The organism is Bacillus sp. ISL-77 (assembly GCF_018613105.1).
The window spans coordinates 1-54,666 of the sequence record NZ_JAGGQY010000016.1 but is presented as its reverse complement, the minus strand read 5'-3'; the positions used below and the strand labels follow the sequence as shown (position 1 = coordinate 54,666).

The following is a 54,666-nucleotide window of genomic DNA, read 5'->3' as shown; positions in this document are numbered from 1 at the left end:
GCACCGGCATGACCGCCGGTCCTCTACTTCAAGGGACAAGAATGATTACAATCCTTGATCACTAACAGTTGAGGATTTTTAATTGAACAATACCAGTTAATATCAGCTTTTTGTTTATTTAAGAAAAGGTTGCTTTTCCAGAACACGGAAAGCGTCTTTTTAACGGAATAATGAAGGGTTTGTGGTTACAAGAAAATATTAGTAGCTCAATTAAAGGGCAGTTGGAACAAGGGTATTTATTAAGAATAAATATTTATAATAAAATGGTTTACAATATCTTTAATAACTTATTGTCTTAGAGAATTTATATTGGTAAAATATTGAATTAAGTTGGTGGTATTTAACATGATTGGTAAAATAACAGAAAAAATAATGCTTAAACATGTGGAAAGAAAGCTAGGTAAATATGATATTAAGCTTATGCATTTTATCCCTGGACGTATTCGCCTCCAATCCCCTATATGGAAACAGAACGTCTTATTAATAAATAAAATTATAGCAAAATTGAAAGAGCAGATTTTAGTGTATGATGTACAGTTTACAGAATCAACAGGTAGCTTACTTATTAAATATGATGCCTCCTATGTAACCGATGTGAGGGAACTAGAATCATGGTTTTATATAGTAGATGAAGTTTATCAGAAAGAATTCACCATAAGGAGAGTTGAACAGTGATACCTACTATTGTAGGAATTGGAGCTTCTTTAATAGCACCTAAAATTATGTCCCAGTTCCGAGATCAAAAAATAAAAATACTACATGCTATGCCTGGTAGGATACGTTTACAATGCGATACTTGGAAACATCCTATTGTAGCAGAAGCTTTAAGTAAACACGTACAGAATCATCCTCTTATACTAACATCCAAAGCATCGGCCATAACCGGAAGCCTTATTATTCAATTTGTTGTGCCTCATATTAGTCAAGATGAACTGGATGAAGTGATGACCAACATTGTACAAATTGCATCAGATGCTATCTTACATAAAAGTGCTGTGATGATAAGTGGTATGAAGAATACATTAGATTTTGTAGACAAAGGCATAAAAAAGCAAACCAATGGATTTGCTGATTTTGACAGTCTCTTTGTTTTATTTTTGTTAGGTAAAGGCATCCAATCCTTTGGTAATGCTCCTGCATTTTCAGCGAGTTTACTATATTGGTCATATACCATTATTAAGAATAAAGGGGAGTGACATATTGGATGATAAATGGATTGCGAATTTCACATTCTTTACCTGGTAGAACACGATTTCACTTATCAGGAGTTAAAAATCATAGTCTTATTGAATGTTACTTTCGCTCTTTTCCAGGCGTATATTCAGCTATTTATACAAAGCTAACAGGAAGCGTTCTAGTTTATCATGACTTCACAACCTCTTCACAGAACCTAAAGAAATTTGCCTTATCTTCTTTAAAACAACAGCCTAAGAAGCAATGGTTGCCTTTTACATGGACACAAATGGCTCCCATCGTTGCTTGTACGGCTATGTTTGTTGCAAACTGGTATGTACAGAAAATTCCTCTGTCGTTCGCTTGGAAAACTGCCTTTCATTGGGGAGCGATGGTAACGGCTATTGTAACATCATCGGGAGTCATAAAAGATGGATTTTTCCATTTGTTTAAAGAGAAAAAAGCAAATGCCAATACGTTAACTGCAGCTTCTATCTTTGCTTCCCTATATATAGGAAACCCTGGTTCTGCCTTGGTTATTACCATCATGTCAACTATTAGTGAATTACTGACAGAGTATACATCTCAACAAACAAAACAGTATATTCATTCTGTTTTAGAACTAGATACTCCATACGCTTGGAAAGTAAATGCGCAAGAAATTGAAGAAAAAGTTTTATTACAAGAGGTACAAGTAGGTGACCGGGTAGTTGTCTTTACTGGAGAAAAAATACCTATTGATGGAATTGTAATTGATGGACACGGTACAGTCGATGAGTCATCTATTACAGGTGAATATATGCCAAAGGAATTGAAAGAAAACGATTATGTTTATGCAGGTAGTGTTCTCCAAAGTGGTCATGTTAAGGTAATGGTAGAGAAGGTAGGAGAAGATACCGCACTTTCTCGGATTGTGAAACTATTAGAAGAAGCACAAGAAAAGAAGGCGCCAATTCAAAACATTGCAGATTCTCTAGCTGAAAAAATGGTCCCTGTTTCATTTGGTTTAGCTTTATTGACATTTTTATTAACACATAATGTAAGTCGAGCGATGAATATGCTCGTTATTGACTTTATCTGTGGAATTAAATTGTCTACAGCTACAGCACTTTATGCGTCTATTGGGAGAGCTGCGAAAGAAGGAGCTATTGTAAAAGGAAGTCATTACATTGAGGAAATGGCCAAAATAAATACAGTTATCCTAGATAAAACTGGTACGATTACAGAAGGAATGCCCGTAGTCCAACATGTTATTGCATCTGAAGGATATCAAAGAGAAGATGTCATTCGTCTCGCTGCTATAGCAGAAAAAAATTCTTCACATCCTATTGCAGACGCTATTGTCAAACAAGCGAATGAATGGAACATTCAAGTTCCGATACGGGATAATGATGCAAAGGTTCATACAGTGGTTGGGAAAGGAATTTCTACATTTTTAGATGGCAAACAGATTGTAGTAGGAAGTCTTCGTTTTATGAATGAGTTAAAAATCAAAATGAATGAATTTCTACATAAGTTAGAGAAAGACGAAAATGTGATTTACGTAGCCTATGATCAGACATTAGTAGGTGTAGTGAGTATTTTTGATAAAATTCGATCCGGTATGCACCGTGCAGTTCGCCATCTACGTAAGCAAGGCATTGATGACATCATCATGCTAACAGGAGATAAGCGAACAGTAGCAAAAGAAATAGCTCAACTCCTTCAGTTAAATTGGTATCATGCTGAGGCTCTTCCAGAAGAAAAAGCTAACTATGTAAAAAGGTATGGAAGAAGAGGTTCGGTTATGATGGTAGGCGATGGAGTAAATGATGCACTAGCACTGGCTCATGCTAATATAGGAGTTACGATGGGAGCAAAACGAACAGATATTGCATCAGAAGCCAGTGACATTATTGTTACATCGGATAATCCACAAATGCTTTCTGAGTTAGTAGGACTTTCTAAGAAAACAATGAACATTATTAAACAGAACTTTATCGCAACGTTTGTGATCAATGGAATAGCTATCATATTTGGTGCTCTAGGTATCTTCTCCCCAATTGTTGGGGCAGCCATTCATAATGCAGCAACAATCGGTGTAGTATTCAATAGTGCACGTATCTTATGGGTAGGAAGTGAATCGAATGAATCCCAAATTCTATATTCTGCATGATATTCCTGGTCGTCTTCGATTACAGATTCCATCCTTACGAGACAGGATGAATTTTAAGGAAATTGAACAACTATTCTCTTCTCTTAAAGGAGTATCATTTGTCAGAATACAGCCACTTATTCATACAATGCTGATTGAATATGAATCATTATCTATCTCTCGTAATATCATTTGTCTATATGTGTCAATATTTTTTCAACAAACAAGATTAGATCCATTGGATGATATTATGATTCATATGCATCCAGCAACCCGAAGTGACTGGTTGCGTGCATTATTTTCTGGTGGATTATTATTGTTAGCAGGCATAAGAAAGTCATCTTTTCACAAGCCTGATATTTTGGTCTATGGAGCAGTTGCTGCTACCGGTTACACCGTACTTTCTCATGGAACGATAAATAAAATCAGACATCCAGATGTATTGACAGGTATATTAAGTCTACTATCTCTAGGGTCTTCTAATATGCTCTATGTAGCAATGATTACATGGATTGTAAACGTATTAGAGCTCTTACATGAAACAAGAAATTTTCAAATACAAAGATTTCAACAGATAACCTAGATATTATATTCATACATAGCTGTATGAATTGATATATAACTAACAAAATGGGGGAATAATACAATGATTAATCGAGATTTTTTAATGGGTTTTGTATCAGGAACAGTTGTAGGAGCAGTAGGATACCGTTTGTATGAGCAAAACGGAGGTCAACTGCAACGCCTTGTCCAACCTAATCAACCATTCAGAGGAGCACAAGGAGCTAGTTCATATCAACCTTCTGTAGAAGAGTTGGTAGCACAAAAAGAACGTTTAGAAGACATGATTGCAGAAATGCAAATGAAATAAAAGTTGCACTCATCAAAAAAAGAATGAGAAACAGTCCCAGGCTGCTTCTCATTCTTTTTTATATAAATAATAGGGGAACACAATAAATAAAAGAAGCATGAATTCATTGACTGTACCTTAAAATATAGTTAGTTTGAATAGAGTTTCGACTTTGCTATAGACAAATATTTTCACCTAATATTAAAATGTTGCACAAAGGAAAACTTTATACTATCATACTTCAATAATGGAATCTAATCAACATAAAATCCATAAAACGGTATATATTTACTATAAATAACTAAAAAAATTTAATGTTAATAAAATATCACGAGTGTTGATTATCCAAAATTAGACAGAATCCTCCCGTAAAAAGGCAAGGTTTCTTTTAAAAACAGCGCCAATTCAGAGTTGTCAACTGTGGATTTGAAATAAAGTCACGATGTTTATAAAAAAGACGCAAAGTTTTGAATAAAAGTCGCGATGTTTTGCCTTTGGATATGGTTATCTAAAGGGGCATTTTTATAGTGAAAGGAAAAGAATATCTGAATTAAAAGGTGAATTAAGGAACTGTTGAGTGACAATAAAATTGTTCCATTAAAGGGCGCAATTCTGCAGCAAGAATTGTGCTTTTTCTTTATAGGGCCATTTAATCGAATAAAAGAAATTAACTACTCAAAAGATGGGGGAATCATTTTGAAGGTAATCCAGATGGAACGATTATACCTTAGGCAGTTGGTAATGGATGATAAAAACGAATTATCGAGAGTGCTCTCTGATCCGGAATCCATGCAATACTATCCTCATCCTTTTAACGAAGAGAAAGTGAAAAATTGGATACATTGGAATATGGAGAATTATAAGAGATATAACCATGGACTGTGGGCAGTGATTTTAAAAGAAGGTGATATATTTATTGGCGATTGTGGGATAACGATGCAAAAAATCGAAGGTAAAACATTACCGGAAATTGGTTTCCACATTATTAAAGAATATTGGAATAAAGGATATGCAACGGAAGCTGCTTCTGCTTGTAAGGATTATGCATTTAACGTCTTGAAATACCCGAAAATATTTTCTTATACGACTCTAAAAAATATCCCTTCACAAAAAGTTGCAAAAAAAATCGGAATGAAGATTTATAAGTTTTTTGAAAAAAATGGTGAACAACAAGTTGTTCAGGTTTCATATAACGATGGAGAAGGATGGTGGTAAAAAGCATCATATTGGTCGTTATTCAATTATCGGGCGCATTCCTATTTGATTGCTATCGGTGGAAGTGTTAAGAGAACAAAGCACTCTGCGTATCTTGTTATTGGTATTTTAGAAGAATACATAGGGCAAGGGATAGGAACAGCTTTATTTCAATGTTTAGAAGAGTGGGCAATAAATCATAATATTTCACGATTAGAACTTACTGTGGTAACACAAAATGACTCAGGTGTAGCTCTATATAAGAAAAGTGGATTTGAAATTGAAGGTACGAAGAGAAATTCACTTATGATTGATGGAACGCCTTTTAATGAGTATTATATGTCTAAATTATTATGAGTATCTTTACTCCGTTAAAGGGCGCGATGCTTATATAAGGGGCATCGCCTTTGGTATTTAACAAATGAGCAAATTGGTAGAAACAATATAATATTGTATTAATTAAACAATATGAAAATCATTACAGGGGTTGTATAAGGTGATCAAAATCCATAAAAATTCCGATAAAGTAATCATTGTAGTACACGAAATATATGGAATTAACCAACATATAACAGATTTATGTGAATTATTATCAGAACAATATTTTGATGTTATTTGTCCAAATTTATTAGAACAAGAAATCCCTTTTAGCTATTCTCAAGAAGAAAAAGCTTACCGCAATTTTATTGATAATGTTGCTTTCATTAATGCATTACATAAAGTAAAAAATATATTATCTGATATTAAAGATGAATACTCAAAAATATTTGTCATTGGATTTAGTGTAGGGGCAACTGTTGCATGGATGTGTAGTGAAGAGGAATATGTCGATGGGATTGTCGGATACTATGGTTCACGTATTAGAGACTTTGTAAATATATCTCCAAAATGTTCAACAATGCTATTTTTCCCGGAAGTAGAAAAATCGTTTAATGTTGATGAACTAATTTCAACTTTAGATAAACAGAATATAGATATACATATATGTAAGGGTGAACACGGATTTAGTGATCCATACTCACCTAAATACAATGTAGAATCAGCACAAAATACATTTAGAGAAACATTGAACTTCTTTAGAACTAACTGAGTTTTTATTCCACAACCAGCTAATATAGCTGAATGCTTATTCCATTAAAGGGCGTAATTCTGCAGCAAGAATTGTGCTTTTTCTTTATGTTTAGGGCCAAATTGTGGAATAACTCCTTTAAAGAAAGTTGGATCACTATGTTAAATTTCGGAAGAGAGAGGAAAATCACAGTTGAATAATCTAATTTAAAGAAAGGGAATAAGGTGAAATAAAAACCTTGTTCCTTTTTTATTTTGTAGGCTTCTAATCCTGAAAGGATTGCCGTTCTCCGCTTACTTAAATTTTTACATTCATGCCGAAAACTATGACACTAGTGGAAACTAGCTAATCGCAGCTATGCTGGGTATAGGCACAAATTTCTAGTTCAGCAGCTAACTGGGTTTCCTTATTAAAAGAGTCATAATTGAAGACATCTCTCGACTAACTTTTTAGGTGTTTGATGGGATAAGGTCAGTAGTGGTGCGTGCTGAGATCATTATTAATTAATCGTTTGTGTAGTGGGGAAAAGACGGGCAATTTATAGAATTTTGTAAGTTTAATAGAAACCTATCCGATTTTGTGGAAAGTTGGATTATTTCCTGCGGAATTTACTTCCGGTTCTCGACAAATTTCATTCTTGCTTCGCAGGGGAAGTACTTATAAATCAGTACTTGTTGCTTTTTTAACTAAACGTTTGAATAGTATAGCCTAAATAGAATTTAATCGAACGGCGTCGATTAGTGACAAAAGTAATTTGGGCCGTTTCTTTCTCCAATTTTAAGACCATTTTTCAACAATTTATTTATGCCTTGGAGAAGGCTGATTCATATTTATCAAGGAATGCAGCCATTCTAATCAAACGTTTAATTGAAAGGAAAACTTGAGGGAAATGGTCGAAGTTTGTAATTTCATCGATTGGTGCTGGAGTGAACTTCTTCTCCTACAAACCAATAATTACTGGATAAATTAACAACAGAAAATCCCTAAATATGTTTTATAGGATAAACAAGGTAAATCCAGGAAAGTGGGCCTGGATAGTCTATTACTCTAAAAATAAAACAAAAAAATTTAATATTTTAGACTAATAGTGCTTTTTGTGGGATACGAATCCGTTCTCTATTGGATTCGTTTTTATGTGTAATAACAAATATTTTTTTAGAATTTTGCTATATTCATTGAAGTAAAGTACCGTGGAGGAATAATTTTGAAAAACATATTAGAGACCATGGGGGCGGTTCTACTGGTTTTATCTGATTTTAGAAAGTTCATGGGGGATGATTCTTGTGGTCGGGACTAACATCATTAAAAACCATGAGAACCGTCCCTGTGGAGTTTTTCAGGTGACTCTATGTAATTGGCAAAATAAATCAACAAAAAACCAGCATCACTTGAGGATACTGGTTTTTTGTTGATTTATTTTATTCTAAAGAAAAATTACAAGTTTTAGCTTACTTTACGTTAATGAAGTTTGTGATATGAAAGAAATCAATGGTTATAGAAGAATCATGTCGAGTGTTTTCATATTATTTGGCGAAATCACAAAATGTGGTGATGAATCAATTAGGGTAATTTAAAAAACACTGCAACCCCTTGATAAATAAAGGGAGTTGCAGTGTTTTTTACGTAAATAGAGATCCTCAGGATTGTCTGGTTTTTGGCATGTTAGTTTAATATTGTTACCTTTAATTGTTTTACTCCAAAATTGATCGCATCTTGATTAGAAGGAATAAAGATATCAATTCGATTTCCTTTAATGGCTCCGCCAGTATCTCCAGCGATTGCATTTCCATAGCCTTCTACATAAACTTTACTTCCAAGCGGAATAACAGATGGGTCAACTGCGATGACCTTTGCATTTGGGTTTGCTTTAAGGTTAATACCAGTAGCGGTAGTACCGGAACATCCCTCACATGAAGCCGTATAGGCTGTAGCCTTCACAGTAATTTCCCTTGAACTTGTATTAGTAGTTGATGCAGCTTCTACCGCGGGTTCACTTTCCTTTGGTGCTTGCGCTGCAGGTTTTGCTGATGCTGTTTGTGCAGCAGGCTTCGTTTGTTTTTCTGTTACAGTAGTATTAGTCGTATTTAAACCTTCATAGATTAATAGATTTAATCCAGGATGGATGAGATCGGTAGTTAATTTGTTCCATTCTTTAAGTTGCGAAACAGTTACCTGATAATCCATGGCTATATCCCATAGTGTATCACCTTGCTTAACATCATAATGTTTTTCTGGTGCAATGGTTAGTACATCTCCAGGGTGAATAAGGTCCGTAGTAAGATGATTCAACTTTTGTATATTTTCTAAAGATGTATTATTTGCGCGTGATAGATCCCAAAGGGTATCCCCTTTTTGTACTGTTACTGTTGCAGCTTGTACATTAGCACTTACAGTTACTGAGAGTACAGCAACTGCTATAATTGATATAATTCTTTTAAGCATTCTTTTACCCTCCACGTTCTTTGGTTGCTAAGTTTTTATCATCGTAACATAGAATTGTCTGAAACAAAGAACAGGGAGATGTTAAATCCTTTACGTCCGTGGCGTTTATATTACAATAGTATTTCCAATCCCATTTTAATAACTTTCGATATTTTAGCCCCAATACATTCTGCATAACGATGACATTTCATAATTTTTTCATATTTCCTTCACTGAAAGTACACACCAAGTGGATAAATTAGATAGGGAAGTGGTAATGCCATTTCTACAATAAAGGAGGAATGTTAATGAAAGTTAAATCATCTTTACTGGTACCGGCAATCACACTTGCTTTGCTTGGTTCTGCTGCATCTGCAACAGCAATCAAATCGGACAAGGAAAATACGGATAAAGCAAAACAAGAACAGATCGTATATAAAAAATCCGATAAAATGGATGAGTTATTGAACAAAGCATTACAATACGCTTCCCCGGCTGTAAAACAAGAATATGAAAACAATGTAAAGACAATGCGCTCATTGAGAGAAAAGCTTGGAAAGAAAGTGGAGTTTGGAAAAAGAGTAAAATTTAACAAAAAGATAGAAGCTTCGCCGGAAGCAAAAGAGATAATCGAGAAAGTAAAAGATGGTAATCTATCGAAGCAGGAAGCGAAACAACAGCTTATGAAACTTAATGGCGGAGAAAAAGGTGTTCGTATAAAAATTTCCGGCGCAGACAAAGAGCAAGTGAAGGCGATTATGGATAAAGTAAAAGCAGGAACCATCACAAAAAAGCAAGCCATGAAAGAAATGGAAAAACTTCCTGGAGCAAAAATGATTCAAATTAACAAAGAAGACCTAGCAAAAGTAAAAGAAAAACAGACGGACTGGGAGCAGCAACTGCAAGAAGCAATCAACAAAAAAGATCAAAAAACCATTGATTCGATCATTACCCAGCTCAATGATAAAATGGAGCAAGGTATACAAAAAAGACAACAATTGCTGAATGAAGCAAAATAAGAAATATAAGGATTCCTTGAACTCACTAAAAAAAGCAATATTTTATGAACAAAAAAGGAGTCTTTGGTGTAAAGTTTTGTTTTCGGGTTTTATATTGTTAGCCAAAGGGGAAAATAGTAAAGATAACTTGGAAAGGGAGGAATGAAAAATGGATGTTCCATTCACATCAAAGGAAGTCATTACTCAGATCCAGAAGTTACAGAACCAAGGTAATTCGCTACGTAAAAAAGAGGTAAAACAACTTTATCCTGATTTAATGCGGAGTGCTTTGTATTACTACCCAAGTTGGCAACATGCCATAGAAGAAAGTAAAGTAGGCTAGAATATTTAATTTACATCAAGATTAGAATAATATGAACTCTGTTAACAAAAAGGTTTCGCTCCCCGTGAAGCCTTTTTGTTATGCTTAAAGTTCCTTTAGAGCAATACAAAAATGCGTAATGGTGCTAGTGCTCTAGAAGTAAAATATTGATCAGTATTAATACCTATTTTTAAATTTGAGGTACCACCATAAAACCAACGCAAATACAATAAATGAAAAATAATAGTTTATTTTTCCAATAATAAGGAAATAATTGGTCATATTTATACATTCTTTAATTGACGCAATTGATTTGAGTTGGGATTAATAGGAGTGGTACCAATGAGGAAAATAAATAAATTAGCAGACTTATGTTGGGAGGGATTAACTTTAAAACACGTTTCTCACAAAGATCCTTATGTACTATTTTTTATTATTACATTAATTTTTGAGCTGTTTTTATCTTTTTTGTTGATCTTATCTTTTTTTCTATTCAGTAAATATGGATATAAACCTAATATTCAATACTATATGAGTGCTGTAATTTTGATTTTAATGTTAATCATTACAGTTCAATTGCTAATTACAACAATGAAGGTAGATAAAACCTATACGAAATGATGATACTTTAGATTGTTCGAAAAATGATTGATAACTAACGTATGGATTTATTCATTAGACAAGAAGGAGTGCACTATAAATTGCTACTGGTTGGGGATTTGCTGTTGGTATTCCTGCAGTTATCTTTGGTGGAATTAGTGGAAATCATATAAACCCTGCTTACACCATTGCATTAGCAGTTAATCATCTATTTCCTATGGAAAAAGTTATTCCTTATATAACAGAACAACTCATTGGTGCATTTATTGGTGCAATGATTGTTTGGATAATGTATAAACCTTTTATGGATGATACAGAAGATGATATGGAAGTGCTAGGCTGTTTTGGATTAGTACCTTCCTACAAAAAAACTTATCTTAACGCATTCTTTACGGAATTCATTGGTACATTTATTCTAGTTTTTTGTGCAGTAAGTGTTCCTTTAGATGTATTAGAGAGTCTAAATATTCCTGTACTCAACCTAGGACCTGTTGGAAAGGATGCTCATAAATGGACGGAACGTCTAGATGTTGACAATGCCTTCGAACCTTTAAGAGATATGCTTTCTATTACAGTTAATCTATTATTAGCTGGGGACAATGATTAAAATATATTTGAAGACACCCTTCATTTAATAATGTCCTCATCGTTAAATATAAGGCAGCTTTGTAAAGAAGAATTAAGTTTTAAGAGAGGTTTACTTTAGCATTGGTTTTCCGTCTCCAATCCAGATTATAAAGTAAAAAAAGGGCCAGGTCCCCACTACGTTAAGCATTATTGTAGTGGGGGCCTGACCCTTTTTCAATGGAATGGTACTAACCAAATGATATACCATGAGAACCGTCCCTGTGGAGCTTCGTTGTGGAAAAACTTCCCTTACATATCTGAAAAACCAATTATTTATCAATATTGGGGATATGGGCATGATTACAATGATGCTCGTAAATTACCTTAAACAATAATTTTATGTAAAATAGAAAAACTCAAACCATTACGATTGGTTTGAGTTTCTCTATTATAAGAATTATTTAAGGGATATATTGTTCTGTAATTTTAGTTACAATACCATTTTTTATTTCTATATGAAACGGAATTTGATGGTGCTTATCTCTCTGTTTTAAAAAGGTGATAAACTGACTTCTAGTTACTTTTTCGTTCCATTTGATTCCGTATAAACTTCGTGTCTGTAAGACATATTGGGCATTTTTTGAAATGGTAAAGGTACGTATCTTGGGATTAACGTTCCTAATCCAGTATCCATCTGGCGCATGATCCATTTCTTTACTGCATTTACAATCCTTTAAAAATTCTCTATCAGCGGCTTTTCCGAAATACCACTGTATATAATCAAATTTCGCCACCCATTTACCATGAACTTGTTGGAAAGAAGTAATATAGGTGGCTGCTTTATCCGTTGTGGGTTGAATTACTTTTGCATTTGCTTTGGAACTGGGTGAGGGCAGTAATAACAAAGTAAAAATTAATACAGGAAAGAATAGTTTAAAAACTCTTTGTAACTTCAATCGTAATTCCCCCTCTTATATATATCCTATAGTTAAAATATAAATGGTATAAATTAAAAACGGTGTCGATATAAGGGATAGCAGAAAATTAATTTTGAGAAAATAGTTGCTCCCTTTTTATCTAAGGCTTTCGAACTGTAATCTTATTGAACGGTCGGGAATTTTATGAATATATTCCTATCTTTTTACTGTAATTTGTAGAAAAAAGTCCATTTCCCTCTATGATATATTCATATAATTCCAAAAAGAGGAATTAGTATGGTAGAGAATGGGACAGCTTATTTTGAGGGTGTGATAAGTCCAACAAATGCAACAAATAAACTAATCACTTGGAGCAGCAACAACACAAAAGTGGCTACTGTTGACTCGAAAGGAAATGTCAAAGCTATTAAAGCGGGGTCAGCAGTCATTACTGCGACTACAAAAGATGGAGTCAAAAAAGCTTCCTTTGGTGTAACTGTTAAATAGTAGTGGAAACAGGGGGAAGGTTCTCCTGCTTCTTTTTCTAAGTAGGGGACATTTGCATAGAGGACAAATGAAAAGGGCTACTTAAATTATTAGAAACCCCTTCTTCTTATAAAAAGGATTTCTTTCATGTGAATAATATATGAAAAAATAGCAGGTAATATCATTTTCTAGAAAACAAGGAGAATATTTTACTATGAAAAAATTAGCAAAGGTTTTAATGGTTGGGACATTAACACTAAAACATTAAGTGCCTGTCACGACCCGGATTTTGTCGAAGATTGATAGGTTTTTAGCTTTTGGAAAATGAAAGAATAAAAACAAGAAACCACCATAGATCTACTTGATAATAGAGGCTAGGTGGTTTCTCTCTTTTAGGTTCGCTCCCTCATCCGCTCAGGAAGTGTCTGTATCGACTGGACAACCAAATCAAGCTTTGCTTCAATTCGGTAAAGCAAATAGAGCGTCACAACGATGGGGAATCCCACCTGGCTGATGATTGGAATCAACTGCTCCACTTTTCTCACCTCCTTACATTATTGATAAAAAGAGGCTGGGTTCATAATGAATCCGGCCTCTCACTTTTATTAGGCAATCACGTAATCTGTCACATTGCGGTCGATCACTCTTGCTCCTTTTGCAGCAACAAACTTGCCGCTGTTTGTTGTGAAAACTTCAGATGCAATAATCTGCGCCATCGATAATTTTACGACTTCTTCATCGATTGGCTCTTTTGGGTTATCAACGGAAAGGCTCGCCGTCTTTCCAAACTCCGTGGCAAATTGCAATTCCAATGTTTTTGCCATTTCTTTCACCTCCCATCACTTTATTATTTTGTTAGACTATTAACCTAGAATTGCGATGCTATCATTCCGCTCCACTTTGTTTAGCGTGTCATTGCATAGAACAGCAACTGCTAGTGCAGCTTGCGATAATTGATCCGCAGTAGCTGCCTTGGTGACATTGCTAAACGTTTTCGCTTTGAGGATGGGATTTCCCTCGTCATCCATGCCCGCTTCAAATACGATGCGAAGCTTCGTTACTTCTAATAACGCTAGTGCCATTGTCTCTCACCACCTTTCACCTTCTATATAGAAAAAAGTCGGTAAAATGGACAGGGTAGGGAGAAGAGAGAAGATAAATAAATTGAAAAATGCCCTGGAGAGGATAGCGTCTCCCAGGGCATTTTAATAGAGTTTTCGAGATTTCGTAGACGATCCGCAAATAAAAGCAGTGAATCCGCAAATAAAAGCCAAATTTGCGCAAATAAAGCTAACTTTTAGGCGGAGGAGGGAGCCTGGAGGGGGAAAATTAGCACAATGAGCAGCTTATCAGCGAATTATTGAAGGATATCAGCGAACTGGACAATTTTTCAGCGAAAATCCCACTTTTATCAGCGAAACTAGCATCTTATCAGCCCATGAATCTCCGAAGCTGCAAAGTAAGAACCCATAATTGTGTTATATTAATCTGAAGTTTGAGAGGGTTTCCAATTATTATCCAGCAAATGTCATAAGTTTTGGAAAATATGTAGTAAGTGCCTGAATATATGTAATAAGAGTCGGAAAATATGTAGAAAGAATCCAGGTGCCTGTCACGTCCCGGAATTTGTCGAAGATTGCTAGGTTTTTAGATTGTTGAAAATGAAAGATAAAGACAAGAAACCACCTTTCCTCTACTTAATAGTAGAGGAAAGGTGGTTTCTCAAATTTATGCCCGCTCCCTCATCCAATTTGGTTCCTTTGAGAAAAATATGGGAATCATTGCATTTTTCGTCACTTTTTGATAATGCAATAAGGGGCAAGGGCACTTTTTAATTAGTGTCCCTTGCCCCTTATTCAGGTTATAGTCCAATTTTTAACTAAGCGATTCTTGTAATATTAAGGTCTAAACGAGATAACAGTTGTATAGGAGCTGTAGATTTTCTTACCGCTGACTATACGGTAGGCCCGAACTTTGTAGTAATAGTTCTTCCCTTTGTTAGTCTCGTATTTGTATAGCTTACCTGTGACCCAGATGTAAGGGTAGCAATCTTAGTGTAAGTTCCTGTCTTGGTTGTCGCACGAAACAGTTCATTGCCGCTTGCCTCGGTTTCTTTGCTCCAAGAAAGCTTAACTGAAGTGCTGCTGACTCTTGTTGCTTTATGTGCAAATGGTGAAGAAAGAACCGGTTTTATACTTGTGGTACTTGAAAACGAACCATATACCTTTGTGCCATTAACAGATCGGTAGGCTCTTATTTTATAATAGTACGTTCTTCCTGTGATTAAGGAGCTGTTTGTATAGCTCGTTCCAGATATGGTTGGTAGTTTAGTATAAGTACCTGCAAAAGCTGTGGATCGATAAACTTCATATCCATTTGCCCCGCTGACTGGGAGCCAGCTTACCGATACTTTGTTATAACCTCTGGAAGAGGATTTCACAGCTGTAACGGTTGGCAATAAAGGTTTTCCAGTAACCACACTTGAGTAAGGGCTGTAAACCTTGGTCGTTCCATCAACTGTTGGAAGGCGATTATTTTATAATAATAGGTTCCATTGGTTGTTAGACTTTTGTTGAGATAACTCACTGTGGTGCCTGACACGGTAGCTATTCTGCTATACATTCCAGAAAGGGAAGTGGAACGATAGATATCATATCCTTTTGCTCCTGTGACAGGGGTCCAAGTGATTTTTACGGTATCGTATCCGGCTGAAATAGCTTTTACAGCTGTAGGAGTACTAGGATTTTTAATATATTGGGCACAGGCTTTCATGTTGGACTGAATTGTGATCGGAAACTTGATTTTTGTTCGATAGCTTGAATCTGCATACCAGCCCAAAAACGTATAACCAGATTTGCTTGGATGCCCCGGATCGTTAATCGCAGATCCATACTCATTGGTTTGGGAAGAGTAAGTGTGCCCCACATCCAAGAAGGAAACCGTGTATAAATTTATCGTGTAATTTGCTGTTACCGTTACACATATCTTATATCAATCAAATTTTGGTCCCAGTCTGTAAAGGTATAGCCAACCTTTGTGGGGCTATCGGGCGGCGTGTAGCTTTTGGCCGATCCAAGGCTCAGGTAACAGAAGAGTTTAAAGAAATGTATCATCGATGGAAAGCAGGAAAGATAACAGCAGTGAGGGCCATGCAGGAAGTAAGGCTAAAAAAGACGACCTTTTATAAACTTGTCAGGGAGTATGAAGAAGTAGCACAAGAATAAGTCTAAATAATAGGAAGAAACACGTCAAAAAAATTAGCATCTGCCAATGAGCAGATGCTGTTTTTACAAAAGGGGGAATACATTATCATATTTGCCAGTTTTTCAGATTTATATACATATATTTTTAAAAAGTTATAGCGTCGGATTATGTGTTAAGTCTCATTAAAAAACCATTATTAATACTCTCACACTAGCAAAATCAGGTCAATCTGTTGTGGATCTATGATTCAAACCATTTTTTCTAATGGGACACAATAGAATTAAGTCTCATGAGTTGTTATTTTTTTCAAAAGAAAAAGACCGAAAGAGTGGTATTATCCCCTACAGGTAGACAGTAACTTAGCTATGCTGAATCAAGCCTTAGTATTCGTTGAAATACTCTTGGATCTTGTTAGAGTCTTCGGTTTTGGTGAGTGCCAACATCAACAGGATACGAGCTTTTTGAGGGTTAATGTTGCCAGAATTGACGAAGTGGTTGTCTACGTCAATTTGTTCGTGAGTAACCATGCCTACTGGTACACGGGTGTCACGAACAACGACAACACCATTCTTCACAGCATCCTGCAGACCCGGAAGCGTTTTTTCATGGATAGAACCGTTACCTGTACCAGCGTGGATAATTCCCTTCGCACCGGCAGCAACCGTAGCGTCAACTATTACACGGTCATCATTGGCATGTGAATAAACAATATCAACACGATGCAGATTGTCTTCAGTGATCTTGCGAATGTCAAACTCGGACTCAGTGGTGTGCTTTTTAATTGGCAGGTTATAGAAATAGGGATTACCGCCTTGTATATAGCCGAGGGAGCCGAGCTCCGGATTATTGAAGGCATCAACGTCGGTGGTATTAGTTTTAAATGTGTCGCGAGCGCTTCCAATCTTGTCATTCATGGTGATCAGGACGCCCTTGCCGCGAGCTTCTTTGGAACCAGCAAGTGCTACAGCGTTGTACAGGTTCAACGGACCGTCAGCAGAGATTGACGTAGAGGGGCGCATTGAACCAACCACGACGATCGGTTTATCAGAATGAACAGTCAGGTTGAGAAAGTAAGCCGTTTCCTCCATTGTGTCGGTACCGTGGGTGATGACAACACCGTCACACTTTGGATCATCCAATTCCTTTTGGACCTCCTTCGCCAGTTTGACCATTATGGCATTAGTGTTAGACGTACCAGAATCAATGCGTGATACCTGCTCAGTGGAAATGTTAGCAATATCCTTTATCGTAGGAACTGCTTCTATTAGTTGATTTGGGGTTAGGACGCCAGCCTGATAGCCGGTTGTTTGGGTAGAAGTAGAACCAGTTCCTGCGATGGTGCCACCCGTTGCCAGAATTTTAATGTTAGGTAATTTTTTCTCAACAGGATTGGCTGTATTAGATGTTGTAATCTGTTTAGCTTCAACAGGATGCGATGCACCAGTGTAACTTGAAGAGATGGTGATAATCCCGGTCGACATTAATGCTAGTGTGGTGATAGCAACTTTTTTCTTTGTAATTAGTTTCTTCATTAGAAATTCCTCCATATAACGTGTGATTGGTAAAAATAAAAGTGAAACTTCCATCAGTGGGATCTTACTGCCCGTTAATTCGGGATAAATCTTAGTAAGCGCTTTCGTTTTGTTCTAAAAAAGGATAATTTTAATTTATAATAAGAACTACTAAAAACTACAAAAACTCACAAAAAAATGAAAATTTAAAAAAAAGATTTTTTTAATACCAGTTAGTTCTTTGGGTTCTGGTGCAAAAACTTGAAGACAATTGCAAGTAATCTCTAAATCTTGAATACTTTTAGTCTCAGTGGAAGCATTACGAACTTGAAATTACTCTTTTCACAGTAAGGTGGTACTTACGGTACAACTTGAGGATGGCGGAAGAAGAGAAAGGGATCGAATTCGAACACGGAAGCGTGAGGCAATTGATTTGGCTCTACAAAACAGCACAACTTTCGGTCGGCCTTTAAGCCATCATTACGGTTTGGCGGTAACGAGTAACATATTCTCCAACGAAGAGAGCCACAATCTCTCAGAAAACAACCAAAAATAAAGGAGGACTGATCAGCCCTCCTTTTGATATGTATACCTATTATCGCTCACATGCAATAAAATCTTTATCCCGGTCACTTTTTTTATTAGCGTCATACAGCGCTTTTGAAACATATGGCTTGTACTTAGTTTTCCCACCCTTGTTTTTAACATTAGATGCTCTTGCCACTCCACCTTTGAAATCCTTATTCAAAGCAGTACAGTTTTGGTAAGTTTTAATCTTTACCTGTGCTTCCGCAGAATCAGTCAAACTGAAGGATAACCCCACAACTAATCCCAAAGATAGTAAAATAGTAAACAACTTTTTCATATTTTTCATACTCCTTATATTGAAATCTTATTTCCATAGTAGGATATTATTAGGAAAATATCAATGCAAATATGCTGAGTTCCGGTACATTGGCACTACCTCACATAGTCCTATTTATCCCCGACAGACAGATCAGTATAAAGCATCCAATGAATCATCCTTGCTTTTATTCCTTAATTTTAATAACATTCTAGATTATTTCCCCAAACTAAGTTACTAGAGGAAAATAAACAACTAGTTACAATAATGGGTTTGGGCACTGACCCTGGTTCAGTAGCTAAACAAGGTTCCTTTTTAAAAGAGTCATGGTTGAAGACAGCCCTCGACATTCTTTTTATACTTTTAAAGGGATAAAGTCGGGAGTGGTGTGTGCTGAGGCCACTATTAATTAAACGTTTGTGTAGTAGGGAATGGACGGGCAAATAAAAGAATTATGTAAGTTTAATAGAAACCTATCTGATTTTGTGGAAAGTTGGGTTATTTCCTGCGGAATTTATTTCCGGTTCTCGACAATTATCATTCTTGCTTGGCAGGGAGGGTGTTTATAATTCAGTACTTATAACTGTTTTAACCAAACGTTTGAATAGTATAGCCTATATGGAATTTAGTCGAACAGCTGTCGATTCGTGACAAACGTGGTTTGGATGCTTTCTATCTCCTATAGCATATTGGAGTGTATTTGATTAGGGCATTAATCATCCCCTTATAACAAATAATAATAAAAATAATTCAACATTTTAAATAACAAAGGGAACTAAAAAAGGAGAAGAGTAGTCATCATCGGACAATTTCTCTTCTCCTTTTGTTGTGAAGTGTTCTACAACTTGATTATTCAATTAATTTCCCTAATGGCTTGTAGATTCTATCTACCAAATCGGAAGGTCCGGGCGTATCCGGGTAAAAGAGAAGAATGAAACTAAGAATCCACCCCATTGCCAGCAGGCATACAAAAACAATTTTCTCTTTTTTTCCTTTGACTTTATTTTTGGCCATTCGTATAAAAACATGAGAGCTAAAACGATTGTAAACGCAAAAACAATCGCCCATTTCATATATCTTCCACCTCACTTTTCGGTACTGCAGGTGGATCAGTAGAAAGGCCTGGTCGTAGAATTTTAACATCAATATCATACTCTATTTCAACAGTTGGAAAAATTTCATCCCAATTTACTTTAGCTGATTGCCACTCTTTCGTGTATTTACGCTGAAAACTTCTATGAAAGTTAAAGATGTCCACATTCATTTCTTGTTGCACTTCTTCAACCGCTTCCTGTATTCTTTCTTCTATCTTTTCTTCAAATTTCCTTTCAAGCATCCTCATACTCTTAGGATCTCTTAAGTCCAAGGTGCTGGCATTTTGAATCACATCATCCTCTACTTTGCAATTAATCGTTATTTTCCATGTTTCATTTTCAATTCGCGGAATCAGCTTCGTATAGGAACGAATCATTTCACCTGTGACCTTGCCTTCCCCCTCTTCTACATCAACCGTGATGGTCGCAGATTTAATTTCATCTCTTACCCATAATAATCCCCTTGTGACTGATTCATCTAAGGTACCAACCATTTTATCTCCTTTAAACACGGCGGTACCGCTTAGCATCAATTGCTTTTATCCTTCATTTTTCCTTCATCCTTTTTGGAGGAAATACTTGTAACCATAGGCAATGCCGCTCCTCCTGTTTCACTTGCAAACATTTGCAGCAGTTCACTCATCGTAATATCCATTCCTATCTGAAACTGGGCTAATTCAGTAAGGGTCTCTGAGGAACTATTTTCTAAATGGGGCAGGCTTGAAATAAGATCCTTAGCCGTTCCTTCACTTACGAAAACATTGTTTCTTAATCGAGCTTCTGGTAATCGTGAAAAGAAGTCCATATGCTCTCGGATTCCTTTTTCCGCTAGTACTTCTCCAACTACGGTTGCAGAACCATGCCCCCAAAACAAGTTGCGAGCAATTTTTTGCTGCAGCTTCGATCTAGCTGCAGCCATTGTCTCACCAGTTGCAGATTCAACAAAGGATGTTCGTGAACCTGGAGCTCCTCCACCTTCCTTTATTGCCGCACTCATAGTCTCTGGTATAACTATTTCTACGGAAAGCTCAATTTCATTTTCATTATAGTAATCAATTCCTGTGCTTAGGACAATCGCCACATCATTAACTTCACGGCGATCCCAACATCCGGTAAGGAAAAAAAGTGTATGCCACATCAATACCATCACGAAGGTTTTACAAATCGTTTGATTAACTATTGAGTTCATCTTTTAATCCCTTCCTTTGTTCCACTCTTTTACGTACTAGAGTAATGATTAACAAAAGGGCAGGAAGGATTATTTGCAGCGATAGCATGTAAAAGACACTAGAAGTTCCAAGAAAACTCTTTAATTCTGTCAGATTAGGGGCAGACCACCGAGCGAATAAAATTAAAAGGAAGCCAAGTGGAAATACAATGGGTTTGTAATTGGAAAGCTTTAGCCATTGAGCGGTGCCTAGTGCCAAAGCATAAAAAAATACAGAAATTTTTATAAAAGTTCCTAATACCCATAGTGCCATTACAATCGATTCCAAGTGTTGAAAAAATTTCGCTATACTAACGTATTTTCCTGCATTCATTACCGGATAACTTAAATCGGCAGTTATTTCACCAAATATACAAAGGGCTGCCAAATTGGTTAGAACCATAATAAATACTACGCTGAGTACGGAAAGGTTTCCCCATAATAATCCTTTTTTCTGATCCGATAAATAAGGTAGAAAAAAGGCGATAAGAATATATTCGCTAAACCAGGATGCTGGAGAGGCTGCTCCTAAAAAGGAAGGCTTGAGACCTTTTTCCAGTATAGGGAGCATATTGGTTAGATCCAAATCCTTGATTAGGAAAAGGACAAGCGTCAACCAGAGTAATATCACAATAGGGACAAAATGCTGCGCCGCTCTAGCGATCGTTTCTAATCCGCCGCGGACAGCAAAAGCGCAAACGAGTGTCATACTTCCTAAAATGACCATCTGAGGGGTCTGAAACAAAAAGTTACCCGAGATAAACTCTCCATATTCTCTTATCACAATGCCATTTATATGTAAGTATAAAAATAGATATAAAAAACCAATGATCTTTCCAGGGATATTTCCAATAATACGTTTACTATATTCAATAATTGTTTCTCTTGGATAGTGTTTATGTAATTCATAAGCAATCCATACAGCCAAAAAACCAAAGAAGGAACCCCAAATAGGGGATATCCACATATCACGCTCTGCTTTGGCTGCTGTAATCGAAGGAAGGATCAGTAGAGCGGTAGCCAAGATGGTAGGATGCATCATGATGGCCAGTTGAAAAGATGAAATTTTCCCTTTTTCAATCATTTATTCACCCCCATGAGTTGGGCCTGGTTTTTGACCAGGAGCTTGACGGTACTTGTTATAATCCCCTGTCAAATGAGGGCGGGAAGAATAAGCCCACCTTGGAAGTCTAAAAAATACATCTTTCATTTCGCTTCCCTTCATCGGTGCAATGGGAGACAAATACGGTACCCCAAAAGAACGTAATGTGCATAAGTGGGTAACAATCATAATGACCCCCAGCATAATTCCCAATAATCCTAACGTTCCTGCTAGGATAAGCATGGGAAAGCGCAGCAATCTAAGAGCCATTCCAGCATTATATCTAGGGATGCCAAACGAAGCGATTCCTGTTACAGCAACAACCATTACCATAGGGGCAGAAACAATTCCAGCTTCAACTGCTGCCTGTCCAATCACTAGTGCTCCGACAATACTTACAGCTGCCCCCATCTGTTTGGGCAATCGAATTCCAGCTTCTCTTAAAATCTCAAACATAATCTCCATCGAAATTGCTTCGATTAAGGCGGGAAATGGGATGGGTTCACGTGACGCTGCCATACTGATTAAAAGTGCAGTTGGAACCATTTCATGATGATACGATAAAACGGCTACATATAAAGAAGGGAGCAAAAGCGAAATGACGATAAATAAAAAACGAAGCCAGCGGATAAATGTACTTATAATTGGACGTTGATAATAATCTTCTGAAGCTTGCATCAGAGAATAGAACGTGGTTGGAGCAACCAGTACAAAAGGAGTGCCATCTGTTATAATCGCAACATGTCCTTCCAATAAATAGGATGAAATAACATCCACCCGTTCCGAATTTAATACTTGGGGAAAAGGAGAATACGGATTATCCTCAATAAATTCCTCAATATACTCGCTTTCCAATATCCCATCGACATCAATTCGATTTAGGCGATTTTCAACCTCCGTGATGAGATTCTGATCTGCTACTCCATCAATATAAGCTACTGCTACACTTGTTTTGGTTAATCTGCCTATTGTGGTTTTTTTTATTTTTAACGTTGGACTTTTGATTTTACGTCGAAGGAGAGCAATATTAACCCCGATGGATTCGATGAATCCTTCGCGTGGTCCCCGTATTACTGATTCAGCAGATGGTTCCTCAATTGCCCTTTTTTCCCATTTTGCTAAACCGACAGAAAATCCTTCACCTTTTTGGTCTATAAGAATGACAGGGTTTCCTGATGAAATTTGATCAATCACATCTGTATATGTTTCTACTGTACTAATATTAGAGTTAGAAATCTTTTGTTTCAGATTAGAGGAAGTATTTTCAGAATTTTGCTCTCCAGATTCCTTCAAAAGTGGGGAAAGGATAGTATCGTTAATCCCTTCTACATCCGTTAAGCCTTCAATGTAAATTAACACTGCTTTCTCTTTTCCTTCTATTAAGAAGGAGTGAAAAATAACATCGGGACAATTCTCATAAATGGAATTTAGATTAGTAATATTTTCATTCAAATCATCTAATAGAACATCTTCTGGTTTTGATGATGGAGCTTTATTTTCTTTAGAGTCAGTAGATGTTTGATTTTGAAATAATGATTGAATTTTTTTAGGCTTTCTCCACTTACTACGCATCTACAACAATCTCCTAATGTACCAACATTGTTTTTTTATTATGTTTTAAAAAAATAAAAATATGCACATTTTGGTAATTTTATCCTCCGCTAAATCCCTCATTAAAGACCCTATGATGCAAAGAGATTTCCTATTGTCTCTGTTTGTAAATATTAACGATAGATTAGGAAAACCTAATTAAAAAGAGAACGCAGGAGGGCAGCAAAATGGCAGAAATCCCAAAGACAAACAACAAGACTTTTTGCATGAGTGAATACGATGTATTAAAACGAGTAATCCTTTGTCAGCCTCAATATATGACGATCCGCGAAGTAATTAATGAAACGCAAGAGCATTTTAAGAATGAAGGTATCCATATTGAACGCGCGCTTGAGCAGCACAGTAAATTTGTCAAAACGCTAAAGCAGAATGGCATCGAAGTTATTTTATTGCCTTATCATAAAAAATATCCTGAACAGGTCTTTACCCGGGATATTGGTTTTACTCTAGGGCAAACAATCTTTGTTGCTAATATGGCAACGGATGTTCGTGCAGGGGAGGAAAACGTTTTAAAACAATGGCTGGAGGATGAAGAAATCTCTTATTATAATTTAGCCGAGGAACGAATTGAGGGCGGAGATGTTGTGATTGATCGGGAAACAATTTATGTGGGGCTCAGCAATCGGACGGACCAAAAAGCTGCTGAGCAATTGCAGCGTCTTTTGAATCAATTCAATATCATTCCCATCTCTTTTAAAGCAAAATACCTGCATCTGGATTGTATATTTAATGTCGTTTCTCCTGATGTGGCCCTTATTTACCCAAATGCCTTAACGAAAAAAGACATCGAGCTTTTTGCTTCACGTTATGAATTAATTGAAGTTTCGGAAGAAGAACAATTTCAATTAGGTACAAATGTATTGAGTATCGGGAACAAACGGGTATTAAGTCTGCCGGTCAACGAAAAGGTAAACAAGCAGCTTCGTAACCGAGGCTTTCAAGTTATTGAAGTGGATATCACAGAAATCATTAAATCTGGTGGCTCCTTCCGTTGTTGTACTCTTCCTATCTTACGAGAAACGTAAAATAATCATATAAAAATGACCATATAAACAACCCACAAGCCCGTAAAGGGTGAGGTTGTTTATATAGTCATAAGATACATAATTTAGCTTTTTACGTTTTAACCTGGGAGTACGTGAATAGTGTGAATTTATAGAGCATTTCTTTGTGATGAGGAATGTTTTTTATTTTTGTCTAAAATTAACATTTGTTTATCAATAAAAATATTATAAAAAATAATAAAAGTTTATTGAAAATCAATAAATAATGTGTTAAATTTCAAATAGACAATAAATATGTGAGGTGCTTTTTATGAAACGAGGGTCAACACTATTTTTAAGGATGGCTGTTTTTCTTATTGGAACTCCAGTTCTAGCTTTGTGTATATTTGGGTTGCCTTGGTTAGCTAAGAATTCAGTAAATCCAGATTATGCCCATATCCTATATCCCATTTTAATAGGTATGTATGTATCAGTAATCCCGTTTTTCGTTGCATTGTATCAGGCTCTTAAACTTTTAAGCTATATTGACAAGAACCAAGCTTTCTCTGAATTGTCTGTTAAAGCTCTAAAGAATATTAAAATCTGTGCAATGACAATCAGTGGTTTGTTTGTGGTAATTTTGCCATTTGTTTATCTCGTAGCAGATCTAGACGATGCCCCAGGTCTCATCATAATCGGAATGGTCCCTATCTTTGCTTCAATAGTAATCGCAGTATTCGCTGCTGTTCTTCAAAGACTTTTACAAGAAGCGATTGATATAAAATCGGAAAATGACTTAATCGTTTGAGGTGATAACAATGGCAATGATAATCAATATTGATGTGATGCTGGCGAAAAGGAAAATGAGCGTAACAGAACTCTCGGAAAGGGTTGGAATCACGATGGCTAACCTTTCTATATTGAAAAATGGAAAGGCAAAAGCAATTAGGCTTTCAACTTTAGAAGCGATTTGTAAGGCTTTAGAATGTCAGCCTGGAGATATTTTAGAATACCGAAGTGATGAAGACATCCAAGATTAATAAGGCATTGTGAACAAAAGGACGAAACGTCCAAATTCATCATTAAAGGAGGACATGTATGAGCAACGAACCTATCATCAGCTTGAGTCATGTGACCAAACGGATTGGCCGGACCACCATCATCGACGATCTTACATTTGACGTACCGCAAGGCGAAATTTTCGGCTTCCTTGGTCCAAATGGGGCCGGTAAAACAACCACAATCCGCATGATCGTCGGACTGATGTCGATCACTAAGGGACAGATACTGATTAAGGGGAAAAATATCAAAACCGAATTCGAGCAAGCGATCCGGCACGTCGGCGCCATCGTGGAAAGTCCAGAAATGTACAAGTATCTGAGCGGGTACCATAACCTCGTTCACTACGCCCGCATGGTGCCGGGGGTAACCAAGGAACGGATTGACGAAGTGGTGTCGCTGGTCAAGCTGGAAAACCGCATCCATGACAAAGTCAAAAAGTACTCGCTCGGCATGCGCCAGCGTCTGGGAGTCGCCCAGGCACTGCTGCATCGGCCGTCCCTGCTGATTCTCGATGAACCGACGAACGGTCTTGACCCGGCGGGGATTCGCGAACTGCGCGATTATTTGCGGCATTTGACCCGTACGGAAGGAATCACCGTTATCGTCTCCAGCCATCTGTTGTCCGAGATGGAGCTCATGTGCGACCGGGTCGCCATCCTCCAGCAGGGCAAGCTAGTCCATGTGATGCCGGTTCAGCAGTTTACCCAAGGGAACGATCAAGCTCAAACGTATCTAATTCAAGCACAGCCAGCGGAACAGGCATTGGTGACCATGAGGCAGATGGATGGGGTTCAGGAGGTCAAGCTCGCTCAGGAGGGGATCATCGAGGTCACCACCGAGCGGGAACACATCCCAGACATTCTGACAGGGATGATGCAGAACCATATTCGTATCTATGGCGTGCAAATGGTTTCCCAGTCTCTAGAAGATCGATTCTTGGAAATAACGGGGGGTGGACAAATTGGTTAATCTAGTACTCAATGAAAATATGAAGATTTACCGACGGGTGCGAACGTGGATCCTGGTCGGACTTATGGCCGCTTTTGTGCTTTTTGTCAACATCATTGAATGGCATTCCGATGGAAAAAAGGCGCAAGGCGAAGGCTGGCGGGCAGAACTGTTACAGGAGAAGCAGCAATGGAGCGAAATTCTGAAGCAGCCCAAGCTGGATGAAGAGGATCGAATGTTCTACCTGCAGCAGATTGCCGTCAACGACTATCACTTGGAGCAGAATATTCGCTCGACGGACGGCACGATGTGGGATGGTGTGAACGGTTCAGCCAATCTGATGATCGTGATTACCATTTTCACCATCATCATTGCGGGAGACAGTCTGGCAGGCGAATTTTCATCCGGCACCATCAAGCTGCTGCTCATCCGGCCAGCCAACCGGGTCAAGATCCTCGTCTCCAAGTATATCTCTTTTCTGTTGTTCAGCATGCTGTTGTTACTCACTCTGTTTGTCATATCCGTCGCGGTCAACGGAATCTTATACGGCTTTGGATACATGGATCTACCGTTGATCAGCATGACTGCGGAAGGGCAAATCGTCGAAAGGAATATGGTCTTCAATCTGTGGAAAACGTATATGCTGGGCGGTGTATCCACTGTCATGTATGTAACCATGGCCTTTATGATCTCGTCCGCCTTCCGAAGCAGCGCGATGGCTATCGGGTTTTCCATCGGCGCCTTGTTTGCGGGTAATATTATTCTGGAGGCACTGCAGCGGTTCGATTGGAGCAAGTACCTGTTGTTCGCCAACACCGATCTCACGCAGTACCTGACCGGACGTCCTTTCCAAGAGGGAATGACATTGTCCTTTTCCATCGGAGTGCTCGCTGTCTATTTCCTCGTGTTCAATCTGATTTCCTGGCTCCTTTTTACACGTAGAGACGTGGCGGCCTAAGCTTGCCGATTATATAACAATTAAGATTCACCAAGGAAGTGATTCAAATTGATAAAAAATATTAGCCTTATAACTGATAACATAAAAGATTTTTCATTACAAAATATAGAGTTTATTGTTGGATTCCTTTTGAACTTTCAAAATAGGTCTTTTGAAGACAATTGTGTACTCGACATAGATTTTATTATTAAGGATAAAGAAAAACAATATATTGCCTGCTTTCGCTTCTACAACCCTAAGAGTATCAATTTTGAAAGTGGGGGTATCTATCATCAAATGTCAATCGAGATTTACGATATAAGGGATAGAGGTTGGGGAAATAAGAAATATGAAGTGATAGACTACGAAGATGATACCTTACACTTTTATTGTTCAGACATTGAAATTATTTCTTTAAGAGAACTCAATAAGTAATTTAGTCCTATTTAGCTACCATGAAAATAATCTTCTGAAATTCTGATGAATCAAATTCATAAAAGGGGATTTACTAATGAATTTAACCATTCAAAATTATTCTCAGAAAAAACCTTTGAGGGTACAAATCATGAGAGCAATAAAACAACTCGTTCGTTTTGGTTGGGAGCAGGCCCTATCATGTTTGTTTCCTGTGATTATTTTTGCCTCTTTGGCTTTTACACAAATCATGCCACTTCCCTACCTGCCACGGTATGACTGGCTGCTCATCATCTGCCTTCTGATGCAGTGTTGGATGGTGCGTTCTGGGCTTGAAACACGGGATGAACTAAAGGTTATCACATTGTTCCATCTTATTGGTCTTGCTCTTGAACTTTTCAAGGTACATATGGGCTCCTGGTCTTATCCAGAGGAAGGATATTTCAAAATTTTTGGAGTGCCTTTGTATAGTGGATTCATGTACGCAAGTGTAGCGAGTTTTCTTTGCCAGGCATGGAGGAGGCTTAAGGTTGAACTGATTAAGTGGCCGCCGTTTTTGGTAGTTGTACCTCTTGCAGCTGCGATTTATTTGAATTTTTTCACCCACCATTATTGGATTGACTTTCGTTGGTGGTTATCTGGCCTTGTTATTATCGTCTTTTGGCAATCATGGGTCACATACGAGGTTGATGGAACTCGTTACCGTATGCCGCTCGCACTTTCCTTTGTGCTCATCGGATTTTTTATATGGATAGCCGAAAATATCGCAACGTTTTTTGGAGCGTGGAAATATCCAAACCAAACCGATGCATGGAGTCTCGTTCATCTAGGAAAGGTGAGTTCATGGCTCTTATTAGTGATTGTTAGCTTTCTAATAGTAGCGACGTTAAAGCAGGTTAAGGGGAAAATTCCATAAATTTTGTGCCTGTCACGCCCCGAACTTTGCCGAAGATTGATAGGTTTTTAGAGTGGTGGAAAGTGAAAGAATAAAACAAGAAACCACCTTGGATCTACTTGATAGTAGAGGCTAGGTGGTTTCTCTTTTTTATGCCCGCTCCCTCATCCGCTCAGGAAGTGTCTGTATCGACTGGACGACTAAATCAAGCTTTGCTTCAATTCGGTAAAGCAAATAAAGCGTCACAACGATGGGGAATCCCACCTGGCTGATGATTGGAATCAACTGCTCCACTTTTCTCTCCTCCTTCCACTTGTTATAAAAAGAGGCTGGGTTCATCATGAATCCGGCCTCTCACTTTTATTAGGCAATCACGTAATCTGTCACATTGCGGTCGATGACTCTTGCTCCTTTTGCAGCTACAAACTTGCCACTGGCCGTTGTGAAAACTTCAGATGCAATAATCTGCGCCATTGATAATTTTACAACTTCTTCATCAATCGGCTCTTTAGGGTTATCGACGGAAAGACTCGCCGTCTTTCCAAACTCCGTGGCAAATTGCAATTCCAATGTTTTTGCCATTTCTTTCACCTCCCATCACTTTATTATTTTGTTAGACTATTAACCTAGAATTGCGATGCTATCATTCCGCTCCACTTTGTTTAGCGTGTCCTTGCAAAGAACAGCAACTGCTAGTGCAGCTTGCGATAATTGATCCGCAGTAGCTGCCTTGGTGACATTGCTAAACGTTTTCGCTTTGAGGATGGGATTTCCCTCGTCATCCATGCCCGCTTCAAATACGATGCGAAGCTTCGTTCCTTCTAATAACGCTAGTGCCATTGTCTCTCACCACCTTTCACCATCTATATAGAAAAAAGTCGGTAAAATGGACAGGGTAGGGAGAAGAGAATTTTAATAGAGTTTTCGAGATTTCGTAGACGATCCGCAAATAAAAGCCAAATTTGCGCAAATAAAGCTAACTTTTAGGCGGAGGAGGGAGCCTGGAGGGGGAAAATTAGCACAATGAGCAGCTTATCAGCGAATTATTGAAGGATATCAGCGAACTGGACCATTTTATCAGCGAAACTAGCATTTTATCAGCCAATGAATCTCCGAAGCTGCATAGTAAGGACCCATTATTGTGTTATATTAATCTGAAGTTTGAGGCGATTCCAATTATTATTCGGTAAATGTCGTAAGTTTTGGAAAATATGTAGTAAGTGCCTAAATATATGTAATAAGAGTCGGAAAATATGTAGTAAGAGTCAAAAAATATGTAATAAGAAGCAATAATTACGAAATAAGGATCTGAAGTTTGAGAGGATTACTCATGGAGGAGCTCGTTAATATGATATTTTGTGTAAAGTTACACTTCAATAGTTGAGCATATATGATTTATTAAACGACTTGACCCTTCAATGGGCGAATTTTTGAGTTTTATGAGCGAATCTTCGAGTTTTATGGGCGGATTTTGGGCTTTAATGAGCGAATTTAACCATTTTATGGGCGAATTTAGAAGCAATAGCTTATTAGTAAGAAACTAAATTTCCATGCCTGTCACTCCCCGGATTTTGTCGAAGATTGATAGGTTTTAAGTGAGATAGAAATAACAGATGAAGTTGTAACTGAATATTGAAGCTCCCATTAGTGCTGGGAGCTTACTTCACGTACAATATCTTCTTCGAAGTTATTCATGATGAACGTTTCTTCTTCTGATTTGCTCATAATTCCATAAGCTTTACCGATCGTTCCGCCTTGATACGTCCAGAAATAGTTGTGGTCATCATCTACTTCAGAAAAAGTGCCTTTTTTCCACTTATCTAAAATAACTAGCAAATCATCTTTTTGTTCGAACTCACTGTTCTCCACAATGTCATAAACTTGATTAATTGTATCGGGAATCATAGGAATGGCCCCCCATTTTTCTTTCGCTTTCACTTTTTGATGTGTCATCTTGTGCATCACTTCAACAACCGCATCTTGTGAACTACTGTTATCAATCCCAATATCATATTGAACTCCGCCAATTTTGGCTGTCTGTTGCTTGTCTACTTCCTTTTTCTCATTATTGACCGTATCTTGAACAGCTTTCGCTTCTACTTTCTCTTGTTTTTTTTCAGATTCGGCTTCATTGTCGACCGGTTTATATCCTCCGTATTCTACGCCTATTAAAACAGCCAAAATAATACCAGTTACGATTAATACTATTTTCACTTCATCTCCCCCTGTTTGTACTAGATAGCTCTAATTTAACAAAGAATTCAGAATTCATCTAGCTTATTTATCTTACATAATCACATCAAACAAGACAGATATCGACATTTTTTCTGATTGTGGATTTAATCGAGTACCGAATGTTTTTGCGCTTTCTGGATAAACAAGCGGTTTTGAACATGTATTTAAGAATGGATTGTAAAAAAATTAATTTTCTAAATAGTATTTACAATTTATCTTTCTCACATATATAATGTATGATTGTCCTTTTCTTTGCTCCGCCTTATTACCCGGCGGTAAACTCTCGAAACAACCCGCGTATTAGTAGTGTAGTGGATCATATCATTGGGTATACCAAAAACACGTATAATATCGAGCTTAAAAAACAAAATTATTTTGCTGGTTTATCGGACTTAAGCTATGTAAGTTTAGAGAAACCTGCTTCAAGCCTTAGAGACCTCACCGCTAACATGCCTCTTTGGGGTAAGGGATATAGTGTTCCTTTAGATGTATTAGAGAGTCTAAATATTCCTGTACTCAACCTAGGCCCTGTTGGAAAGGATGCCCATAAATGGAGCGAACGTCTAGATGTTGACAATGCTTTCGGAGCTTTAAGAGATATGCTTTCAATTACAGTTAATCTATTATTAGCTGGGGACAATGATTAAAATATATTTGAAGAAACCCTTCATTTAATAATGTTCTCATCGTTAAATATAAGGCAGCTTTGTAAAGAAGAATGAAGTTTTAGGAGAGGTTACTTTAGCATTGGTTTTCCGTCTCCAATCCAGATTATAAAGTAAAAAAAAGGTCAGGCCCCCACTACGTTAAGCATTATGGTAGTGGGGACCTGACCCTTTTTCAATGGAATGGTACTAACCAAATGATATACCATGAGAAACGTCCCTGTGGAGCTTTGTTATTGGCTATCTGTGTTAAAATAAATATAGTGAAGATTTGCTTAAACTAACTGGGTAGAAGAATGATTATATGGGGGAATGAATGGAGTTTGGAACTGTAACCCCCCTGTTTTTTACAAAAAAATAATAAAAAGGTGGAGTGAGTATGAAACGAGTACGGAAGGCGATTATTCCGGCTGCTGGACTTGGAACAAGGTTCCTACCTGCAACAAAGGCAATGCCTAAGGAAATGTTGCCGATTATTGATAAACCAACAATTCAATATATTGTCGAAGAAGCAGTAGCTTCAGGGATTGAAGATATTATTATTGTTACCGGTAAAGGGAAACGGTCGATTGAGGACCATTTTGATATTGCACATGAATTAGAGCAAAATCTTTTGGAAAAGGGAAAGTTAGATCTACTTGATAAAGTCCGTTATGCTACTAATCTTGCGGATATCCATTATATTCGTCAGAAGGAACCCAAGGGGTTAGGACATGCAGTTTGGTGTGCTCGTAACTTTATAGGGGATGAGCCGTTTGCGGTTCTCCTCGGTGATGATATTGTTCAAAGTGAGACTCCTTGCTTAAAACAGCTTATTAATATATATGAAGAAACGCATTCGTCAGTTATTGGTGTACAGTCCGTTCCAGATGATGAGACACATCGGTATGGAATTGTTGAACCTTTGGATCAGGTGGGTAGAAAGTATCAAGTAAATAATTTGGTTGAAAAGCCTAAGGCTGGAACTGCCCCTTCTAATCTAGCCATTTTGGGACGGTATATACTAACTCCAGAGATATTCATGTTTTTGGAACAGCAAGAAACTGGGGCTGGTGGAGAGATTCAGTTGACGGATGCGATTCAGAAGTTGAATCAGATTCAACGGGTGTTTGCTTATGATTTTGAGGGTAAGAGGTATGATGTAGGAGAAAAGAGTGGGTTTGTGAAGACAACCATAGAATTTGCTCTGCAGGAACCTGCTTTACGTAAAGAGATTCTAGCTTTTATGGAAGAAAAAATTAAGGTGGAATAAAATTCCGTGCCTGTCACTCCCCGTTTATTGTCGAAGATTGATAGATTTATAAGTGGCAGGCACTGGACCCTAACCGGGACTTCTATTTTAAATAGTAATTTATTTCTTCATTGCATGATTAAACTTTTCCAATTGTTCCTGCAGGACTAAAATGTAATTCATCATTGCTACTCTCACTATTGAAGGGTAGTAACGGCTGTTAAGTTCTTGTTCACATTCCTCTAAATCCATCTTCTTAACTGTAATAATTTTATTCAATTCTTCTGTGCTCATTGAAAACCACCCCTATTTATCGTAAAAATCATTATCAAGTTCTCCACTCTCCTAACCTATCTTTTATATGATCAGGATGGACAAATTTTTCATAGCTTATACAAAAGTTACCTCTGTTAAATTTTTTTCTCATAGATGAGGAAACTTAGACCGGGGCTGCTGAAAAAGTAATTATTTCAATAAAAAAACGTGTGTTTTACTCGTAAATAGTAAGAAAAAAGATACGGATCATCTACATATGGTAGATGATCCGTATCTTTTGCACATAAAGAGGATTTATCACTGGTCCCGAACCGTCCCTGTGGAGCTTTCATTTTTATTTTAAGAAAATCCTCCCCCGAGTATAAGGGCCGCACCTAATAGTAGGACTAAGAGTAAGGCTAAATAACCTATTATGCTAATAATTGTGATAATCCAACCGATGACCGTTCGATTTGTTTTTATTAGATAGATTCCTAAAGCGATCAACCCAAAAATGAATCCGAGAATTCCCCAAAGGATGGGGCTTTTACCATGCTTACGAGAATCAATCACTAAATAAATCGTGAGGATTATATTTAAAACCAATCCAATAAAACCTTCCAAATTAAACTCTCCTTACTATGTTCAAATTGTATTCTTAAAATGAAATTATACCAGAAAATTCGAACGTTACAGCAAAAGATATTCCCTTTTATAAGGGAATTTGAAAACGCTCGGTAAAAATATTAAAAAACATGCTGCTTTTTTAACATGGTTTCGATCATACAGTTCTAGCACTTCTCCTTTTTATAAATGGTTGGAGCAAAGGAAGGTTTGGGCTATCTCATTAATTACACGCAATAAAACTTTCAAATTCTACAAATGTATGCCGGTATTATTACGATTACTCTGCTAGGTGTGGTTATCAATTATTTTCTAGTATCCTTAGAGAGGAAATTTTCGAGCTGGAGAACAAATCCAAATGGACAATGAAGCGAATATTGAAGATTTATGGAGAATTAAGCCAAAATAGAGTTTTTTGCAAAGAGTAACCAGGGGGACGGTTGATAAACTCATTAATAACCATGAGAACCGCCCCTGAGGTGTTCAAGTGTTTCCACTCCCATAAATTTCAAAAAGTTTCACTTTTTGAATGGGCTATTTTCCGATAGTCTACTGGAGTATAATTGGTTTCTTTCTTAAAAAGCTTCGTAAAATAGGAGTAATTTTCATATCCTACTTTATCAGAAATTAAATGAACAGGAAGATCTGTATTCATCAGTAAGTCTTTTGCGATGTCGACTCTCTTTTTAATAATATAATTGACCAGTGATATTCCCGTTTCCTTTTTAAATATTCTAGCGATATAATCTGGGCTAAGATAGACCGTTTTAGCTAAGTTCGTTCTCGTGATATTTTCTTGATAATTTTGATCAATATAATCACAAATAGTCTTTACAACCGATTTCTGTGAGTTAGTAAATGCCATATAGTCTAGAGAAACATCTACCAAATAGGAAATATAAATCATTAAATCGTCTATAGATCTTGAAGATTGTTCTAGTAAAAAATCACCAATCTTCCCTTGGAATAACTTATTCGCAAGAATTTCTTTTTTCTTTAAATGAGTATAGATTAACTGAGTAATATCTAGTCTAAAACTACACATCACATTATGATTTAACTCATTTTTATCTAATAAGTTTGTAAGGTATTGGTAGCACTTATTAATGAAACTTAATCTATTTCCAGTTTGGAGATATTGCTCCAATAATTGCACATTGGGTTCAGCATATTTCTTGTCGCTGATTTTGTGAGTTTTTAAACAAAAGGTTTTGTTTCTATAATCGAACATTTCTTCACGGACCACTTTGAGTTTCTTCACTATGGATTGAATGTTGTCTAAAGGACCTGAGATACCTAAATTACATTGTGCATCACAATGTAATTGATTGTTAATAACTGCAATTGTCTGCTGACAAGAAGAAATCAACTCCCTTGAAGATGGTTCAATCGTACAATCTAGTAATCTAAAAATAGCGAGATACTCGTCTTTATTTGTGTTTAGTTGCAGGAAACCATCTAAACAAATAGGGCTGTCTTTGAAGGATTCAATTATTATAGATTTCAACCTTTTTTCAAGAGCATTTTCTTTATCAAATAGTGAAATGATTTCGTTATTCTCAACTAATTTATATGGGAAAAAGTCAAGTATTAGTGGTAAAAAACAATCATCCATAGAATAATCTATATTATGGATTCCCAGTTGTTCTTGTAGTTCTTCGCTAGATAATGAGTGATTGTCTTTTAAATACGTGTACCAAAAATGGTCTACGAGTTTTTCTTTATTTTGTTGCCAGTAATGTCCAACTTTCATCGCATCTTCATTTATTTGACTTACATTTACTTTTTTTATAGCTTTTTTTATGATTAATTCTAGTTTATCAAATTCAATTGGTTTTAAATAATATTCAAAGCTTTGAAGTTCTATCGCTTTTTGTGCGTAGTTAAAGTCCGCAAAATTCGTTAAAAAGATAGCTTGGACATTAAATCCCTCTGATCGTATCCACGCTAATAATTCAAGACCGCTGCCTTGTGGCATTTCTATATCGCTAATGAGAATATGGATTGTATAGTGATCAAATATTCTCTTTGCTTGACGAATATTGTTAGCGGTGTAAATTTGCTCGATGCCTAAAGAGGCCCAATCCATTTTTTGTTCTAAAGCAGAAACGACAAAGCGATCATCGTCAACAATCAACACATTCATACCGCTCACTCCTCGTACATAAGGTAAGGGATCATTAGCATTATTCTGGCACCGCCATCAGGATCGTTAGAAAATTTTATCGAAAACTCTCCCCCATACAATAGTCGAAGCCTTTGAACTACATTGTTGATCCCGATTTGATTTCCTTTTCTATTGATTAAAGGAATATTGTTCTGAAGCTTATCTAGTATATCAGGAGGGAATCCTGGGCCCGTATCCTTTATCGTGATTTTAATGAATTTATTGTTATTCATATTAACATGATAAATACTTATGAAAATGCTCATTTCTTCATCTAAAGAAACGCAATATTTAACCGTATTTTCAATAAATGTTTGGATGACTAAAGGTGGAACTTTCGCTTGTTCTATATCAGGTTCGATAAATCTTTCAAAAAGAAAAGCGGGTCCATGAACTAATTTTTGAATAGCCAAATAATCATTTATATGCTCTAATTCCTTCTCTAGTTTGACAAAGTCTTGGTTTGTTTGAAATAAATATCTGAAATATTTAGCTGTGGATGATGCCATTTCTATAATTTCGTTATACATTTTCATTTGAGCCATACTATATATGGTCGTTAAACAATTTAGATAAAAATGGGGTTTTATCTGTAATTTCATAAAATCCATTTGTATTTTATTCTTTTCAATTTCTTGCTCATAAATATTTACTTTTAGTTTTTTTATTTCTCTGATCAGCCCTCTGAATTGGACATTTGCTTCTTCAAGCTCTTTAATGCTACTGGTTTCAAAATCAATGATTTCATTATTGTTATTTATATCAGCAAGATTTTTAGAAAAAGCTTGAACGGGGGATATGACCTTTTTCTTTATATAGAGCAGCATAAGGAACAAAATCAAACTAATAAAAATGGTTGCTGTTATAATAGTTAATTGAGCTAAAATGACTTTTTCAAAAGCACCAAAATGATCAACGGTTACATGTAGGGAAAAGGGGAGTAATGTGTCTTCCTCATCAAAAAACAGGTGACTATTGAAAAGTGTACCGGGTTCCTCTTTTTTCAATAAATGAACCGGATTTGAGTTAGAAAGAAAAACATATTTATCCTGTTCCATAATAATCGAGCCGTTCTTTCCTAATTTGATGTCTTGTAAAGGCGAAAGGATATCATCTACTGAAACCAAACAAATAAATACTCTATTTTGGTATTCGATTAAATGATATAAATAGAATTTATTATTCAGCTTAAGAGATTGCCAGGTTTTTATGTTCTCATAATTATTTAACGTTTTCGTCTCTGACATTAAAGTTTTTTTCATTTTAAGGTAATCAGAATAGGTGATTTTAATGGGAGAACTATTAAAAAAGAGGTTCTCTTTTTTTAATGCTAAGAAGAACTGATATTCTTTTCCGGTAGAGTATTGAAAATCGTTTACTCTCGTTCTGAAATTGCTAAGGCTAGTGGAGAATTCATCTACACCTTGAGCATCTTCGATATCTCCAATTAATGGTTCATTCTTAACAGTCCAAATCATAAAATGATCGATTGCATTAAGCCTTTTTTGTGTGTCCCTTAAATAAAGGTTAAAAGTATTTTCAATGTAATCAATGCTTTGTTGTCTAGTAATAGAGATTGTTATGACACTAACAACGCAATTGATTAGGAAAATACAAATTAAAATGATAATAAGCATTTTCGAATAATAATTAATGGAATAGGATGGATTTTTTCCAAAAGGTAACCGCAACTTTTTTCAACTCCTGTACTATCCTCATTATATATAGTATAAACTTGCAGTTTCTAGCAAAAAAACGTCAAGAAAGCGATTGAATAGCTGTAAGAGGACTGAATAGTGCTATTTCGTTAAATTTACTTAAGAGAATGTCTCCATTTGCACTAAATAGTATTACGAATGGTCGGTTTATTTCTATTTATTGTGAATGCGCTTTCTTATAATAGGTATATCAAATAAAGGAGGGAATCATGTGAAAAGTACACTTGCTTCGCAACGATTTACGAATGCCGCCGTCCTATCGAACGAAAGCAAAACATCTAAATGGATGAGACAGTTTAAGAAAAGCGGCCCTTTATATGTTTTACTATTACCTTCCATTATATTATTAATCTGTTTTACTTACATTCCTATGTACGGATTAGTAATGGCCTTTAAAGATTATTCACCAGCATTAGGGATATGGGGAAGCCCCTGGGTAGGATTCAAGCATTTTATTCAATATTTTCATTCCTATCAATTTGATCTGACGTTAAAAAATACATTGTATATCAGTTTATACAGTATTTTGGTAGGGTTTCCATTACCGATTGCGTTAGCCATACTTTGTAATCAAATTCGTATCGGACTGTTTAAAAAGGTATTTCAAGTCACAACCTATTTACCGCATTTCATTTCTACAATGGTTATGTGTGGAATGATCTTGATTTTTTTGTCACCAAGCAATGGATTGATTGCTAATTTGTTAGGATTAATTGGAATCGAAATGCCCAACCTATTATCAAATCCATCATTTTTTAGCAGTATCTATGTATGGAGCGATGTTTGGCAGCATTTAGGCTGGGATAGTATTATTTTCTTAGCAGCTCTATCAGCCATTGATCCTACCTATTATGAAGCGGCTACCATGGATGGTGCGAGCAAAATGCAAAAAATTCGTCATATTGATTTACCCTTACTTTTACCTACCGCAATGATTTTATTGATCTTACGAGCAGGCAGTCTTTTAGGTGTCGGATTTGAAAAAGTCTTTTTACTACAAAATCAATTAAATTTACCTGGAAGTGAAATCATATCTACATATGTTTATAAAATAGGGATGCAGAATTTTCAATACAGCTTATCAACTGCCATTGGGTTATTCAATACAGTAGTCAATATCATTATCTTACTATTAGTGAATTATATGTCTAAGAAACTTACGAAAACAAGCTTGCTTTAGAAGGGAGGTAAGGCAGTGGAACTATTAATAAACAAAAAGTTTTTTAATAAAACGAGAGCTCAAAAGAGTTGGAAAGATCGAATTTTTGATTTTGCCGTGTATGGATTCGCGGTACTAATGATCTTGATGATTATTTATCCACTTTGGTTTATCATTATCGCCTCATTTAGTAATCCTGCCGATGTTTTAAATGGAAAGGTCTGGTTTTGGCCCGAAGAGTGGAAATTAGATGGGTATATAGAATTATTTAAACAAGATATCGTTTGGAAAGGATATCTAAATACCATCATCTATACCGTTGTCGGAACATTTATTGCATTAGTTGTAAACATTCCAGCAGGTTATGCATTATCAAGGCAAGAGTTGTTTGGAAGAAAGTGGATATCGTTGTTCATTATTATTCCGATGTTCATCGGCGGTGGGTTAGTTCCAACTTATTTAGTCGTGAAAGCTTTTGGATTATTAGATACCTTCTGGGTTATGGTGTTACCGTTTGCCGTGTCATCTTTCAACATTATTATCGCAAGGACATTCTTTAAACAGAGTATTCCTGAGACTCTTTGGGAAGCAGCGCAGATTGATGGCTGCGGGACTTTTAGATATTTTCTCACGATGGTGCTGCCATTATCAAAGGCAATTCTAGCCGTTATCGGTCTTTGGACAGCAGTCGGGATATGGAACTCTTGGTTTAATGCATTAATTTATATTACAAATGAAGATTTGCAACCGCTTCAATTGATACTTCGAAGAATTTTGATATCGAATCAGTCCCTTTTGGGAACTGTCTCAGGAGATTTAGCATCGGAATTAAGGAGATTATCAGAGATGATGAAGTATGCAGCAATTGTCGTCTCCACTGTTCCTATTATGTGTTTATATCCATTTTTACAAAAGTATTTTAATCAAGGTGTTATGGTCGGTTCAATTAAAGAATAATATATTGGGGGATAAATAATGCTTAAGAGAAAATTAGGAATCGTAATGAATTTAACGTTGGCAGCTAGTTTAATAGTTGGCTGTAGTAATACTTCATCTAGTTCTAAATCTAATGAAGATGGAACGTATAAAATTGCGACCGTTCGTTGGGCCGATTGGGGAGACGACTTTTTAAAAGGGTTTGTTGCAGAAACTGAAAAAAAAGCAGGAATTTCAATTGATTGGGATACGTATTTGAATTCTGAATGGCCAGACAAAAAATCAGTATTATTAGCTGGAGGAGATTTACCGGATGCATTTTGGGGGTCTATAACGCTAACGGATGCAGATATAGCTAAGAACCAAAGCATGTTTATTCCTCTAGAAGATTTGATTGAAAAAAACATGCCGAATTTAAAAGCAGCATTTGAAGCGGACCCTACATTACGTGCTATGGCTACATCTCCTGATGGACACATTTATAGTTTGCCGAAGAAGCTTCCTTTAAGACCAATTGCAGGAAATTCCTTGTACATCAATCAAAAATGGCTGGATAATTTGGGTCTGTCCATACCTGAAACATATGAAGAGTTTTATACCGTTTTAAAAGCATTCAAGGAAAAAGATGCAAATGGAAACGGTGACCCAAATGATGAAATTGCTTATCAAGGTGATGTTCTAGGGTTCATTTTACCATTTGGTTTGCCTAAAGGCAGTTATTCAACTTCTATGACTGTAAAAGATGGGAAGCCAGTCTTTATGCCAACTGAAGAAGCTTTTAAAGTAGGTATTGAATGGATGCATAAAGCGTATGCAGAAGGACTAATTGATAAAGAGTTATTTACACAAGATACCTCAATGGCTGAAGCAAAACGGAAAGATGAAAAAGGTTCCTTGGTGGGAGTATCCTCTGGTTGGACGCCTGACGCCACATTTGGACCAAATGCAAGTGAGTATATTCAATTACCTGCACTAGAAGGTCCAGATGGACAACGTTATGCCATGACGGATGCACCAATTTATTCTAGAGATGAGTTTATGATTACAACAAAAGCGAAGGATCCTGCTAAATTATTAAAATGGGCAGACCAATTCTACACAGAAGATGCAAGTATTCAAACGTTCTATGGTTCGTTCGGTGTCGGGGTTGAAAAGAATGATGACGGAACATACAAAGTATTAGATGCTCCGAAAGGTGAGTCTGCAGATATTTTTGCTTGGGTTAACTCATTCCGTGATTTTGGTCCTAAATTTATCGGGGAAGGTTTTAACGAAAAAGTAATATTACCAACTAATGGTGGAGATGGATTGAAGCTTGAATTAGATAAACAAATTAATAAGTATGCAAGAGAACAATTTCCAAATGTTTCTTATACAGCAGAAGAGATGAACCAATTAAGTGCATTAAATACAGACCTTACATCTTATGTGAATTCTATGCAATCTAAATGGGTTGTTGAGGGTGGAGCTATTAAAGAGTGGGATTCATATATTTCCCAATTAAAACAAATGGGCTTAGATGAGTATATAAAAATTCAGAAAAATGCATTTGATAGATACCAAAAAAATCTTAAATAAAAGATAAATAAACCAAATAAACCTTTTTTAAGCTCTTGATCGAAATGACAGCCGGTTCACGTGATTATCGCGCGGCCGGCTGTTGTGTATGCAAAGAAGAGAGTGAACATTGGGCGGTCAATAACGGTTTATCTGGAAAGGGGCGGCAAAAAAATGAGTCAATTATTTCAGTTGAATAGTCCATTGATTAAATTCTTATCAAGAGCAGTTGATATTGTCATATTAAACTTTTTATTCATACTCTTTTGTATTCCGATCCTAACCATTGGAACTTCCATTACTGCCTTATATTCTGTAACTATTAAAATGGCAAGGAATGAAGAGAGTTATCTATTTAAGAGCTTTATCCTATCTTTTAAAAAGAATTTTACCCAAAGTACTATTGTTTGGGTCATAATGTTGGCCGCAGGTTTTATCCTTCTAGCAGATTTCTATCTTTTAGGAAATCTTAATGGAGTGCTTAGGATATTTTTCACAAGTGTGTTAATCCTTTTTGGATTTGTTTATCTTTGCATCCTGCTTTTTATTTTCCCTTATATGGCCAGATTTGAAAATACGATTAAACAGTCCCTATTAAATTCATTATTAATAGGAATTTCCAATTTTCCTAGTCTGCTGCTATTAATCGTTTTGACCTTTGTTCCAGTTACTTTTCTGTTTTCTTCGGTTATAGGGTTCCTATCCGTGTTATATATAGGAACTTTTGGAGGATTTGCGTTATTAGCTTTTATAAATTCCTATATGTTTAGAAAAGTGTTTTCAAAATATGAATGTAGGAATGTAGAGGAAAAAAATCTGTTAAAAGAAGGAGTGAACATATGATTCGCAATAAAGTAGTGACTGTTGGGGTAATTGGTCTTGGTGGGATGTCAAATTTTTATCTTAGGAGCATTTCTAAATTAGATTCGATTCAAGTGGGTGCAATTTGTGATATTAATCAAGATATTTTAAACAAAATCGGTGAGGAGGAAGGCATTAGTCAGGATAAACGCTTCAATAATATTGAAGAGATCATTGCCTCTCCTAATGTTGATGCCATAATCTCTGTTGTTCCTAATAACCTGCATGCTAAAATCCTGGAGTTATGTATCTTACATCAAAAACCAATCTTAGCTGAAAAACCATTTACTTTGAATTTTGAAGAAGCAGAGAATCTGAATCTTTTATATAAGAAAAATCCAATTCCTTGCATGATAGGATTTATTCATCGTTATACCCCATCTTTTCAATACGCAAAAAAGTTATTAGAAGAAAATACAATAGGTCAAATACGTCATATTGATGTACGATACCAACAATCGTTTGGAGCGCCTTTATTCAATGTTCCGTATTTATGGCGTTTTAATAAAGCAGTTACTGGTACAGGAGCATTAGGCGACTTGGGAGCTCACATGATTGATAGTGCTCGGTTTTTTGTAGGAGAATTTCATTCAGTCTCAGCATTGATGAAAACCTTTGTTGACAGACGGTTAGATCCTATCACTGGAGAAGAGAGACAGGTTGACGTGGATGATTTTACAAGTTTCCAGGCGATTCTTGGAAATGGCGTAGTAGGGAATTTTGTCACCACAAGAAATGCCATTGGATCATCGAATCAGCTTGAAGTTACATTATTCGGGGATTGCGGAACGATCCATGTGAATATTGAGCGTCCAAATGAAATTGATATTTATGTTAAAGGTAAATCGGAAGAGAACCCTGTTTTGAAAACAGTAAGAGTACCAGAGAAATATAATAAGACCATTTTAAGTGACTTTGCTGAACTAATCTTAGATAACGAAAGTCATAATATGCCTACTTTTGACGATGGATACAAAAATCAAAAAGTAATTGATCGGATCATCATTTCTGCAGAAAAAGGGCACGTTGTAAATGTTGATTGATTCGATTGGAGCAAAGTGTCGTTGTCTATTCAAAACGTAGCTTACTAGAGTACTTATATTGTTAATGAAAATGGAGGAAGAAAAGATGATAAAGGTAACAGTATGGAATGAAAATCGTCATGAACAAAAAAATCCGGTTGTAAGCGAAATTTATCCGAATGGCATTCATGGTGCGATTGCTGGATTTTTAACAGAAGCAGGATTTCAAGCAGGAACGGCTACATTGGATGAGCCAGAGCACGGTTTAACAGTTGACGTATTAAATAACACAGACGTACTCATTTGGTGGGGACATCTTGCACATGGTGAAGTAAGTGATGAAGTAGTTTCGAAAGTACAGCAGCGCTTGTTGGATGGAATGGGACTGATTGTACTTCATTCTGGTCACTTCTCCAAAATCTTCAAAACATTAATGGGGACAAGCTGTGACTTGAAATGGCGTGAAGCGGATGAGAAAGAACGTCTATGGGTTCTAGCTCCAAGCCATCCGATCGTGGAAGGAATTGGGGAGTTTATTGAACTAGAAAAAGAAGAAATGTATGGTGAGCATTTTGATATCCCGGCACCAGAGGAGCTTATTTTTACAAGCTGGTTTGAAGGCGGCGAAGTATTTCGAAGCGGCTGCACCTATACAAGGGGCAACGGCAAAGTATTTTATTTCAGACCGGGACATGAAACCTATCCAACGTATTATAACAAAGACATTCAACGTGTGATTGTGAATGCAGTGAAATGGGCTCAGCCTGTAGAGCGTAATCGCCCTGTCTACGGAAATGCACAGCCATTAGAAAAAATTGCAGTGAAAGTAAACTAATTTAGGGAATCCGTGGGAAAAAGAACAATGAAAGCTCTAAAAGTAGGCATAATCGGATGCGGAAGTATTGCTCAGCATCGTCATTTACCTGAATATGCGTTTAATAAACATGTAGAGCTCGCGGCAGTTTGTTATATTAATAAAGAACGTGCAGCAAAAGTAGCTGAAAAATACGGGGTAAAAGGATATACAAGCTATGAAGAGTTATTGAAAAGTGGTGAAGTAGAAGCGGTGAGTGTATGTACACCAAACTATTTGCACTCACCAATCTCGATTGATGCGTTTCAAATAAATTGAAAAATGCCCTAGAGGATAACGTCTCTCAGGGTATTTTAATAGAGTTTTCGAGATTTCGTAGACGATCCGCAAATAAAAGCAGTGAATCCGCAAATAAAAGCAGTGAATCCGCAAATAAAAGCAGTGAATTCGCAAATAAAAGCCAAATTTGCGCAAATAAAGCTAACTTTTAGGCGGATGAGGGAGCCTGGAGGGGGGGATTAGCACAATGAGCAGCTTATCAGCGAATTATTGAAGGATATCAGCGAACTGGACCATTTTATCAGCGGAAAATCGACTTTTATCAGCGAAACTAGCATCATATCAGCGGATGAATCTCCGAATCTGCGAAGTAAGAACCCATATTGTGTTGTATTAATCTGAAGTTTGAGAGGATTTCCAATTATTATCCAGAAAATGTCGTAAGTTTCGGAAAATATGTTGTAAGAGTCGGATTATATGTAATTAGAGCCTGAAAATATGTAGTAAGGAGCAATAATTACGTAATAAGGATCTGAAGTTTGAGAGGATTCCCAATTATTATCCAGCAAATGTCGTAAGTTTTAGAAAATATGTAGTAAGGAGCAATAATTATGTAATAAGAATCCTGAATATAAAAAAAACCACCCTTTTGCCTGCTACGGCGCGGGGGTGGTCTTTTAATTTTGTTTCTCCCTATAGGAACATATTGATTATTAGCACACCAGCAAGTCCGACAAGGGATGCAATCGTTACCATTACTGACCAGGTGCGAATGGTTTTACCGATGCTTAGGTTGAAGTATTCTTTATAAATCCAGAAACCAGCATCGTTTACGTGAGAGAAGGTCATACTTCCTGCACCGGTTGCTAGCACCATGAGTTCGGGGCTAACGTGTGCAGAGGCAACGAGTGGTGCGGCAATACCGGCTGCTGTTAATCCGGCAACGGTTGCTGAACCTAGGACTACCCGTAGGATCGCGGCGATTAACCAGGCGAGGATTAACGGTGACATGGTGGAACCTTCCATCAGATGGGCAACGTATTTATCAACATGACTGTCGATGAGTACTTGTTTGAATGCACCGCCAGCTCCAATGATTAAAAGAATCATCGCGATGCTGCTGATTGATTCTGTGATCGAGTTCATGATTTCTGGCATTTTTTTACCTCGATTTAAACCAAAGGTAAAGATGGCGACTATGACAGCGATTAATAGGGCAATACCAGGATTTCCTAAAAATTTAGCTGTTTGAATAAGTGATGATTCAGGCATCGTGATTTCAACGATGGCTTGGAAGGCAATCAGAATGACGGGGATAAGGGCCGTAAATACACTAATCCCAAAACCAGGCATTTCTTCTTCTGTAAAGTGCTTAGGATTAAAAAGTCCTTTTGGAATTTTTACTTCTAACTCTTCTTTTTTAAACGTTTTTGTATATAATGGTCCACTGATAATGATTGCTGGAATACCGATAAGAATTCCATATAATAAGGTCTTACCTATATTGGCATTGTAAACATCGGCAACGGCTGTTGGTCCAGGGTGTGGAGGAACAAAGCCATGCATGGTGATCAAAGCCGCAATAACTGGCATCCCAATATAAAGAATTGGTACACCTGCTGTTGCCGCGATTGTGAAGACTAACGGAATTAACACAACCACGCCCGTTTCAAAGAATAGCGCAATCCCAACAATGAAGGCTGTTAGAACAGCCGCAAGCTGTACTCGTTTTTTTCCAAATGCGTTAACCAATGTGGTGGAGATTCGTTGTGCGCCACCAGAATCGGCCATTAGTTTACCAAGCATACCCCCAAAACCAATAACCAGTACGAGATTGCCAAGGGTTCCGCCCAAACCGGATGTGACGGATGTTATCGCCTCGATTGGGGTCATTCCTTCCATAACTCCTACAAGTAATCCAACAATAACCAATGATATGAAGGCGTTTACCTTGAAGACGACCATTAATAATAGCAATAGGGCAACCCCTATACAAATATAAACGATTGGCATGTTTCTCCCTCTTTCCCCTTTGAAAGTGTGGAATGCCAGAACGGCATTCCAATCGATCAGTTAAATTTATTTCGTGCTTAAAATCTCTACCACTGCTTTTAAATCACTTTGAGTTCCAACATTGCCTGGAAAAATAACATAGGACATGCCTGGATACTTACTTTCATCCCCAGTTCTCCAAACAGGAATTCCCGGTCTAATTTGTCCAGCAACGGTTGCTCTTCTTACCCTTAGTCCTTTTGTCCCTACATCACTGGAGGTAATTCCACCTTTTGCGACAAGGAAATTTGGTTTTACCTGTAATCTCGTTACAATGCTTGTTACTGCATCCGAAATCGTAACAGACATTTTTAACTCTTCTTCTTTTTTATTCTCGCCAAGATCGAGCCGTTGTCTACTTGTATAAACGGCAACGGTTTTACCGAATCGGATCAGTGCTTCGGTGGTTTCTACAACGCGGTCGCATTCCGCTTTGAATTGCTCTGGTTGTAAAACTAAATGACTATTAAACTCGATAAATTCAATGCTGGTTAATTCTTTTAATTTTTCTAACTGTTCCGTTGTCTTTTTCACATGGGAACCGATAATAACTAATCCGCCATTCTCTGTTTCTTCTATTATTAATTCTTCTCTCTTTAGCAGTGCTTTATCACTGACTCCGCCAATGACTTTTGGAAGAGCGGCTGCACTTCTAAAAAGGAAGTTCTTTCCGGCGTTGATTGCTTGTACTAAGGCAGCCGTGAATACTTTAACATCGACTTCGTCGACTGCATTCACTACTACTTTATTAAAATCGTTTACCTGAAGAAGCTGTTCCGTGATGGCGCCAATCTCCATTGCCCGTAATTGTTCGAGTGAGATATATAATGTATTTTTAGCAAGAAATAAACCGTTCGACTTTTCTTCAATCCATTCCCCTAAATGCGAACTGGAATAGCCAAATGTCCGGTCTTTTGCAAATTCGGTTTCGCCGGCAGGCACAAGCTCTTGACCATTTTGAACATAGTGGATATTGTTAATGGTCAATCGACCGCCTTCTTTGAAAAATGGCAGGATGACCTCACCATCTATTTTTAAATCAGAACCTGATTCGAGTGTATCCTTTAAAACGGTCGTTTCTAGTGGATAGTGTCCTCTAAGTGTGGAATCTCCACGGCTAATAATGAGGAATTCTCGATTAAATTTCGAAGCTACGGTTAAAATGTTAGCGGCGATCTCGCGATGAGCCTTTTCAGTTTCTTCCGCTGTAAAGCCGCGGGAATTTGTCAAAATGAAAAACATGGACTGCTTCTCATTAAAGCCCTGCTCAATACTTTCCTCAGACCAATCCGTGAAAACGGAGATATCATGGACGGTTTGGACACCTGTTGGATCATCATCGAGGACGATGATTTTTTTGTTTAGGCTTTTTAGTGCTTCGGTAACTAATTGATTGACTGCCTGACGGTCCACCTCAGGGAGGGTTTCTAGGTACGCTGCGGATATTCTGTTCGTTTCAGTCATCATTACGCCTTCTTTACTTCAACATTGGCAAGCTTTTCATAATAACGGACAATGCTGCCATGATCGTCTTTTATTTTTCCATCGACCTTTAATGCATGGAAAATTTCTAGCAATTGGCTTGATAATGGAAGTGGAACGCCAATTTCATGGGCCGTGTCCATTACATTCGTAATATCTTTCATGTTGATGGCAATACTTCCGCCAGCCACGAAGTTTCTGTCTAAAATCAATGGTACCTTGGCATCCAGAACAGCACTTCCAGCAAGTCCGCCGCGGATTGCTTGGTACATTTTTTCAATATCAATACCTGCTTTCGCTGCTAGAACAAGTGCCTCGGACATCGCCGCTATGTTAAGGTTTACAATAATTTGATTGGCAAGCTTTGCAGTCACGCCACAGCCATGATCACCAACTAAGATAACGTCTTTCCCCATTCCATAGAGGACCGGCAAAACGCTTTCAAAAACATCCTCTTTCCCGCCAACCATAATGGCTAATGTACCATCAATTGCTTTTGGTTCGCCGCCACTGACTGGCGCATCTAGCATACCAAAGCCTTTTTTCGCTGCCGCTGCTGCTAGCTCCCGTGAGACTTCAGGTGTAATTGAACTCATATCGATAATGACCGAACCTGCTTTGGCCCCTGCCAAGATTCCATTTTCACTTAATACAACTTGTTCAACATGTTTTGAGGCAGGTAACATCGTGATAATGACATCACTGTTTTCGGCTACTTCCTTCGCAGAATGAGCAGCCACTGCTCCAGCTTCGACGACCTGATGGACGGCGTCTTGATTTAGATCATTAACCGTAAGTGTAAATCCTGCTTTGATTAGGTTTAAAGCCATCGGTTTCCCCATAATTCCTAGACCTATAAAACCAACTTTTTGTGCCATGATAAATTCCTCCTCATTCTATTTGAAATCTTATAAGTTAAGCGATTCGTTCAACTGCAATCGCTTTCAGATATCGTTTACAAAAGTAATTGTACACGAATTCGTAACTTTTGTATACAAATAATTATTTTTCGTATACAAAAATTAGTGAAACTGATGTCTATTGTATTTTTTTGACAAGAATTTTGGTAAAATAAATGTAGGTTTGAAGAGATATAGAGGTGAACAGTGTGTTAGAAAGTAATCGTTCTCGTCCTGCTTCCCACCAATCCTATGAGATCCTTCGTGATAGGATCTTAAATGGAGAACTTCCTGGTGGTACCAAAATTGTCGAGGAAAAAATTGCTGCTGAATTAGGTGTCAGTAGAACACCCATCCGGGAATCGATTCGAAAGTTGGAGCATGAAGGGCTTATTGAGAATAAAAAAGTAGTAAAGCCGGCCGAAAAAGACTTGCGAAATATGTTTCAAGTACGAATGCTCCTTGAGGGCTATTCCGCTCAGTGTGCAGCGTCCTATTTAAAAGAAAATGAGCTTCAATCATTACATCAATGTGTGGAGATAGGGAAGACAGGAACAGTCGAAGAAATTATGGAAGCAAATGCGCGGTTTCATGAAATTATTGTCGGAGCCAGTAATAACCCGGTCATGATTGATATTATTGACCGGATGTCATCCATCATTTACCTTTTCCGTAAAACAGTCGTATTCTACAACCGCCCCCATTTAATCGACGAACACGAGCAAATATACCAAGCCATTAAAGCAAGAAATGGAGAAAAAGCAGAAATGCTAATGAAAACCCATCTACAAGCGGATTTGGAATTTTGCTTGCATCTGTTAAGATGATAGGGAAGCAGGGGACGCGTTGCGCCTCGAATGTTGTCGAGTTAGCTCACTCAATTTTTAATCAAAAAGGCAGAAACTCTTACTAAAAAGGGTTTCTGCCTTTTTTTGATAACCTTTGGTGCCTGACACCACACGAAATTTGGCAATGGATACGTGTAGTAAGCAGGTCTACCATCTGTGAAGCCCATATTACTATTAATTTTTGCCTGTTTTCGAAAATAACGTTGTTATTACTTATGGAGGAGCTCGTTAAAATGATATTTTGTGTAAAATTACACTTCGATAGTTGAGCATTTATGATTTATAAAACGACTTGTCCCTTTTATGGGCGAATTTTTGAGTTTTATGAGCGAATTAAGAAGCAATAGCTTAATAGTAAGAAACTGAAACTTATTTTGGTAGATTTCCCGTCCTTAATAAAAAACTTACTTACTAGCTTTCTCTTTTCACCAAGTTTTCACCATTCTCTATTAATATTCATTACATCAGATAACGAAAGGAGATAAAGAGATGAATACAAAAGTGAAAAAGGGTATTTTCTGGGGTGTGATCATTGCCTCTACGGTACTAGTAATTAACGTACTCCACTTTCTACTAGGAGGGAGCAGCGCTTATGCTAGAGGTCCTCATGGACATGGTCCCGGTGAAATGGGAGGCCGTGGCGGATTTGGCGGGGGCCACCAAATGATGAATGGCGCTCACCATGACGGAGGATTCCCTTGGCTCTTCCTAATTATTGGACTAGCTGCTCTAGTACTATTCGTAAGATGGCTTAGAAAGAAGTCGAAAGCTTCCTCTATGCAACAGTTTATTAACACTTCTGTGGTAGGCTCGCATATCCCGGTAACTAACCAGAATGCTAGCGTTTTAGATCAATGGGAAAAAAATTTAGTAACTAAAAAGGAGAATGAATAACATGGGTATTTTTAAAAGATTAAAAACAATTACAATGGCGGAAATTAACGGACTTTTAGACGGTATCGAAGATCCGATTGCGATGTTAAATGAGTATTCTAGGGAAATGGAACAGGAAATTGTCAAAGGTCAGAATGCATTAGCTCGACAAATTTTTGTAGAGAAAAAACAAGCGGCACTCATTTCGGAAACGAAAGCATTAGTGGACAAGCGTACTCGTCAGGCCAAACTGGCGATTGAACAAGGGGACGAGGCAATGGCCAAATTGGCTGTGCAAGAAAAGCTCAACCATGACCGCCAGCTGCAACTATATGAGGAGCAATACGAGTCGATAAAGGGACAAACCCAAATCCTCATCGGAAAATTGGACGAGTTGAAGGAAACGTACAACCAAATGCAGCAAAAGAAAATCTTGTTAGCTTCACGTGCGAATGTGGCTCAATCGATGCAACAAATTCAGAAAGCGACGGTTTCTTTCCATACTGATGATATTGCGAGAGGTGTGGCCCGTGCCGAAGAGCGGATCTTAATGATGGAAGCAGAAGTTCAGGCAAGCAATCAATTTGCGACTCCATTAGCCCAGATTGAAGCAGCAAACAGCAGTTTTGTAAGCGATGAAGAGCTAAATAAGGAAATTGAAAAGTTAAAGTATGAAAAAGTGGCGGTATTATAATTCAAGTTTGAGAAGCACCACCGTTTTGGTCTGGTGCTTCTCATTCTATCTAGCGTAGAGAGGAGGGTTTAGATTGAATATGACAACGCTGATTCTTATTTACCTGGGTGTAGCGTTGGTGGGGAGCGGGCTTCCTTTTATCAGGGTTTATTTAGCCCATTTCCATAACTTGGTCCATCTCGTGATCAGTGCTTGCTTGGAGGGTAGTAAAATACATCTGAATCGAGATGGTTCAGGCCAGACAACCGGGAATCATACTTCCCCCTTTAAAAAAGCGCTCATTTCGTATGCAGGCTATACGGGTGCTTCGGTGGCAGCAATTGGTTTGTTTTATTTAGTTTCGAGAGGTCACTATCATTTGGTTATTTATCTGTATTTAGGGCTTAGTGTTCTTGCCTTATTGTTGTGGATTCGCAACCCATTTGGAGTGATTTGGGGACTTTCCATTGCTGTTCTATTGGCCTTGCCTGTCTATTTCCGCTACGAAACGGTTTTACCTGTGAATATTAACTTCGAAATGGTGCTCGTTCATATGAGTATATTCCTAGCATCGGTTCTATTTGTTCAATCTATTATTGGCGCGGTTCTGGTGTGTAAACAAGCGTTTATGTCGAGAAGCAACCCGAAGAGAAAGGCGGCGCTGGTTCAAACGAAATTAGTTCCAGCCGTTGTTTTGGGACTAACTCTGGCCGGACAGACGGCCTATGTCGGCTACTTTTTAGTACAGAATTTTATCAGTTTTCCTTTCTAGTTTTTGAAATATACTTACAAAAAAATCTTCTTCCAAACATGGGAGAGGATTTTTTTTTTTTATAAAACGGACAGCCAATGGGAAAAAAATTTGCCTGATTCCCTCATAAATGTAAGACCACTTACGAAATTCTATAAATAGTTGGTTGAAGGGAGAAGATTTCCCTTTAGACGTATTAGTGAAGGAAGTACAACGGCCTAAATATTCTTATCCATTTAAATAACTGATCAATACCTCCATTAAAATCAACTTTGCGTAACCATAAATAGACATGGGAGAGAAGAAGAATGCCAGAAGAGACCTATCAATCTCGTGAGGAACGAAAACAAGCGGAAAACGCAAGACAGAATCAACAAAGAAGTCAGCGAACACCGAAGAAAAAAGGATCATTATTGAAAAAAGTAATCATTGTCTGTCTCGTACTTGGACTTGTTTCAACAGGAGCAGGAGCTATATCGTTCGCTTCAATGATTAAGGATACGCCTAACTTGGATGCTTCTAAGCTGGTGGATCCACTTTCTACAAAATTCTATGATGAGAACGGAAACTTTATTTATGAGTACGGGAAGGAAAAGCGAACAAAAATTGCGTATGAGCAAGTTCCGAAAGTGCTCGAGCAAGCGTTTATTGCCACGGAAGATTCCCATTTTTATGAGCATCAAGGGATCGATATCAAAAGGACGGCCAAGGCCATTTTTGTAAACTTAACCGGAGATTTCGGATCACAGGGCGGTAGTACCATTACGCAGCAAGTGATAAAGAATTCCTTTTTGACTCCAGAGAAAACATTAAAGCGAAAAGTGCAAGAATGGGACTTGGCGTATCAGTTGGAACAGAAATATTCCAAGCACGATATTTTAATGATGTACTTAAACAAAATTTACCTTGGAAACCGCTCTTACGGAGTAGCTGCTGCAGCAAAGAGTTACTATGGTATTGACGCAAATGATTTGAAAAAATTAACGCTCACGCAGGCAGCGATGATAGCTGGACTGCCGCAGAGTCCGAATAATTACGATCCAACCAAGCCAGAAAACAAAGAAGCAGCCACGAATCGTCGTAATATTGTCTTACGTTCGATGCTTAGAGATGGTTATATAACAGAGAAACAATTGCAGGAAGCTTCAAAAGTTCCAGTTACTGAGGGACTTGTACCAAAAAGCACGCAACAAAGTATGCCTTACGAAGCGTTTTTAGATGCAGTTGTAAAAGAGGTAAAGGGTAAATTGAAGGATGTAGACATCAGTAAGGATGGATTATCTATCTATACTACCCTAGATCCAAAAGCACAGGATTATGCAGACAAAATGTTGAACACCAATGAAATCATTGCCTATCCAGATGCGGGTTTTCAGGGAGCTTTCGTCTTTTTAGATACCAAAACTGGTGAAGTCAGGGCGATTGGAAGCGGGCGAAACGACTATAAAGCAGAATTTCTAGGTAACAACTTTGCAGTGGATATCAAACGTCAACCCGGCTCAACATTTAAGCCGATTTTTGATTATGGTCCTGCGATTGAAAATTTGAAATGGTCGACTGCACATCTAATCAATGACCAGAATACCTCCTATTCAACCGGCGAGCCGATTTCCAACTGGGACCATCAATATCACGGAATGCTGACGATACGGAGTGCACTGAAAAAATCTTATAATATTCCTGCTCTTCTCACAATGCGGGAGGTTGGAATGGATCAGGCAAAGAACTTTGTAGAAAAACTCGGCATTACTTTTAAAGATAACCAAGTATATGAATCCTATTCGATTGGAAGCAATACCGTTAGTCCTTTAGCCATGGCAGGGGCCTATAGTGCTTTTGGAAATAACGGGAACTACAATAAACCGCATTTTGTCCAAAAAGTGGTACTTCCGAATGGCAAAGTAGTGAATTTTACGGAAAAATCAAAACGTGTCATGCAGGATTACACGGCGTATATGGTGACGGATATGTTACGCACAGTCGTAAATGATGGGACAGGTACAACAGCGAATGTCATTAACCTAGATGTTGTAGGGAAGACAGGTACAACCAATTTTGATGCAGAGACTAGAGCGAAATTTGGATACCCGACCAACGCGACAAATGATAGCTGGTTTGCAGGATATACCCCGCAATACACAATGGCGGTCTGGACCGGATACGCACAAAACGGTAATGGTAACTATATGGTCGCAAATACGCAGAAAATTTCGCAGTATATGTTTAAAGCCATGATGCAGTCATTTGGAACAGATTCATCGCGTTTTCAGCAGCCAAACAGTGTCTATCGAGTAAATAATGAACTGTATATTAAAGGGGTCAATTCTGCAGAAGTACCACCAAAACCTACTATTAAAAAAGCAAAACAGGTTAGTGAAGATGGTGGGAATGGGAAGAAGCAAAAAGAAGAAGCGAAACAACAAAAAGAGCAATGGAAAAATCATCAAGGGAAAGGAAAAGGAAAGGGGAAAGGGAAACATTAATCCTGGTGCCTGTCACGCGCCGTAAATCTCGTGCCTGTCACCACCCGAGTTTTGTCGAATTAGATAACTCAATTTTAAATCTAAAAAGGCAGAAACCCTCACTAATATAAGGGTTTCTGCCTTTTTTTACTGGGACTTTTTCAGGGGCATCCCTATGACCTAAGGGGTTTTCCCGATTATTATTGTATGTTCATCCTCTGACTTCTAATAGTGGACTAGGTTTTGGTTGTCGACTTTAATAAGAAAGATATTGTTATCTTAATAAATAGTTTTTGAGAAAATGAACTTTCCGTAAAAAAAGAATCAACTTTCTGTTGCATAAGTAAAACGAAGGTGCTATTATAAGGAAGTTGCTTTTGACGGCAGTTTTATTAGTTAAAAGTGATGCAAAAAAATTAAATTATTATATTGACATAGTAATAGAGATTCGGTATAATAATAAATGTCGCTTCTGACACGATAGATTGTTCTTTGAAAACTAAACAAACAAAAACGTCAACAAACAATAAATTAATCATGTTTCTTCTATTAATATAGAG

The 54,666-nt window shown here is 37.4% G+C and carries 55 protein-coding genes and 3 pseudogenes; 33 read left to right on the top strand and 25 right to left on the bottom strand.

Translation table 11 applies throughout. The features are described from left to right. Nucleotides 1–345 precede the first annotated feature (345 nt). The 8 genes and pseudogenes from J7E77_RS06020 to J7E77_RS05985 all read left to right on the top strand — a co-directional run bounded on the left by J7E77_RS06020 (nt 346) and on the right by J7E77_RS05985 (nt 6,441). Nucleotides 346–675 (top strand): HMA2 domain-containing protein, encoded by a 330-nt coding sequence (locus J7E77_RS06020; protein WP_214713095.1) that lies wholly within the window; start codon nt 346–348, stop codon nt 673–675. Continuing rightward, the gene (locus J7E77_RS06015) at nt 672–1,196 is read left to right on the top strand and encodes an HMA2 domain-containing protein (protein WP_214713094.1); all 525 of its coding nucleotides are present in this window, start codon (nt 672–674) and stop codon (nt 1,194–1,196) included. The genes J7E77_RS06020 and J7E77_RS06015 overlap by 4 nt, the downstream gene beginning before the upstream one ends. 8 nt (nt 1,197–1,204) lie before the next feature. After that, a complete protein-coding gene (locus J7E77_RS06010; RefSeq protein WP_214713093.1) occupies nt 1,205–3,328 on the top strand; it encodes a heavy metal translocating P-type ATPase in 2,124 nt (707 codons plus the stop codon). Further along, the gene (locus tag J7E77_RS06005; RefSeq protein ID WP_214713092.1) at nt 3,300–3,890 is read left to right on the top strand and encodes an HMA2 domain-containing protein; all 591 of its coding nucleotides are present in this window, start codon (nt 3,300–3,302) and stop codon (nt 3,888–3,890) included. Before J7E77_RS06010 ends, J7E77_RS06005 begins: the two co-directional genes overlap by 29 nt. Before the next feature lie 63 nt (nt 3,891–3,953). Further along, nucleotides 3,954–4,178, top strand: a complete 225-nt coding sequence (locus J7E77_RS06000) for a hypothetical protein (protein ID WP_214713091.1) — start codon at nt 3,954–3,956, stop codon at nt 4,176–4,178. Nucleotides 4,179–4,868: 690 nt separating this feature from the next. Continuing rightward, on the top strand, nt 4,869–5,372 hold the full coding sequence (locus J7E77_RS05995; RefSeq protein ID WP_285290494.1) for a GNAT family N-acetyltransferase: 504 nt from the start codon (nt 4,869–4,871) through the stop codon (nt 5,370–5,372). Nucleotides 5,373–5,393: 21 nt separating this feature from the next. Next, nucleotides 5,394–5,708 (top strand): annotated as a pseudogene (locus J7E77_RS05990) (N-acetyltransferase family protein); the annotation flags it as partial. Nucleotides 5,709–5,847: 139 nt separating this feature from the next. Then, on the top strand, nt 5,848–6,441 hold the full coding sequence (locus J7E77_RS05985) for a dienelactone hydrolase family protein (RefSeq protein WP_214713089.1): 594 nt from the start codon (nt 5,848–5,850) through the stop codon (nt 6,439–6,441). 1,641 nt (nt 6,442–8,082) lie between these two features. Here the strand turns inward: J7E77_RS05985 and J7E77_RS05980 are convergent. Further along, entirely contained in the window at nt 8,083–8,862 is a 780-nt protein-coding gene (locus tag J7E77_RS05980; protein ID WP_214713088.1) for a LysM peptidoglycan-binding and 3D domain-containing protein, read from the bottom strand. A gap of 287 nt (nt 8,863–9,149) precedes the next feature. Between J7E77_RS05980 and J7E77_RS05975 the strand changes: the two genes are divergently transcribed. From J7E77_RS05975 to J7E77_RS05965, 3 genes are all read left to right on the top strand, one after another. Next, nucleotides 9,150–9,860 (top strand): hypothetical protein, encoded by a 711-nt coding sequence (locus J7E77_RS05975; RefSeq protein ID WP_214713087.1) that lies wholly within the window; start codon nt 9,150–9,152, stop codon nt 9,858–9,860. 148 nt (nt 9,861–10,008) lie between these two features. Continuing rightward, complete coding sequence (locus J7E77_RS05970; RefSeq protein WP_214713086.1) at nt 10,009–10,182, top strand: hypothetical protein; 174 nt, start codon at nt 10,009–10,011, stop codon at nt 10,180–10,182. A 679-nt stretch (nt 10,183–10,861) separates the two neighbouring features. Continuing rightward, nucleotides 10,862–11,368 carry an MIP/aquaporin family protein gene (locus J7E77_RS05965; RefSeq protein WP_214713099.1) on the top strand — a complete coding sequence of 169 codons (507 nt, stop codon included), beginning with the start codon at nt 10,862–10,864 and terminating at the stop codon, nt 11,366–11,368. A 421-nt stretch (nt 11,369–11,789) separates the two neighbouring features. Here the strand turns inward: J7E77_RS05965 and J7E77_RS05960 are convergent, their stop codons facing one another. Continuing rightward, nucleotides 11,790–12,284 (bottom strand): hypothetical protein, encoded by a 495-nt coding sequence (locus J7E77_RS05960; protein WP_214713085.1) that lies wholly within the window; start codon nt 12,282–12,284, stop codon nt 11,790–11,792. 258 nt (nt 12,285–12,542) lie between these two features. Between J7E77_RS05960 and J7E77_RS05955 the strand changes: the two genes are divergently transcribed. Then, the gene (locus J7E77_RS05955) at nt 12,543–12,752 is read left to right on the top strand and encodes an Ig-like domain-containing protein (RefSeq protein ID WP_214713084.1); all 210 of its coding nucleotides are present in this window, start codon (nt 12,543–12,545) and stop codon (nt 12,750–12,752) included. A 371-nt stretch (nt 12,753–13,123) separates the two neighbouring features. Here J7E77_RS05955 and J7E77_RS05950 read toward each other — a convergent pair whose 3' ends face one another. The 12 genes from J7E77_RS05950 to J7E77_RS05895 all read right to left on the bottom strand — a co-directional run bounded on the left by J7E77_RS05950 (nt 13,124) and on the right by J7E77_RS05895 (nt 23,265). Further along, a complete protein-coding gene (locus J7E77_RS05950; RefSeq protein ID WP_066248207.1) occupies nt 13,124–13,267 on the bottom strand; it encodes a YvrJ family protein in 144 nt (47 codons plus the stop codon). A gap of 69 nt (nt 13,268–13,336) precedes the next feature. Continuing rightward, nucleotides 13,337–13,555 (bottom strand): DUF2922 domain-containing protein, encoded by a 219-nt coding sequence (locus J7E77_RS05945; protein ID WP_214713083.1) that lies wholly within the window; start codon nt 13,553–13,555, stop codon nt 13,337–13,339. Nucleotides 13,556–13,594: 39 nt separating this feature from the next. Further along, nucleotides 13,595–13,813 carry a DUF1659 domain-containing protein gene (locus J7E77_RS05940; RefSeq protein ID WP_214713082.1) on the bottom strand — a complete coding sequence of 73 codons (219 nt, stop codon included), beginning with the start codon at nt 13,811–13,813 and terminating at the stop codon, nt 13,595–13,597. An 872-nt stretch (nt 13,814–14,685) separates the two neighbouring features. After that, nucleotides 14,686–15,189 carry a fibronectin type III domain-containing protein gene (locus J7E77_RS05935; RefSeq protein WP_214713081.1) on the bottom strand — a complete coding sequence of 168 codons (504 nt, stop codon included), beginning with the start codon at nt 15,187–15,189 and terminating at the stop codon, nt 14,686–14,688. Beyond that, entirely contained in the window at nt 15,168–15,686 is a 519-nt protein-coding gene (locus J7E77_RS05930) for an InlB B-repeat-containing protein (protein WP_308160429.1), read from the bottom strand. The genes J7E77_RS05935 and J7E77_RS05930 overlap by 22 nt, the downstream gene beginning before the upstream one ends. A gap of 629 nt (nt 15,687–16,315) precedes the next feature. Next, nucleotides 16,316–17,467, bottom strand: coding sequence for an asparaginase (locus J7E77_RS05925; protein ID WP_214713079.1), 1,152 nt, complete (start codon nt 17,465–17,467; stop codon nt 16,316–16,318). 574 nt (nt 17,468–18,041) lie between these two features. Further along, nucleotides 18,042–18,311 (bottom strand): excalibur calcium-binding domain-containing protein, encoded by a 270-nt coding sequence (locus tag J7E77_RS05920; RefSeq protein ID WP_168241120.1) that lies wholly within the window; start codon nt 18,309–18,311, stop codon nt 18,042–18,044. Between the two features lie 866 nt (nt 18,312–19,177). Further along, nucleotides 19,178–19,363 carry a hypothetical protein gene (locus J7E77_RS05915; protein WP_251027998.1) on the bottom strand — a complete coding sequence of 62 codons (186 nt, stop codon included), beginning with the start codon at nt 19,361–19,363 and terminating at the stop codon, nt 19,178–19,180. Then, nucleotides 19,360–19,914, bottom strand: a complete 555-nt coding sequence (locus tag J7E77_RS05910) for a Ger(x)C family spore germination C-terminal domain-containing protein (protein WP_251028002.1) — start codon at nt 19,912–19,914, stop codon at nt 19,360–19,362. The genes J7E77_RS05915 and J7E77_RS05910 overlap by 4 nt, the downstream gene beginning before the upstream one ends. Further along, entirely contained in the window at nt 19,914–20,573 is a 660-nt protein-coding gene (locus J7E77_RS05905) for a Ger(x)C family spore germination protein (RefSeq protein ID WP_214713077.1), read from the bottom strand. The genes J7E77_RS05910 and J7E77_RS05905 overlap by 1 nt, the downstream gene beginning before the upstream one ends. Continuing rightward, nucleotides 20,557–21,675 (bottom strand): GerAB/ArcD/ProY family transporter, encoded by a 1,119-nt coding sequence (locus J7E77_RS05900; protein WP_214713076.1) that lies wholly within the window; start codon nt 21,673–21,675, stop codon nt 20,557–20,559. The genes J7E77_RS05905 and J7E77_RS05900 overlap by 17 nt, the downstream gene beginning before the upstream one ends. Further along, nucleotides 21,676–23,265 carry a spore germination protein gene (locus J7E77_RS05895; RefSeq protein ID WP_214713075.1) on the bottom strand — a complete coding sequence of 530 codons (1,590 nt, stop codon included), beginning with the start codon at nt 23,263–23,265 and terminating at the stop codon, nt 21,676–21,678. 206 nt (nt 23,266–23,471) lie between these two features. Between J7E77_RS05895 and J7E77_RS05890 the strand changes: the two genes are divergently transcribed. From J7E77_RS05890 to J7E77_RS05860, 7 genes are all read left to right on the top strand, one after another. Then, nucleotides 23,472–24,329 carry a dimethylarginine dimethylaminohydrolase family protein gene (locus tag J7E77_RS05890; protein WP_214713074.1) on the top strand — a complete coding sequence of 286 codons (858 nt, stop codon included), beginning with the start codon at nt 23,472–23,474 and terminating at the stop codon, nt 24,327–24,329. 289 nt (nt 24,330–24,618) lie between these two features. Then, nucleotides 24,619–25,095, top strand: coding sequence for a DUF2975 domain-containing protein (locus J7E77_RS05885; RefSeq protein WP_214713073.1), 477 nt, complete (start codon nt 24,619–24,621; stop codon nt 25,093–25,095). Nucleotides 25,096–25,105: 10 nt separating this feature from the next. After that, the gene (locus J7E77_RS05880) at nt 25,106–25,327 is read left to right on the top strand and encodes a helix-turn-helix domain-containing protein (protein ID WP_088089997.1); all 222 of its coding nucleotides are present in this window, start codon (nt 25,106–25,108) and stop codon (nt 25,325–25,327) included. A gap of 58 nt (nt 25,328–25,385) precedes the next feature. Beyond that, nucleotides 25,386–26,318: an ABC transporter ATP-binding protein gene (locus tag J7E77_RS05875; protein ID WP_214713072.1), complete on the top strand. Its 933-nt coding sequence runs from the start codon at nt 25,386–25,388 to the stop codon at nt 26,316–26,318. Further along, the gene (locus J7E77_RS05870; RefSeq protein ID WP_214713071.1) at nt 26,311–27,255 is read left to right on the top strand and encodes an ABC transporter permease; all 945 of its coding nucleotides are present in this window, start codon (nt 26,311–26,313) and stop codon (nt 27,253–27,255) included. The genes J7E77_RS05875 and J7E77_RS05870 overlap by 8 nt, the downstream gene beginning before the upstream one ends. A gap of 48 nt (nt 27,256–27,303) precedes the next feature. Next, nucleotides 27,304–27,669: a hypothetical protein gene (locus J7E77_RS05865; protein WP_214713070.1), complete on the top strand. Its 366-nt coding sequence runs from the start codon at nt 27,304–27,306 to the stop codon at nt 27,667–27,669. 130 nt (nt 27,670–27,799) lie between these two features. Next, nucleotides 27,800–28,564 carry a DUF817 domain-containing protein gene (locus J7E77_RS05860; protein WP_214713098.1) on the top strand — a complete coding sequence of 255 codons (765 nt, stop codon included), beginning with the start codon at nt 27,800–27,802 and terminating at the stop codon, nt 28,562–28,564. Between the two features lie 129 nt (nt 28,565–28,693). On the opposite strand, the gene J7E77_RS05855 is transcribed toward J7E77_RS05860, so the two are convergent. The 4 genes from J7E77_RS05855 to J7E77_RS05840 all read right to left on the bottom strand — a co-directional run bounded on the left by J7E77_RS05855 (nt 28,694) and on the right by J7E77_RS05840 (nt 30,757). Then, nucleotides 28,694–28,837, bottom strand: a complete 144-nt coding sequence (locus J7E77_RS05855; protein ID WP_214713097.1) for a YvrJ family protein — start codon at nt 28,835–28,837, stop codon at nt 28,694–28,696. Between the two features lie 69 nt (nt 28,838–28,906). After that, nucleotides 28,907–29,125, bottom strand: coding sequence for a DUF2922 domain-containing protein (locus tag J7E77_RS05850; protein ID WP_214713069.1), 219 nt, complete (start codon nt 29,123–29,125; stop codon nt 28,907–28,909). A 39-nt stretch (nt 29,126–29,164) separates the two neighbouring features. Beyond that, a complete protein-coding gene (locus tag J7E77_RS05845; RefSeq protein ID WP_214713068.1) occupies nt 29,165–29,383 on the bottom strand; it encodes a DUF1659 domain-containing protein in 219 nt (72 codons plus the stop codon). 804 nt (nt 29,384–30,187) lie between these two features. After that, complete coding sequence (locus J7E77_RS05840; RefSeq protein ID WP_214713067.1) at nt 30,188–30,757, bottom strand: DUF6241 domain-containing protein; 570 nt, start codon at nt 30,755–30,757, stop codon at nt 30,188–30,190. A 332-nt stretch (nt 30,758–31,089) separates the two neighbouring features. Here J7E77_RS05840 and J7E77_RS05835 point away from each other — a divergent pair, with 332 nt between their 5' ends. Together J7E77_RS05835 and galU are read left to right on the top strand one after the other, a co-directional pair. After that, complete coding sequence (locus tag J7E77_RS05835) at nt 31,090–31,425, top strand: peptidase M20 (RefSeq protein ID WP_214713066.1); 336 nt, start codon at nt 31,090–31,092, stop codon at nt 31,423–31,425. Between the two features lie 397 nt (nt 31,426–31,822). After that, a complete protein-coding gene (galU, locus tag J7E77_RS05830; RefSeq protein WP_214713065.1) occupies nt 31,823–32,695 on the top strand; it encodes a UTP--glucose-1-phosphate uridylyltransferase GalU in 873 nt (290 codons plus the stop codon). 99 nt (nt 32,696–32,794) lie between these two features. On the opposite strand, the gene J7E77_RS05825 is transcribed toward galU, so the two are convergent. From J7E77_RS05825 to J7E77_RS05810, 4 genes are all read right to left on the bottom strand, one after another. Continuing rightward, nucleotides 32,795–32,968 (bottom strand): hypothetical protein, encoded by a 174-nt coding sequence (locus tag J7E77_RS05825; protein ID WP_214713064.1) that lies wholly within the window; start codon nt 32,966–32,968, stop codon nt 32,795–32,797. Between the two features lie 321 nt (nt 32,969–33,289). Then, nucleotides 33,290–33,553 carry a hypothetical protein gene (locus J7E77_RS05820; protein WP_214713063.1) on the bottom strand — a complete coding sequence of 88 codons (264 nt, stop codon included), beginning with the start codon at nt 33,551–33,553 and terminating at the stop codon, nt 33,290–33,292. A gap of 508 nt (nt 33,554–34,061) precedes the next feature. Next, the gene (locus J7E77_RS05815) at nt 34,062–35,699 is read right to left on the bottom strand and encodes a response regulator transcription factor (protein ID WP_214713062.1); all 1,638 of its coding nucleotides are present in this window, start codon (nt 35,697–35,699) and stop codon (nt 34,062–34,064) included. Nucleotides 35,700–35,704: 5 nt separating this feature from the next. Then, nucleotides 35,705–36,982, bottom strand: coding sequence for a sensor histidine kinase (locus J7E77_RS05810; RefSeq protein WP_214713061.1), 1,278 nt, complete (start codon nt 36,980–36,982; stop codon nt 35,705–35,707). Nucleotides 36,983–37,724: 742 nt separating this feature from the next. On the opposite strand from J7E77_RS05810, the gene J7E77_RS05805 reads away from it, so the two are divergent. From J7E77_RS05805 to J7E77_RS05775, 7 genes and pseudogenes are all read left to right on the top strand, one after another. Beyond that, nucleotides 37,725–38,618 carry an ABC transporter permease gene (locus J7E77_RS05805; RefSeq protein WP_251026537.1) on the top strand — a complete coding sequence of 298 codons (894 nt, stop codon included), beginning with the start codon at nt 37,725–37,727 and terminating at the stop codon, nt 38,616–38,618. Between the two features lie 15 nt (nt 38,619–38,633). Next, nucleotides 38,634–39,554: a carbohydrate ABC transporter permease gene (locus J7E77_RS05800; RefSeq protein ID WP_308160423.1), complete on the top strand. Its 921-nt coding sequence runs from the start codon at nt 38,634–38,636 to the stop codon at nt 39,552–39,554. Nucleotides 39,555–39,572: 18 nt separating this feature from the next. Further along, nucleotides 39,573–41,111 (top strand): type 2 periplasmic-binding domain-containing protein, encoded by a 1,539-nt coding sequence (locus J7E77_RS05795; RefSeq protein WP_214713059.1) that lies wholly within the window; start codon nt 39,573–39,575, stop codon nt 41,109–41,111. A gap of 153 nt (nt 41,112–41,264) precedes the next feature. Then, nucleotides 41,265–41,933, top strand: coding sequence for a YesL family protein (locus tag J7E77_RS05790; RefSeq protein ID WP_214713058.1), 669 nt, complete (start codon nt 41,265–41,267; stop codon nt 41,931–41,933). After that, nucleotides 41,930–42,994 (top strand): Gfo/Idh/MocA family protein, encoded by a 1,065-nt coding sequence (locus tag J7E77_RS05785; protein WP_214713057.1) that lies wholly within the window; start codon nt 41,930–41,932, stop codon nt 42,992–42,994. Before J7E77_RS05790 ends, J7E77_RS05785 begins: the two co-directional genes overlap by 4 nt. Nucleotides 42,995–43,079: 85 nt before the next feature. Further along, the gene (locus tag J7E77_RS05780; RefSeq protein WP_214713056.1) at nt 43,080–43,808 is read left to right on the top strand and encodes a ThuA domain-containing protein; all 729 of its coding nucleotides are present in this window, start codon (nt 43,080–43,082) and stop codon (nt 43,806–43,808) included. 27 nt (nt 43,809–43,835) lie between these two features. Continuing rightward, nucleotides 43,836–44,090, top strand: a pseudogene (locus J7E77_RS05775) (Gfo/Idh/MocA family protein); the annotation flags it as partial. A 669-nt stretch (nt 44,091–44,759) separates the two neighbouring features. On the opposite strand, the gene J7E77_RS05770 reads toward J7E77_RS05775, so the two are convergent. From J7E77_RS05770 to garR, 3 genes are all read right to left on the bottom strand, one after another. Further along, nucleotides 44,760–46,079 (bottom strand): gluconate:H+ symporter, encoded by a 1,320-nt coding sequence (locus J7E77_RS05770; RefSeq protein ID WP_214713054.1) that lies wholly within the window; start codon nt 46,077–46,079, stop codon nt 44,760–44,762. A gap of 66 nt (nt 46,080–46,145) precedes the next feature. After that, nucleotides 46,146–47,582, bottom strand: coding sequence for a four-carbon acid sugar kinase family protein (locus tag J7E77_RS05765; protein ID WP_214713053.1), 1,437 nt, complete (start codon nt 47,580–47,582; stop codon nt 46,146–46,148). Nucleotides 47,583–47,584: 2 nt separating this feature from the next. Continuing rightward, the gene (garR, locus tag J7E77_RS05760) at nt 47,585–48,478 is read right to left on the bottom strand and encodes a 2-hydroxy-3-oxopropionate reductase (RefSeq protein WP_214713052.1); all 894 of its coding nucleotides are present in this window, start codon (nt 48,476–48,478) and stop codon (nt 47,585–47,587) included. A gap of 221 nt (nt 48,479–48,699) precedes the next feature. Between garR and J7E77_RS05755 the strand changes: the two genes are divergently transcribed. The 5 genes and pseudogenes from J7E77_RS05755 to J7E77_RS05735 form a co-directional block, all read left to right on the top strand. Beyond that, on the top strand, nt 48,700–49,326 hold the full coding sequence (locus J7E77_RS05755) for a GntR family transcriptional regulator (protein ID WP_214713051.1): 627 nt from the start codon (nt 48,700–48,702) through the stop codon (nt 49,324–49,326). A gap of 510 nt (nt 49,327–49,836) precedes the next feature. Then, nucleotides 49,837–50,241, top strand: a complete 405-nt coding sequence (locus tag J7E77_RS05750) for a hypothetical protein (protein ID WP_088089969.1) — start codon at nt 49,837–49,839, stop codon at nt 50,239–50,241. 1 nt (nt 50,242) lies between these two features. Next, nucleotides 50,243–50,914 (top strand): PspA/IM30 family protein, encoded by a 672-nt coding sequence (locus J7E77_RS05745; RefSeq protein ID WP_214713050.1) that lies wholly within the window; start codon nt 50,243–50,245, stop codon nt 50,912–50,914. Between the two features lie 79 nt (nt 50,915–50,993). After that, nucleotides 50,994–51,665: a M50 family metallopeptidase gene (locus J7E77_RS05740; RefSeq protein ID WP_251028000.1), complete on the top strand. Its 672-nt coding sequence runs from the start codon at nt 50,994–50,996 to the stop codon at nt 51,663–51,665. Between the two features lie 287 nt (nt 51,666–51,952). After that, nucleotides 51,953–54,034, top strand: a pseudogene (locus J7E77_RS05735) (transglycosylase domain-containing protein); the annotation flags it as partial. Nucleotides 54,035–54,666: the final 632 nt, after the last annotated feature.

Excerpts from the sequence above, each read along its gene's own strand:
- J7E77_RS06020 (WP_214713095.1), top strand. The coding sequence starts at position 346 with ATGATTGGTAAAATAACAGAAAAAATAATGCTTAAACATGTGGAAAGA.
- J7E77_RS06010 (WP_214713093.1), top strand. The coding sequence starts at position 1,205 with ATGATAAATGGATTGCGAATTTCACATTCTTTACCTGGTAGAACACGA.
- J7E77_RS06005 (WP_214713092.1), top strand. The coding sequence starts at position 3,300 with ATGAATCCCAAATTCTATATTCTGCATGATATTCCTGGTCGTCTTCGA.
- J7E77_RS06000 (WP_214713091.1), top strand. The coding sequence starts at position 3,954 with ATGATTAATCGAGATTTTTTAATGGGTTTTGTATCAGGAACAGTTGTA.
- J7E77_RS05995 (WP_285290494.1), top strand. The coding sequence starts at position 4,869 with ATGGAACGATTATACCTTAGGCAGTTGGTAATGGATGATAAAAACGAA.
- J7E77_RS05980 (WP_214713088.1), bottom strand. The coding sequence starts at position 8,862 with ATGCTTAAAAGAATTATATCAATTATAGCAGTTGCTGTACTCTCAGTA.
- J7E77_RS05975 (WP_214713087.1), top strand. The coding sequence starts at position 9,150 with ATGAAAGTTAAATCATCTTTACTGGTACCGGCAATCACACTTGCTTTG.
- J7E77_RS05970 (WP_214713086.1), top strand. The coding sequence starts at position 10,009 with ATGGATGTTCCATTCACATCAAAGGAAGTCATTACTCAGATCCAGAAG.
- J7E77_RS05955 (WP_214713084.1), top strand. The coding sequence starts at position 12,543 with ATGGTAGAGAATGGGACAGCTTATTTTGAGGGTGTGATAAGTCCAACA.
- J7E77_RS05945 (WP_214713083.1), bottom strand. The coding sequence starts at position 13,555 with ATGGCAAAAACATTGGAATTGCAATTTGCCACGGAGTTTGGAAAGACG.
- J7E77_RS05940 (WP_214713082.1), bottom strand. The coding sequence starts at position 13,813 with ATGGCACTAGCGTTATTAGAAGTAACGAAGCTTCGCATCGTATTTGAA.
- J7E77_RS05925 (WP_214713079.1), bottom strand. The coding sequence starts at position 17,467 with ATGAAGAAACTAATTACAAAGAAAAAAGTTGCTATCACCACACTAGCA.
- J7E77_RS05920 (WP_168241120.1), bottom strand. The coding sequence starts at position 18,311 with ATGAAAAAGTTGTTTACTATTTTACTATCTTTGGGATTAGTTGTGGGG.
- J7E77_RS05915 (WP_251027998.1), bottom strand. The coding sequence starts at position 19,363 with ATGAAATGGGCGATTGTTTTTGCGTTTACAATCGTTTTAGCTCTCATG.
- J7E77_RS05910 (WP_251028002.1), bottom strand. The coding sequence starts at position 19,914 with ATGCTAAGCGGTACCGCCGTGTTTAAAGGAGATAAAATGGTTGGTACC.
- J7E77_RS05905 (WP_214713077.1), bottom strand. The coding sequence starts at position 20,573 with ATGAACTCAATAGTTAATCAAACGATTTGTAAAACCTTCGTGATGGTA.
- J7E77_RS05900 (WP_214713076.1), bottom strand. The coding sequence starts at position 21,675 with ATGATTGAAAAAGGGAAAATTTCATCTTTTCAACTGGCCATCATGATG.
- J7E77_RS05895 (WP_214713075.1), bottom strand. The coding sequence starts at position 23,265 with ATGCGTAGTAAGTGGAGAAAGCCTAAAAAAATTCAATCATTATTTCAA.
- J7E77_RS05890 (WP_214713074.1), top strand. The coding sequence starts at position 23,472 with ATGGCAGAAATCCCAAAGACAAACAACAAGACTTTTTGCATGAGTGAA.
- J7E77_RS05885 (WP_214713073.1), top strand. The coding sequence starts at position 24,619 with ATGAAACGAGGGTCAACACTATTTTTAAGGATGGCTGTTTTTCTTATT.
- J7E77_RS05880 (WP_088089997.1), top strand. The coding sequence starts at position 25,106 with ATGGCAATGATAATCAATATTGATGTGATGCTGGCGAAAAGGAAAATG.
- J7E77_RS05875 (WP_214713072.1), top strand. The coding sequence starts at position 25,386 with ATGAGCAACGAACCTATCATCAGCTTGAGTCATGTGACCAAACGGATT.
- J7E77_RS05860 (WP_214713098.1), top strand. The coding sequence starts at position 27,800 with ATGAGAGCAATAAAACAACTCGTTCGTTTTGGTTGGGAGCAGGCCCTA.
- J7E77_RS05850 (WP_214713069.1), bottom strand. The coding sequence starts at position 29,125 with ATGGCAAAAACATTGGAATTGCAATTTGCCACGGAGTTTGGAAAGACG.
- J7E77_RS05845 (WP_214713068.1), bottom strand. The coding sequence starts at position 29,383 with ATGGCACTAGCGTTATTAGAAGGAACGAAGCTTCGCATCGTATTTGAA.
- galU (WP_214713065.1), top strand. The coding sequence starts at position 31,823 with ATGAAACGAGTACGGAAGGCGATTATTCCGGCTGCTGGACTTGGAACA.
- J7E77_RS05825 (WP_214713064.1), bottom strand. The coding sequence starts at position 32,968 with ATGAGCACAGAAGAATTGAATAAAATTATTACAGTTAAGAAGATGGAT.
- J7E77_RS05815 (WP_214713062.1), bottom strand. The coding sequence starts at position 35,699 with ATGAATGTGTTGATTGTTGACGATGATCGCTTTGTCGTTTCTGCTTTA.
- J7E77_RS05810 (WP_214713061.1), bottom strand. The coding sequence starts at position 36,982 with ATGAAAAAAACTTTAATGTCAGAGACGAAAACGTTAAATAATTATGAG.
- J7E77_RS05805 (WP_251026537.1), top strand. The coding sequence starts at position 37,725 with ATGAGACAGTTTAAGAAAAGCGGCCCTTTATATGTTTTACTATTACCT.
- J7E77_RS05795 (WP_214713059.1), top strand. The coding sequence starts at position 39,573 with ATGCTTAAGAGAAAATTAGGAATCGTAATGAATTTAACGTTGGCAGCT.
- J7E77_RS05790 (WP_214713058.1), top strand. The coding sequence starts at position 41,265 with ATGAGTCAATTATTTCAGTTGAATAGTCCATTGATTAAATTCTTATCA.
- J7E77_RS05785 (WP_214713057.1), top strand. The coding sequence starts at position 41,930 with ATGATTCGCAATAAAGTAGTGACTGTTGGGGTAATTGGTCTTGGTGGG.
- J7E77_RS05780 (WP_214713056.1), top strand. The coding sequence starts at position 43,080 with ATGATAAAGGTAACAGTATGGAATGAAAATCGTCATGAACAAAAAAAT.
- J7E77_RS05770 (WP_214713054.1), bottom strand. The coding sequence starts at position 46,079 with ATGCCAATCGTTTATATTTGTATAGGGGTTGCCCTATTGCTATTATTA.
- J7E77_RS05765 (WP_214713053.1), bottom strand. The coding sequence starts at position 47,582 with ATGACTGAAACGAACAGAATATCCGCAGCGTACCTAGAAACCCTCCCT.
- garR (WP_214713052.1), bottom strand. The coding sequence starts at position 48,478 with ATGGCACAAAAAGTTGGTTTTATAGGTCTAGGAATTATGGGGAAACCG.
- J7E77_RS05750 (WP_088089969.1), top strand. The coding sequence starts at position 49,837 with ATGAATACAAAAGTGAAAAAGGGTATTTTCTGGGGTGTGATCATTGCC.
- J7E77_RS05745 (WP_214713050.1), top strand. The coding sequence starts at position 50,243 with ATGGGTATTTTTAAAAGATTAAAAACAATTACAATGGCGGAAATTAAC.
- J7E77_RS05740 (WP_251028000.1), top strand. The coding sequence starts at position 50,994 with ATGACAACGCTGATTCTTATTTACCTGGGTGTAGCGTTGGTGGGGAGC.